This is a genomic window from Mesorhizobium sp. B2-5-3 (genome assembly GCF_006441005.1).
In the GTDB taxonomy this organism is placed as follows: Bacteria; Pseudomonadota; Alphaproteobacteria; order Rhizobiales; family Rhizobiaceae; genus Mesorhizobium.
The window spans coordinates 113844-169870 of sequence record NZ_VFUS01000007.1 but is presented as its reverse complement, the minus strand read 5'-3'; the positions used below and the strand labels follow the sequence as shown (position 1 = coordinate 169870).

Annotated in this window: 55 protein-coding genes and 1 pseudogene (2 of these 56 cut by a window edge); 34 read left to right on the top strand and 22 right to left on the bottom strand. The window is 63.4% G+C overall.

Going from position 1 to position 56027, the window contains the following annotated elements:
• Positions 1-346, bottom strand: the 5' portion of a protein-coding gene (locus tag FJ867_RS18275; RefSeq protein WP_140495956.1) for an Lrp/AsnC family transcriptional regulator. Its footprint begins 134 nt before the window's first position; the window shows 346 of its 480 coding nt (coding positions 1-346); its start codon is at positions 344-346; its stop codon lies off the left edge, out of view.
• 250 nt (positions 347-596) lie between these two features.
• Between FJ867_RS18275 and trxB the strand changes: the two genes are divergently transcribed.
• Together trxB and FJ867_RS18265 are read left to right on the top strand one after the other, a co-directional pair.
• Positions 597-1571, top strand: coding sequence for a thioredoxin-disulfide reductase (gene trxB / locus FJ867_RS18270; RefSeq protein ID WP_140495955.1), 975 nt, complete (start codon positions 597-599; stop codon positions 1569-1571).
• An 89-nt stretch (positions 1572-1660) separates the two neighbouring features.
• Positions 1661-2557 carry a LysR family transcriptional regulator gene (locus tag FJ867_RS18265; protein WP_140495954.1) on the top strand — a complete coding sequence of 299 codons (897 nt, stop codon included), beginning with the start codon at positions 1661-1663 and terminating at the stop codon, positions 2555-2557.
• 21 nt (positions 2558-2578) lie between these two features.
• On the opposite strand, the gene FJ867_RS18260 is transcribed toward FJ867_RS18265, so the two are convergent.
• Together FJ867_RS18260 and FJ867_RS18255 are read right to left on the bottom strand one after the other, a co-directional pair.
• Positions 2579-3076, bottom strand: coding sequence for an isoprenylcysteine carboxylmethyltransferase family protein (locus tag FJ867_RS18260; protein ID WP_140556023.1), 498 nt, complete (start codon positions 3074-3076; stop codon positions 2579-2581).
• Positions 3077-3950: 874 nt separating this feature from the next.
• The gene (locus FJ867_RS18255) at positions 3951-6002 is read right to left on the bottom strand and encodes an elongation factor G (protein WP_140624094.1); all 2052 of its coding nucleotides are present in this window, start codon (positions 6000-6002) and stop codon (positions 3951-3953) included.
• Between the two features lie 325 nt (positions 6003-6327).
• On the opposite strand from FJ867_RS18255, the gene FJ867_RS18250 reads away from it, so the two are divergent.
• Positions 6328-6723 carry a cupin domain-containing protein gene (locus tag FJ867_RS18250; protein WP_140818160.1) on the top strand — a complete coding sequence of 132 codons (396 nt, stop codon included), beginning with the start codon at positions 6328-6330 and terminating at the stop codon, positions 6721-6723.
• A 56-nt stretch (positions 6724-6779) separates the two neighbouring features.
• Here FJ867_RS18250 and FJ867_RS18245 read toward each other — a convergent pair whose 3' ends face one another.
• Positions 6780-7982, bottom strand: a complete 1203-nt coding sequence (locus FJ867_RS18245; protein WP_140516803.1) for a pyridoxal phosphate-dependent aminotransferase — start codon at positions 7980-7982, stop codon at positions 6780-6782.
• Between the two features lie 216 nt (positions 7983-8198).
• Here FJ867_RS18245 and FJ867_RS18240 point away from each other — a divergent pair, with 216 nt between their 5' ends.
• The 3 genes from FJ867_RS18240 to FJ867_RS18230 all read left to right on the top strand — a co-directional run bounded on the left by FJ867_RS18240 (position 8199) and on the right by FJ867_RS18230 (position 10656).
• Positions 8199-9089: an EAL domain-containing protein gene (locus FJ867_RS18240; RefSeq protein WP_140818158.1), complete on the top strand. Its 891-nt coding sequence runs from the start codon at positions 8199-8201 to the stop codon at positions 9087-9089.
• Positions 9086-9934 (top strand): EAL domain-containing protein, encoded by an 849-nt coding sequence (locus FJ867_RS18235; protein ID WP_140631918.1) that lies wholly within the window; start codon positions 9086-9088, stop codon positions 9932-9934. Before FJ867_RS18240 ends, FJ867_RS18235 begins: the two co-directional genes overlap by 4 nt.
• Before the next feature lie 113 nt (positions 9935-10047).
• Positions 10048-10656 carry a glutathione S-transferase family protein gene (locus FJ867_RS18230; RefSeq protein WP_140818156.1) on the top strand — a complete coding sequence of 203 codons (609 nt, stop codon included), beginning with the start codon at positions 10048-10050 and terminating at the stop codon, positions 10654-10656.
• Positions 10657-11009: 353 nt separating this feature from the next.
• On the opposite strand, the pseudogene FJ867_RS18220 reads toward FJ867_RS18230, so the two are convergent.
• Positions 11010-11209, bottom strand: a pseudogene (locus FJ867_RS18220) (hypothetical protein).
• 267 nt (positions 11210-11476) lie between these two features.
• Positions 11477-11689, bottom strand: coding sequence for a cold-shock protein (locus tag FJ867_RS18215; protein WP_010910991.1), 213 nt, complete (start codon positions 11687-11689; stop codon positions 11477-11479).
• 275 nt (positions 11690-11964) lie between these two features.
• On the opposite strand from FJ867_RS18215, the gene FJ867_RS18210 reads away from it, so the two are divergent.
• A complete protein-coding gene (locus tag FJ867_RS18210) occupies positions 11965-12294 on the top strand; it encodes a hypothetical protein (protein ID WP_140818154.1) in 330 nt (109 codons plus the stop codon).
• 28 nt (positions 12295-12322) lie between these two features.
• On the opposite strand, the gene FJ867_RS18205 is transcribed toward FJ867_RS18210, so the two are convergent.
• Positions 12323-12892, bottom strand: coding sequence for a methylated-DNA--[protein]-cysteine S-methyltransferase (locus FJ867_RS18205; RefSeq protein ID WP_140818152.1), 570 nt, complete (start codon positions 12890-12892; stop codon positions 12323-12325).
• Positions 12893-13072: 180 nt separating this feature from the next.
• On the opposite strand from FJ867_RS18205, the gene FJ867_RS18200 reads away from it, so the two are divergent.
• The 10 genes from FJ867_RS18200 (at position 13073) to FJ867_RS18150 (ending at position 21491) form a co-directional block, all read left to right on the top strand.
• Positions 13073-13984 carry a lytic transglycosylase domain-containing protein gene (locus FJ867_RS18200; RefSeq protein WP_140495943.1) on the top strand — a complete coding sequence of 304 codons (912 nt, stop codon included), beginning with the start codon at positions 13073-13075 and terminating at the stop codon, positions 13982-13984.
• 5 nt (positions 13985-13989) lie between these two features.
• Positions 13990-14478, top strand: coding sequence for a GNAT family N-acetyltransferase (locus FJ867_RS18195; protein ID WP_140566986.1), 489 nt, complete (start codon positions 13990-13992; stop codon positions 14476-14478).
• Positions 14479-14625: 147 nt separating this feature from the next.
• The gene (locus FJ867_RS18190) at positions 14626-15894 is read left to right on the top strand and encodes an ABC transporter substrate-binding protein (RefSeq protein WP_140818150.1); all 1269 of its coding nucleotides are present in this window, start codon (positions 14626-14628) and stop codon (positions 15892-15894) included.
• A gap of 104 nt (positions 15895-15998) precedes the next feature.
• On the top strand, positions 15999-16913 hold the full coding sequence (locus tag FJ867_RS18185) for a sugar ABC transporter permease (protein WP_181168395.1): 915 nt from the start codon (positions 15999-16001) through the stop codon (positions 16911-16913).
• Position 16914: 1 nt separating this feature from the next.
• On the top strand, positions 16915-17739 hold the full coding sequence (locus tag FJ867_RS18180) for a carbohydrate ABC transporter permease (protein ID WP_140818146.1): 825 nt from the start codon (positions 16915-16917) through the stop codon (positions 17737-17739).
• 91 nt (positions 17740-17830) lie between these two features.
• Positions 17831-18574 (top strand): DUF899 family protein, encoded by a 744-nt coding sequence (locus tag FJ867_RS18175; protein WP_140818144.1) that lies wholly within the window; start codon positions 17831-17833, stop codon positions 18572-18574.
• 78 nt (positions 18575-18652) lie between these two features.
• Positions 18653-19204 carry a DUF4142 domain-containing protein gene (locus FJ867_RS18170; protein ID WP_140818142.1) on the top strand — a complete coding sequence of 184 codons (552 nt, stop codon included), beginning with the start codon at positions 18653-18655 and terminating at the stop codon, positions 19202-19204.
• A gap of 293 nt (positions 19205-19497) precedes the next feature.
• The gene (locus FJ867_RS18160) at positions 19498-19962 is read left to right on the top strand and encodes a cupin domain-containing protein (RefSeq protein ID WP_140547156.1); all 465 of its coding nucleotides are present in this window, start codon (positions 19498-19500) and stop codon (positions 19960-19962) included.
• Between the two features lie 74 nt (positions 19963-20036).
• The gene (locus FJ867_RS18155) at positions 20037-20429 is read left to right on the top strand and encodes a RidA family protein (protein ID WP_140818140.1); all 393 of its coding nucleotides are present in this window, start codon (positions 20037-20039) and stop codon (positions 20427-20429) included.
• A gap of 393 nt (positions 20430-20822) precedes the next feature.
• Positions 20823-21491 (top strand): hypothetical protein, encoded by a 669-nt coding sequence (locus FJ867_RS18150; protein WP_140818138.1) that lies wholly within the window; start codon positions 20823-20825, stop codon positions 21489-21491.
• Here FJ867_RS18150 and FJ867_RS18145 read toward each other — a convergent pair.
• The 4 genes from FJ867_RS18145 to FJ867_RS18125 form a co-directional block, all read right to left on the bottom strand.
• Positions 21458-22081 carry a hypothetical protein gene (locus tag FJ867_RS18145; protein WP_140818136.1) on the bottom strand — a complete coding sequence of 208 codons (624 nt, stop codon included), beginning with the start codon at positions 22079-22081 and terminating at the stop codon, positions 21458-21460. The two genes, FJ867_RS18150 and FJ867_RS18145, sit on opposite strands and share 34 nt — an antisense overlap.
• A gap of 208 nt (positions 22082-22289) precedes the next feature.
• Positions 22290-25781: a carbamoyl-phosphate synthase large subunit gene (gene carB, locus FJ867_RS18140; RefSeq protein ID WP_140818134.1), complete on the bottom strand. Its 3492-nt coding sequence runs from the start codon at positions 25779-25781 to the stop codon at positions 22290-22292.
• Between the two features lie 232 nt (positions 25782-26013).
• Positions 26014-27903, bottom strand: coding sequence for a metallophosphoesterase family protein (locus FJ867_RS29380; protein ID WP_348641400.1), 1890 nt, complete (start codon positions 27901-27903; stop codon positions 26014-26016).
• 71 nt (positions 27904-27974) lie between these two features.
• Positions 27975-28331, bottom strand: coding sequence for a helix-turn-helix transcriptional regulator (locus tag FJ867_RS18125; protein WP_140495932.1), 357 nt, complete (start codon positions 28329-28331; stop codon positions 27975-27977).
• A gap of 194 nt (positions 28332-28525) precedes the next feature.
• On the opposite strand from FJ867_RS18125, the gene FJ867_RS18120 reads away from it, so the two are divergent.
• A complete protein-coding gene (locus tag FJ867_RS18120; protein WP_140516769.1) occupies positions 28526-29704 on the top strand; it encodes an MFS transporter in 1179 nt (392 codons plus the stop codon).
• 41 nt (positions 29705-29745) lie between these two features.
• Here FJ867_RS18120 and FJ867_RS18115 read toward each other — a convergent pair whose 3' ends face one another.
• Entirely contained in the window at positions 29746-30210 is a 465-nt protein-coding gene (locus FJ867_RS18115) for a MarR family winged helix-turn-helix transcriptional regulator (protein ID WP_140818132.1), read from the bottom strand.
• Between the two features lie 192 nt (positions 30211-30402).
• Here FJ867_RS18115 and FJ867_RS18110 point away from each other — a divergent pair, with 192 nt between their 5' ends.
• Positions 30403-31197, top strand: coding sequence for an SDR family oxidoreductase (locus FJ867_RS18110; RefSeq protein WP_140818130.1), 795 nt, complete (start codon positions 30403-30405; stop codon positions 31195-31197).
• Between the two features lie 61 nt (positions 31198-31258).
• Here FJ867_RS18110 and FJ867_RS18105 read toward each other — a convergent pair whose 3' ends face one another.
• Positions 31259-31858: a LysE family translocator gene (locus FJ867_RS18105; RefSeq protein ID WP_140495928.1), complete on the bottom strand. Its 600-nt coding sequence runs from the start codon at positions 31856-31858 to the stop codon at positions 31259-31261.
• A gap of 95 nt (positions 31859-31953) precedes the next feature.
• Here FJ867_RS18105 and FJ867_RS18100 point away from each other — a divergent pair, with 95 nt between their 5' ends.
• Positions 31954-32823, top strand: a complete 870-nt coding sequence (locus tag FJ867_RS18100; RefSeq protein ID WP_140524953.1) for a LysR substrate-binding domain-containing protein — start codon at positions 31954-31956, stop codon at positions 32821-32823.
• Positions 32824-32884: 61 nt separating this feature from the next.
• Here FJ867_RS18100 and FJ867_RS18095 read toward each other — a convergent pair whose 3' ends face one another.
• The 3 genes from FJ867_RS18095 to FJ867_RS18085 all read right to left on the bottom strand — a co-directional run bounded on the left by FJ867_RS18095 (position 32885) and on the right by FJ867_RS18085 (position 35891).
• Positions 32885-33535 carry a dihydrofolate reductase family protein gene (locus FJ867_RS18095; RefSeq protein ID WP_140524852.1) on the bottom strand — a complete coding sequence of 217 codons (651 nt, stop codon included), beginning with the start codon at positions 33533-33535 and terminating at the stop codon, positions 32885-32887.
• Between the two features lie 102 nt (positions 33536-33637).
• Positions 33638-34480 carry a protein-L-isoaspartate O-methyltransferase gene (locus FJ867_RS18090; protein WP_181168388.1) on the bottom strand — a complete coding sequence of 281 codons (843 nt, stop codon included), beginning with the start codon at positions 34478-34480 and terminating at the stop codon, positions 33638-33640.
• A 46-nt stretch (positions 34481-34526) separates the two neighbouring features.
• Positions 34527-35891, bottom strand: coding sequence for an Nramp family divalent metal transporter (locus tag FJ867_RS18085; protein ID WP_140524851.1), 1365 nt, complete (start codon positions 35889-35891; stop codon positions 34527-34529).
• Positions 35892-36123: 232 nt separating this feature from the next.
• Between FJ867_RS18085 and mntR the strand changes: the two genes are divergently transcribed.
• From mntR to FJ867_RS18070, 3 genes are all read left to right on the top strand, one after another.
• On the top strand, positions 36124-36573 hold the full coding sequence (gene mntR, locus FJ867_RS18080; RefSeq protein WP_181165236.1) for a manganese-binding transcriptional regulator MntR: 450 nt from the start codon (positions 36124-36126) through the stop codon (positions 36571-36573).
• Positions 36574-36778: 205 nt separating this feature from the next.
• A complete protein-coding gene (locus tag FJ867_RS18075) occupies positions 36779-37711 on the top strand; it encodes a neutral zinc metallopeptidase (RefSeq protein ID WP_140524850.1) in 933 nt (310 codons plus the stop codon).
• A 49-nt stretch (positions 37712-37760) separates the two neighbouring features.
• Positions 37761-39134 (top strand): TCR/Tet family MFS transporter, encoded by a 1374-nt coding sequence (locus tag FJ867_RS18070; RefSeq protein WP_281405953.1) that lies wholly within the window; start codon positions 37761-37763, stop codon positions 39132-39134.
• Between the two features lie 13 nt (positions 39135-39147).
• On the opposite strand, the gene carA is transcribed toward FJ867_RS18070, so the two are convergent.
• On the bottom strand, positions 39148-40359 hold the full coding sequence (gene carA / locus FJ867_RS18065) for a glutamine-hydrolyzing carbamoyl-phosphate synthase small subunit (RefSeq protein ID WP_140818126.1): 1212 nt from the start codon (positions 40357-40359) through the stop codon (positions 39148-39150).
• A 278-nt stretch (positions 40360-40637) separates the two neighbouring features.
• Between carA and FJ867_RS18060 the strand changes: the two genes are divergently transcribed.
• Complete coding sequence (locus tag FJ867_RS18060) at positions 40638-41087, top strand: GatB/YqeY domain-containing protein (protein WP_140818125.1); 450 nt, start codon at positions 40638-40640, stop codon at positions 41085-41087.
• 28 nt (positions 41088-41115) lie between these two features.
• Here the strand turns inward: FJ867_RS18060 and FJ867_RS18055 are convergent, their stop codons facing one another.
• A complete protein-coding gene (locus FJ867_RS18055; protein WP_140818123.1) occupies positions 41116-42042 on the bottom strand; it encodes a LysR family transcriptional regulator in 927 nt (308 codons plus the stop codon).
• 102 nt (positions 42043-42144) lie between these two features.
• Between FJ867_RS18055 and pcaD the strand changes: the two genes are divergently transcribed.
• The gene (gene pcaD, locus FJ867_RS18050; RefSeq protein WP_140818121.1) at positions 42145-42936 is read left to right on the top strand and encodes a 3-oxoadipate enol-lactonase; all 792 of its coding nucleotides are present in this window, start codon (positions 42145-42147) and stop codon (positions 42934-42936) included.
• 46 nt (positions 42937-42982) lie between these two features.
• On the opposite strand, the gene FJ867_RS18045 is transcribed toward pcaD, so the two are convergent.
• Positions 42983-43972 (bottom strand): hypothetical protein, encoded by a 990-nt coding sequence (locus FJ867_RS18045; protein WP_140818255.1) that lies wholly within the window; start codon positions 43970-43972, stop codon positions 42983-42985.
• A 290-nt stretch (positions 43973-44262) separates the two neighbouring features.
• Between FJ867_RS18045 and FJ867_RS18040 the strand changes: the two genes are divergently transcribed.
• The gene (locus FJ867_RS18040) at positions 44263-44967 is read left to right on the top strand and encodes a DNA helicase (RefSeq protein ID WP_140582020.1); all 705 of its coding nucleotides are present in this window, start codon (positions 44263-44265) and stop codon (positions 44965-44967) included.
• 52 nt (positions 44968-45019) lie between these two features.
• Positions 45020-45577, top strand: coding sequence for a GNAT family N-acetyltransferase (locus FJ867_RS18035; protein WP_140582017.1), 558 nt, complete (start codon positions 45020-45022; stop codon positions 45575-45577).
• Positions 45578-45691: 114 nt separating this feature from the next.
• On the opposite strand, the gene FJ867_RS18030 is transcribed toward FJ867_RS18035, so the two are convergent.
• The 3 genes from FJ867_RS18030 to FJ867_RS18020 form a co-directional block, all read right to left on the bottom strand.
• The gene (locus FJ867_RS18030) at positions 45692-46876 is read right to left on the bottom strand and encodes an MFS transporter (protein WP_140582014.1); all 1185 of its coding nucleotides are present in this window, start codon (positions 46874-46876) and stop codon (positions 45692-45694) included.
• Positions 46877-46998: 122 nt separating this feature from the next.
• Positions 46999-47208: a DUF2061 domain-containing protein gene (locus FJ867_RS18025; protein ID WP_140495915.1), complete on the bottom strand. Its 210-nt coding sequence runs from the start codon at positions 47206-47208 to the stop codon at positions 46999-47001.
• Between the two features lie 219 nt (positions 47209-47427).
• Complete coding sequence (locus FJ867_RS18020) at positions 47428-49089, bottom strand: Na/Pi cotransporter family protein (protein ID WP_140818119.1); 1662 nt, start codon at positions 49087-49089, stop codon at positions 47428-47430.
• 390 nt (positions 49090-49479) lie between these two features.
• Between FJ867_RS18020 and FJ867_RS18015 the strand changes: the two genes are divergently transcribed.
• From FJ867_RS18015 to FJ867_RS17985, 7 genes are all read left to right on the top strand, one after another.
• Positions 49480-49875, top strand: coding sequence for an RcnB family protein (locus FJ867_RS18015; protein ID WP_140495913.1), 396 nt, complete (start codon positions 49480-49482; stop codon positions 49873-49875).
• Positions 49876-50016: 141 nt separating this feature from the next.
• On the top strand, positions 50017-51951 hold the full coding sequence (dnaG, locus tag FJ867_RS18010) for a DNA primase (RefSeq protein WP_140818117.1): 1935 nt from the start codon (positions 50017-50019) through the stop codon (positions 51949-51951).
• 521 nt (positions 51952-52472) lie between these two features.
• Positions 52473-54497, top strand: coding sequence for an RNA polymerase sigma factor RpoD (gene rpoD, locus FJ867_RS18005; RefSeq protein WP_140495911.1), 2025 nt, complete (start codon positions 52473-52475; stop codon positions 54495-54497).
• Between the two features lie 209 nt (positions 54498-54706).
• Positions 54707-55000, top strand: coding sequence for a GYD domain-containing protein (locus FJ867_RS18000; RefSeq protein ID WP_140495910.1), 294 nt, complete (start codon positions 54707-54709; stop codon positions 54998-55000).
• Between the two features lie 106 nt (positions 55001-55106).
• Complete coding sequence (locus tag FJ867_RS17995) at positions 55107-55376, top strand: DUF333 domain-containing protein (protein WP_140666149.1); 270 nt, start codon at positions 55107-55109, stop codon at positions 55374-55376.
• A 20-nt stretch (positions 55377-55396) separates the two neighbouring features.
• Positions 55397-55765 (top strand): DCC1-like thiol-disulfide oxidoreductase family protein, encoded by a 369-nt coding sequence (locus FJ867_RS17990; RefSeq protein ID WP_140524950.1) that lies wholly within the window; start codon positions 55397-55399, stop codon positions 55763-55765.
• 168 nt (positions 55766-55933) lie between these two features.
• Positions 55934-56027, top strand: the 5' end (the start) of a protein-coding gene (locus FJ867_RS17985; RefSeq protein WP_140516739.1) for a PadR family transcriptional regulator. 581 nt of this gene lie beyond the right edge of the window; only the first 94 of its 675 coding nucleotides appear in the window; the start codon lies at positions 55934-55936; the stop codon falls past the right edge of the window.

Below are 56027 nucleotides of genomic sequence, written 5' to 3'. Positions count from 1 at the left end.
CCACGCAGTGCAGGAGGAAATCGGATTCGCCCGACACCATCCAGGCATCGCGTACGACCGGCCAGCCGCGCGTGCGCTCAGCGAAGATGCGAAGCTCGGCATCGGCCTGATGGTGCAGGCCGACTAGGCAGAAGGCGACCACGTCGAGACCGAGCGCCGGCGCGTTGAGCAGCGCCCGATAGCCGCGAATGATGCCGGCTTCCTCCAGTCGCTTGACGCGGCGCAGGCAAGGCGGTGCCGAAATGCCGACGCGGTTCGACAGTTCGACATTGGTCATGCGCCCATCTGCCTGCAATTCGCGAAGGATCTTCCAGTCGATTGCGTCGAGGTCGGCCTTGAGCGGCATTTCGGGGCTTTCGATGGTTACGGGTGGCGAAAGAATCTTGCGGGATTTTGTAATTAAACGACTTTGCTGTCCACGCCATCCCCCACGCGGAAATCCACGCAGCACCAGAGCGGTTCGCCCGGTGCGACAAAGCTTTCCGGGGACGAGCGCCAACTTGCCTTGCTGGCGTCGTGGGCAACACTTACATTACGCGCGACATCGACGAGTTTTCCATGCCGCAAACGCCGGCAGCCCTCCGCAGAGGCTTTTCATGACCACCAAGCACGCGCCTGTCCTCATCATCGGTTCCGGCCCGGCCGGTTATACCGCGGCGATCTATGCCGCCCGCGCCATGCTGAAGCCGATGCTGGTCGCCGGCCTGCAGCAGGGGGGCCAGCTGATGATCACCACCGACGTCGAGAACTATCCCGGTTTCGGCGAACCCATCCAGGGTCCGTGGCTGATGAGCGAGATGCTCAGGCAGGCAGAACATGTCGGCACCGACATCATCGCCGACATCATCACCGAGGTCGATCTCAACGTGCGGCCGTTCCGCGCAACGGGCGATTCCGGCACCGTCTACACGGCCGATGCCCTGATCATCGCCACCGGCGCGCAGGCCAAATGGCTTGGCATTCCGACCGAACAGACGTTCATGGGCTTCGGCGTATCGGCTTGCGCCACATGCGACGGCTTCTTCTACCGCGGCAAGGATGTCGCGGTGGTCGGCGGCGGCAATTCGGCGGTGGAAGAAGCACTCTATCTGTCGAACCTCGCCAAGAGCGTGACGGTCATCCACAGGCGCTCGGACTTCCGCGCCGAACGCATCCTGCGCGAGCGGCTCTTGAAGAAGGACAATGTCCGCGTCATCTGGGACACGGTTGTCGACGAGATCACCGGCCGTCCGGGCAAGACGCCACTGCCGCCTTCGGTCGAAGGGTTGAAGCTGCGCAACGTGGTGACGGGTGTCGAGACGCAGCTCGAGGTCGACGGCGTGTTCGTCGCGATCGGCCATGCGCCGGCGGTCGAGCTGTTCGTCGGCAAGCTGAAGCAGAAGCCGAACGGCTATCTGTGGACGGCGCCGGATTCGACCCGCACCGACGTGCCCGGCGTGTTCGCCGCCGGCGACGTGACCGACGATATCTATCGCCAGGCGGTGACTGCGGCGGGGCTGGGCTGCATGGCGGCGCTCGAGGCGGAGAAGTACCTGGCCGGCATCGAGGTGCATCGCGAGGCGGCCGAATAGCGGTTCGCAAACTGTTGAAAGAACGGCTTAGAAACGCCGTGTAAAAGCCTGATTTTTCATTCAGACGCCAAACAGGAACGAGGGGAATCATGGCGTTGGACTGGGACAAGCTACGCGTGTTTCACGCTGCGGCGGAAGCAGGGTCGTTTACACATGCGGCCGAGACGCTGCACCTGTCGCAATCGGCGATTTCGCGCCAGGTCAGCGCGCTCGAGCATGATGTCGGCGTGCCGCTGTTCAACCGCCACGCCCGCGGCCTGGTGCTGACCGAACAGGGCGAGATGCTGTTCCGCACGGCGCATGACGTGCTGATGAAGCTCGAGACCATCAAATCGCGGCTGACCGAGACCAAGGACCGCCCCTCCGGCGTGCTCAGGGTCACGACCACGGTCGGGCTCGGCGCCGGCTGGCTGACCGAACGCGTGCAGGAGTTCATCGAGCTCTATCCTGAAATCAGCCTGCAGCTGATCCTCGCCAACGAGGAGCTCGACCTGACCATGCGCCAGGCCGATTGCGCCATCCGGCTGCGCCAGCCGCAGCAGCCGGACCTTATCCAGCGCCGCCTGTTCACGGTGCATTTCCACCTCTATGCTTCGCCAGGCTATATCGCCAAGCATGGCAGGCCGGCTTCGGTGGCCGAGCTCAAGGCGCATCGCATCGTCACTTTCGGCGTGCCGGTGCCGGCGCATCTGTCGGAGCTGAACTGGCTGGAGACGGTCGGCGATTTCGAGGGCGGCCAGCGCGTGCCGACGCTGCAGATCAACGATATATTGTCGATCAAGCGCGCGGTCCAGGGCGGCGCCGGCATCGCCATGCTGCCCGACTATGTCATCTCCAAGGATTCCGGCCTGGTGCAGCTCCTGCCGGAAACGGAGGTGCCTTCCTTCGACACCTATTTCGCCTACCCCGACGCGATGAAGAACCAGGCGAAGCTGCACGTGTTTCGCGACTTCATCATCGCCAAGGCGCGGAGCTGGTCGTATTGACCCCGGAGATCGCGCAGACTCTCACCTCCGCCAGCGCGTCAGGCGGGGCAGCCAGGCGGGCACGTTGCGGCGGTAGGTTTCGTATTCATCGCCATAGCGGCGTGCGAGCGTCGGCTCCTCGTACAGCTTGACGAAGGTGGCCATGGCCGCGGCTGCCATGGCGGCGTAGGCGACAAGCGTCCAGCTTGAAAACAGCAGTGCCTGGCCGATGATGATCGACAGCACCGCCACATACATCGGATTGCGGACATGGCGGTAGAGCCCGCCGACCACCAGTCTCTCGGTCGGAGCGACCGGAGCAGGCGTGCCGAGGCCTTCAAGCGCAAAGCAGGCGAATGCATGCAGCAGCGCCGCCACGGCGACCGCGATGAGGATCCAGCCAAGAGGGGCAAGACCCGGCAGGCTCGACCATGGCCGGTCCCAGCGATCCGTCAGCAGCCACGGCACGAGGCCGGCGACGATACAGGGTGCCGCGATGAAGAACGCAGCACTGCCGGCGATCGCCGAAAAGGTCCGCATTGCTTGTCTCCCGCCTGAAGCATGTCACGCCCAAACCGATTCCCGCGACGCGCTCACGTCTTTGTTGTTCACGTCGCTGCCGAACCGAGCACACTTTGCGCGACATGCATTAGTTGCCTCGGAAATAAACGCCTGCTGCCTCATTCCACGCCATTGCGCATTTTTGACATTTCGGGATGAAAACCGAGCGTGATTCGCGATTCCGCCGTGACAATTGTCTCATTGCGGGTTCCGCTTCGGTGATTCTGCTGGTCCTATTGGGTCCAGAAATGGCTTAGACCACAGCCTGCGTCTTTTTGCATGCGTGTGTTGCAAAATAGATGCTTGTTTCTTGGGCATGATGAGCACATATATAGTTCATCTCCTGGGCGCGTTCTCCTCCCATTAGCGCCCTCGAGTGTTCCCCTCTGGAGGTTAGCCTTAACAGGCACTTCCAATCAAACTCAGCCGGATCTTCATTGATCCGGCTTTTTTGTTGCCCGGAGGCTGCCGGAAGGGCGGGAAAATCCACCGAAATAGCCACGTAACAGTGACATGTAACCTCTGGTAACATGTCAAAGGCGTTCGGCTCCTGCTAAGCAGACCATAGGACGCGGTGTGGTCGGACGGGAGATGGGGGCATCACTCGGACGATCCGGGCTCAGGCGGCTACCGCGTCCGAACCTTCTTCCGCCGAAGCGGCGACTTCAAGATGCGGCGGACCTGCCGTTTCTCCTCCCAAGAAAACGGTCCGCAAACAAAACGGCGTCCGGCCCCCCCGGGCGTCGTTTTTTGTTTGCGCCCCCTCGAACAAGGTTCGAGAGGGCACTCACCCAAATCTTTGTGGATGTCGATGTCCCAAAGCCGAGATCACTTTAGACGACATGCATCAGAATCAGGCTGCCTTGCCGTTGGCATTCATCGCTTCGTCGGCGAGCCGGCCGGTGAGTTCGGCCATGTGGTCGAAGACGGCGCGGTAGCTGGCGACGCCTGAGGTGGCCGAGCGCAGCTCGATGATCAGATCGCCGATCTCGGATTGCGGCATGGTCGCCTCGACGACATCCCATCCTGGCCAGCCGGGTCGCGCGTCGTAGCCGAGGATCTGACCGCGCCGCTGCGGGATTAGCGCGATGATCTTCGAGGTCGCATCGGAGGGCGTCACGATCTCGACCTTCATCACTGGCTCCAGGAGCACGGGCGAACAGCCCGCCATGCCTTCCTTCATGGCAAGCTTGGCCGCCATCTGGAAGGCCATGTCGGAGGAATCGACCGCGTGGTAGGAGCCGTCCGACAGGTTGACGGCGACGTCGACGACGGGAAAGCCGAGCGGGCCCGACTTCAGGTAATCGCGTATGCCGCTTTCGACCGACTGGATGTAGGTCTTGGGCACCACGCCGCCGGTGATGGTATCGGTGAACTGGAAACCTGCGCCGCGCGGCAGCGGCTTTATCTCGATCACCACATCGCCGAACTGGCCGTGGCCGCCGGACTGCTTCTTGTGGCGGCCGCGCTGCTGCGCCGATTTGCGGATAGTCTCGCGGTAGGGCACCGCCGGCGGATGGCCTTCGACCGGAATCTGGTTCTTGCCCTCGAGCCGTTCGCGTACGACGCGCAGGTGCATTTCTCCATGGCCCGACAGCACGGTCTCGGCCGAGTCCTGGTTATGATGCAGGCTGAGCGAGGGATCTTCTTCGGCCAGCCGTTGGATGGCGGCCGACATCTTCACCTCGTCCTTGCGCTCCTTCGGCCGCAAGGCGAAAGCGAAGACAGGCTGCGGCGGCTCGAACTGGAGCAGCGGCTTCATGCCGCCCTTGGCCGAGGTCAGCGTCTGGCCGGTCTTGACCGCGTCCAGCTTGCCGAGCGCGACCGTGTCGCCGGTCTTCGCCGCGGTGAGCTTCGACTGGTCCTTGCCAAGCATCCTGTAGATGCCGGACACCTTTGCCATGTCGCCGCCGGGCAGCCAGAGCTCGGAGCCATCGGCGACCTGTCCCGAAAGGATGCGCGACACCGACAATTTGCCTCCATGCGGTGTATGGATGGTCTTCATCACCTGAACCACGGTCGCGTTGCCTTCGGGGGCGCCGAGCCGTTTGCGGGTCGCGTCGATGTCGGGCGCATCATGGCGGATCGCCTTCAGGAGACGCAGCACGCCATTGCCTTTCTCTGCGGTGCCGATCAGCACCGGCGTGACGGCTCCGTCGCGCAGATCCGCGGCAAGATCGTCGAAGACCGCGTCCTTGGGCGGCTCGATCTCCTCGAGCAGCTGTTCCATCAACTGGTCGTCATGGTCGGCCAGCCGTTCCAGCATCGAAAAACGGGCTTCCAGCTCACGCGCCTTTTCGTCGCCGGGTATCTGGGCCACCTCGCTCTCGGCATATTCGCGGTAGATGTAGGCGCGTTCCAGCGCCAGGTCGATCGAGCCAATGACGACGCCGTCCTTGCGCAGCGGTATCTGGCGCAGAAGCAACGGCACCGCACTTGCCGGCTGCAGCATCTTCAACGTGTCGCGCACGCCGGCAATCGCCTTGTCGACCTTGTTGAGAAACAGGATGCGCGGCACGCCGAGATCGTCGAGCTTGCGCATGATGAGCTGGAGGGCGGGGATCTTCTTCTCGTCGGCCTCGGCGACGACCACCGCGAGGTCGCAGGCGGCCAGCACCGGTTCGGCCTCGAAGGAGAATTCGATCGATCCGGGACAGTCGACGAAGGTGAACTGCTCGCCCATGAATTCCGTGGTGGCGAAGGTCGCCTCGACGCTCATGGCGTGCGCGCGCGCCTCGGGCGAATGATCTGAAACGGTGTTTCCCGAGGAAACCGGGTTCTGGCGGGGAATGGTGCCCGTGCGGGCCAATATGGCTTCGAGAAGTGTCGTCTTACCGCTTGCGAAGGGACCGACTATGGCAATGCATTTCGGTCCCGTGCGTCGTCCTCCGGCGCGATTACCCATGACTGACCTCCACTCAGGCGTTTCCCTGGAGACCGACTGGCATTCATGGTTCAGGCCAAGGTCAGTCGGTCCTGAGCGGCGGCCGGCCTGTTCGACCGTCGCGGGCGGGCTTGTCTTCAACCGGCCCAAAGGTATCGTCCCACTTGTTTGCCGGCAGGGCAAGGAAAATAGGTAGCCTCAAGGGCCGAGCGCGCGGTGCGGTTGCCGCTGATTTGCAAGCCGAACAGACCGGTTGCGTCGACGGCCATATCGGCCGAAACTAGGGTCTCGAAAGAAGAGCGGCGTCGCCGCCGCCCGCATCGCCACCAGTTCCAGGGATCGAACGATGAAGATCATTGCTTGCGGCAGCACGCCGACCGTCATCGCGCCGGAAAAGTACTTCGCCGGCCGGGTGCTGCAGACGCCGATCATCGAGAAGGAGGCTCCGGCACGGCTGCGGGCGACATTGGTCAGCTTCGAGCCGGGCGCGCGGACTCACTGGCACACGCATCCGCTTGGCCAGACGCTGTACGTCACGTCGGGCGCCGGCCTCGCCCAGACCTGGGGCGGTCTCATCCAGGAGATCAGGGCAGGGGACGTCATCTCGTTCGCGCCAGGCGAAAAGCACTGGCATGGCGCCGGGCCGAAAACGGCCATGACGCATATAGCCATGCAGGAAGCGCTCGAGGGCGTGCATGCCGACTGGCTGGAAGCGGTGACGCCGGCCCAATATGGCGGCTGAGTACCGTGTCGAGCCGATCTAAAAACCCGGCGTTTGGCCGGGTTTTGTTTTCACGATCAGGTCAGTGATGCCGTAAAGCGCTGGATGCGCGTGCACGCCTCCTCCAGCAGCGTCTCCGACGTGGCGTAGGAGATGCGGAAGTTCGGACCGAGGCCGAAGGCCGAACCGAATACCACCGCCACGCCCTCGGCCTCGAGCAGCTCCGAGCAGAAGGCCTCGTCAGTGTCGATCACCTTGCCGGCCTTGGTCTTCTTGCCGATCAGCTGGGCGCAGGACGGATAGACGTAGAAGGCGCCTTCCGGCGACGGACAAGAGATGCCGCGCGCCTGGTTGAGCATCGAGACGACGAGATCGCGGCGCCCCTGGAAGATCGCCTTGTTCTTGGCGATGAAGTCCTGCGGGCCGTTCAGCGCTTCGACCGAGGCCCATTGCGCGATGGTGCAGGCGCCCGACGTCTGCTGGCCCTGGATCATGTCCATCGCCTTGATCAGCTGGACGGGACCCGCGGCGTAGCCAATGCGCCAGCCGGTCATGGCATAGGCTTTCGACACGCCGTTCATGGTCAGCGTGCGCTCATAGAGCTTCGGCTCGACCTCGGCGATGGTCTTGAAGACGAAGTCGCCGTAGGTCAGATGCTCGTACATGTCGTCGGTCAGCGTCCAAACATGCGGATGCCTGAGCAGCACGTCGGCGAGCGACCGAAGCTCGGCCTCGGTGTAGGCGGCGCCCGACGGGTTCGACGGCGAGTTCATCAGCAGCCACTTTGTGCGCGGCGTGATGGCCTTTTCCAGCACAGCGGCAGTGAGCTTGAAGCCATTGTCGATCGAAGTGTCGGCGAACACCGAGGTGCCGCCGCAGATCGCCACCATCTCGGGATAGCTGACCCAATAGGGGCGTGGGATGATGACCTCGTCGCCGGGATTCAGCGTCGCCATGAAGGCGTTGAACAGGATCTGCTTGCCGCCAGTGCCGACGATGGTCTGCTCCGGCTTGTAGTCGAGATTGTTCTCGCGCTTGAATTTCTTCGCGATCGCTTCGCGCAGCGGCGCGATGCCCGACACCGGCGGATATTTGGTCTCACCACGGCGGATGGCCTCGATCGCCGCATTCTTGATGTTGTCGGGCGTATCGAAATCCGGTTCGCCGGCACCCAAGCCAATGACGTCGCGGCCGGCATTTTTCAGCTCGCGGGCTTTCTGCGTCACCGCGATGGTGGCGGAAGGCTTCACGCGGGAAAGGGTGTCGGCAAGGAAGGCCATGACCTTTTTTCTCTCCAGAAAGGATCAGCGCGGCCAGGAGCGGCCGCGGCGCTTCTCATGTCGCATCATTCCCGTGAGTGCAAGCATTGTCGGCTGGGCCAGTGCCGCAAGGAGGTCAATGAGCCGTGATCGGCAACAGAAAGTTCATTAACGGGCGGTAGAGGCTTGCGTGGCAGGATCGTAACCCAATTGCGCCAGTTCGCGGAGCGAGGAACCTTGTCGCGCAGCATCGGGCTTGCCCATATCATCCGTCATGATGACGGCACCTCGTCAGGTGTCTGGGGCATTTATACGTTGCAAAGCGCCTTCCAGCCGATCTTCGCCTTCAGGGAAGGCAAGCTGTCGGTTGCCGCCTTCGAGGGCTTGATCCGGCCGTTCCGCGACGGCGAGCCGCAATCGCCAATGAGCTTCTTCAGCACCTGCCCGGCCGCCGACCGGCTTCATGTCGAGGCGCTGACCAGGACGCTGCATCTGCTGAATGCCGGCGCCTGCCTGCCGCAGGAAGCGTCGATCTTCGTCAATTTCGATCCGTCGGTGTTCACCGAGCGCGCCGTTGCCGACAATGCCTTGCGCGAAATGCGCCTGGTGCTGCACGAGACCGGCATCGATCCGGGCCGTGTCGTGTGCGAGGTGACCGAGCAGCGTCCAGCCTCGCAGGAGACCCTGCACGGTTTCGTCGCGGCGTTGAAGGGCAACGGCTTTCGCATTGCCGTCGATGACTATGGCGCCGACGATTCCGACATCAACCGCATCAAGGAGTTGAAACCCGACATCGTCAAGTTCGATGCCCACTGGATCACGCAGTTGATGGAGTCCGGCGCCGGCTTCGCGCTGCTGACGTCCATGGTGAAAAGCTTCGAGGCACAAGGCATCCGCACCGTGTTCGAGGGCATCGAGGAAGGCTGGCAGCTGGAGCTGGCCGAGAAATCCGGGGCTTCGATGGTCCAGGGTTTCGTGCTGGCACGGCCGGAACTGGCGCCGACCAGCTTCCGCGTCTTCGGCGAGGACGGGCCATCGCCTGCCGCCGACAGTGCATCTTCCGTCCCGGCAGCCGCGCCGCATACCGCGCGGGCGGCGAAAGCCTTTGGGCGCAGGGGCACACGATGAGGCCCGAGCGGCGGCGCGATGTTGGCGATGCGATCTTCATGGACGAGGTCGGTATCGAATATGGCGTTTATGGCGACTTCCGCCTGCGCAGCGCCTACCAGCCGATCTTCGCGCCGCGCGGCCGCTTCCTGCACGCAATCGCCGTCGAGGGCTTGATCGAGCCGCATCGCGCCGGCCGGCCGGGCGCCGCACGGGCGTTCTTCGAAGGCGTCGCGGCCCAGGACCGGCTGTTCGTCGAAACCATGTGCCGGGTGCTGCATCTCAGGAATTTCCGCAACATCGGCGTCGATGGGCTCGATCTGTTCTTCAACTACAATCCATTGGTCAACGCCCGTCGGGGCCGGGCCTTGGCCGAAATCCGGCTGATGAGCAGGCATCTCGGCGAGCTCGGCCTGGCCCCCGGCATGCTGGTCTGCGAAATCACCGAACAGGCGGCCGACGACACGCTGCTGGCCAGGCTGGTACGCGAGATGCGCCGCGACGGCATCCGCATCGCCATCGACGACTTCGGCACCGGCCACTCGACCGAGGAGCGGGTCAGCCTGCTCAAGCCCGATATCGTCAAGATCGACGGTGGCTGGTTCGCGCAATTCTGCCGCCACGCCGCCGCCGAGCGGTTCTTCCGCCCGCTGGTCTCCAGCCTGCACGACCGCGGCGCCAAGGTCCTGGTCGAGGGCATCGAACAGCCCACCCATCTGCGCGTCGCGCTCGATGGCGGCGTCGACCTGCTGCAAGGTTTTCTACTCGCCCGGCCGGCGCTGGCCGGGGTGATCTTCGACGAGCGACCGCTCGCCATCGACGCGCTGCTGGGCAGGGACAGCAAGGTGGTGCCGCTGTTCGGGTAGCGCCGTGTGCTACACATCAGCGGCGCTGATCGTCGCGCCAAAACTAATCATTGGTGAGGACGGCGCGGCTACGATAATCGCGTCTGCACATGGCAGCGCTCGGGGGACCAGCGATGATACTTTACAGCATGATCGACAGCGGCAACTGCTACAAGCCGCGCCTGCTGATGGCCAAGCTCGGCCTCCCTTTCACCACTGTCGAGGTGAGTTCGCACACGGGCGATACGCGAAAAGCGGATTTCGTCGCCAAGAATCCGAACGCCATGGTGCCGCTGCTGGAGCTCGACGACGGAAGGCGGATCGCTGAATCCAACGCCATCCTGCTCTACCTCGCGGAGGGCACGCGCTTCCTGCCCGCGGACAAATATGAGCGCGGGCTCGCCTATCAATGGCTGTTCTTCGAACAGTACAGCCACGAGCCCTATATCGCCGTGCGCAAGGCGCTGCTGACCTTTCCCGAAAGGGTCAAGGATGCGACGCCGGAGCGGCTGGCGGTGACACTGGAGCGCGGCAACAAGGCGCTCGGCGTCATGAATAAATACCTGGAGAACAACGCGTTCTTCGCCGGAAGCGCCTACAGCGTCGCCGACATCGCGCTCTACGCTTATACGCATACGGCGGAGCAGGGCGGCTTCCAGCTCGACGCCTACCCGGCGGTGGCTGCGTGGCTGAAACGAGTGGAAGCGGATCCGGGGCATGTGCCGATGGAGTGGGTAGGGTAGCTTTATCCTCAACCTCGTCGCCGCCTCGCGGCTCTTTGGGGGCGGGGCACGCGTCAACAGGCGCGAGGCCCGGCCGCCCATCGTCCGGGAAGCTGCGCGGGAGCTATTTCAACAGATGGTCGTAGTCGGCATAGGGTGCCGATCCAGAACCAGATCACATCTTCATTGTTGCGTATGGCAACAGCCGGTAGTTTCGTCGACCCGCGCCGACCAATAGCAACCGACCTGCTTGAAATGTAAGGAGGGATGAAAAGGATCGGAACGCAGTATGACAAAACGCCTGTCCGCCTTTGCTCCGATCGACGATGACAGTTTTTCATAAGCCTTCCAGAATGATGGAGAGGCGACGTGGTTCACAGAGGCCGAGTCCGGCCGGCGCAATGGTCAGCCAATGCCTGTTCGGCAAGCTTGTCCAATCGCCCCGCCCTCACGTCGGCTCGATCTGCCGATCCCACAGGTCCGCCTGGAGCGCCCCGAACCATGCGGCAAACGCCTTCAGCTCCTCGGGGCTCAGTTCGGTGATGGACTTTTCCATTTGCTCAAGCTTGGTCATGGCCGGATAATACCACTCTAATGGTACCACAGGTGGGACTCTAGGCTCGGCTCTACATGCCTGGAATCCAGGCAAATAAAAAGGCGGGACAATGCCCGCCTTCCCATTTCGGTAGCCTGATCGGGAGCGTCCGGTCCGGGCTGGCAGCTATCTGCTGATCCGGCTTGTCGGGTCTTTCCGCTCCGGCGCGCTTCTCGCGCGACCGTCAGTACATCCGTGACTTGCCGCGCGCCCCGGGCTGTCGCCCGGGGCGCGCCATTTTCAAAATCAGGCTGCCTTGCTCAGAGATCCAGCGGACGACTTGCCAGTGCGGCGGTCCTGCTCGATCTCGAAGTTGATCTTCTGGCCTTCGACCAGGGTCGACAGCCCAGCGCGCTCGACAGCGGAGATGTGGACGAAAACGTCCGCGCCGCCCGCGTCAGGCTGGATGAAGCCGAAGCCCTTGGTGGCGTTGAACCACTTGACCGTTCCAGTTGCCATAAAAATAGTCCTTCACATTTGCTTTGGTTTGACCGAACCGAGGTCCAGCCGGTGTGCATCGAGATTTTGGAGATAGACGTCAGCAAACGCGAAGATCGCGAGGCCCGGATCGATCGGCCGAAATATCAATGGGGCTGATATAGGCTGCTTTCGCACGAAATACAAGACTGCGTGAGAAAGCCGTGATCGAGGGACCGCCCAATGGCCGCCCCAATCCGGTGAAACCGTTGCGTCAGATGGCGCTGTCCGTGAGCCGCGCATCAGGGGAGAGGACCATGAAGACCATTCTGCTGGCAGCATGCCTGACGCTGATTGCCGCCGAGGCGCAGGCGATCTCGCGCTACGATCCGACGCGGATGGAGTGTGGCCGCGTGCAGGCGACGATCGCGCGGCAGGGCGCCGTCATCCTGCGTTACCAGTCGAGGCGGGTACCGGGACTGCCACTCTACGACCGCTACGTGCAGAGCCAGCAATTCTGCACAACGGGCGAGGTGAGGACACGCGCCTATGTGCCGAGCACCGATACGAAATCCTGCCCGGTCTATAATTGCAAGCGCCCGGACAACGATCGGCATTTCCGCCGGCGGTTTTTTCATAACGACTAGGCCATAGCCTGGCGCGGCGGCTATCGTTTCAAAATCCGAATGAGACCTGCGCGGGCGGCGGCGGGCCGACGCGCACGCCTTCCATGGCCAGCATCTTTTCCTTGGTGGTCGAACCGCCGGGCGCCGAAAAGCCGCCGATCTTGCCGCCGGCCGCGAGGATACGGTGGCAGGGAATGACCAGCGGCACCGGATTGGCGCCAAGCGCGGCACCGGTTTCGCGCGGCAGGCCGGCATGGCCGGCGCGCTTGGCCAGTTCTCCATAGGTGGTGGTTTCGCCATAGGCTAGCTTTCGCGCCGCGCCATAGATGGCGAGGCGGAAATCGTCGATACCGTCGAGATCGACCGGCACGCCGGAGAAATCGATATCCTCGCCCGCCGCATAGGCCTTGATCGAGGCGATCAGCTCGACCACCCACGGCGGCTGCACGGTAGCGGCCGAAACGCCGGCGTGGCGCATCAGCCGCCGCTCGACCGCCTCGCGGCTGCGTTCGGGCAGGCAGAGCCGGATCAGGCCCTTTTGGCTCCAGGCAATCCCCATGAAGCCGATCACTGTTTCTAACACTGCGTGGCCGGCTGTGATCTGCGACGGCGTTTGCATGGCGTGCTCCTTTCGCAAAATGGCCAGAAACCGGCATTCATGCCGGTACATATCAGGAACAATATGGCATTTCGGCCCGAGTCTCGCCACCCGAAAACCACCTGAGCGCCCCGATTGCTCGCCAGGAATCGCTGGTGTAAGGGATTTCTTAACATCCGACGAACCGGACCCGAACGCGGCTTGCCAGCAAAACAAACCCTTATCGCGCTCGGCGTGATCGCGGCCATGGCCTGCGTCAGCGGTTGCACGTCGACATCGCAGATGAAATCCGCGTCTTCCCTGACCGAAACAGCGACCGTCGCCGGCACCGATGCCGGCTTCACCATACCGTTGCCGGAGACGGTTTCGGTGCTGCCGGAATCGTCGGGGATTACGCCCGTTCAAACCGCTGAGTTGTCCGCCGGCCCGACCACACAGGCGGCCGCGGCAACCGCGGCCTTTGCCGGAGCGACCCCAACCGCACCGGCCGTGCCGGCGGTGATGACCGCCAATGCCTGGCAGGCGCCGCCGCCGGCTGGCGCCGGCGCACCAATCAAGGCGGCAGCCACCTACGCCACCGCCGGGCTCATCGTGCCGGCGATCGCCAGGAACGATCAGAAAGCCATGCCCGGCGTGCAGCAGGCGGCCTATGTTGTGCCGCAGAATCCGGCTGCCCTCGTCCAGTTTCCTGCCGCTCCGGTGCAGGAAGAGCATGCGACCGGCGTGCGCGGCGATATCGACCGGCTGATCGTAAAATACGCCGCGTTTTATCAGGTGCCGGTCGACCTTGTGCGCCATGTCGTCAACCGCGAAAGCACCTTCAATCCCAAAGCCTACAACAACGGCCATTGGGGGCTGATGCAGATCAAGCACGCGACGGCGCGCGGCATGGGCTATGACGGACCGGCCAGGGGCCTGTTCGATGCCGAAACCAACCTGAAATACGCCGTCAAATACCTGCGTGGCGCCTGGCTGGTGTCGGACGGCAACGCCAAGCGCGCCGACTGGCTCTACCAGACCGGCTACTATTTCGACGCCAAGCGCAAGGGCCTGCTCGAGGCGACCGGCCTCGGCGTCGACCGCAAGCGGCGCCGCCTGCTGCCCGACGCCTGAGCGAAATGCCCGAACCGCGCCCGCCGGCTCCGAACGACATCCGGCTGCGCAAGATCCTCGACGAGACGCTGGTTCCCGCGCACTGGCCGGATGGCTTTGTCATGCGCACCCTCGAGCACGGCGATGCGCCGGCCTTGCATGCGCTGCTGAGCGAGGTGTTCGATGATGGCGCCGACGGCCCGTTCGACGAATGGTGGCCACGCATCTCAGGCGACCCCGAATTCGACCCTGCGCTCTGTTTCCTCGTCATCGACACCAAGGGCCTGCTGGTGGCGGCGGCGCTGTGCTGGACGAGCGCCTTCGTCAGGGATCTCGCCGTGCATCCGCAGGCGCGCGGCAGGGGCATCGGCGAGGCGCTGATGTGGCACGCCTTCGCCGTCTTTCGCGAACGCGGCGCAGACCATGTCGACCTCAAGACCAACACGGTGGAAAACGCCGCCGCTGTCAGGCTCTATCAGCGGCTTGGGATGAGCCCTGTCGCCTGGGAAGGCTGAAGCCGCGGCCCGGCCCACCGCCGCTCGCGGGCATCGCTCGGGAACCCAGAGCGCCGCTCCGCATTCAAAGAGTGGTGGAGGGGTCCGACGAGCTTCCGGAGCCTCGAAGGCTTGCGTCGCCGTTCCGAAAGGAGATCCTCCGCCGCCATGAGGCTCTTTCACGCATTTGCCACGTTGGTCGCTGCCGCGATGATTGCGGCCATCCCTGCGCGAGCCGTCGAATTGTCGATCGTATCGGGCGACACAGGAATCGGCATCAAGGTGCTGCGTGAAATCCTCGACCGCTATGAGAAGGACAGCGGCAACAAGGTCAGCATCGTCGTCATGCCGGCATCCGGGACCGACCAGTTCGGCCAGTACAGGCTGTGGCTTGCCGCCGGCAATAGCGATATCGACGTCTACCAGACCGATGTGATCTGGGCGCCGCAGCTCGCCAGCCAGCTCGTCGACCTGACCGCGGCGACCAAGGACGTCGTCGGCGCCCATTTCCCCTCGATCATCCAGTCGCAGACCGTCAACGGAAGGCTGGTGGCGCTGCCGATCTTCACCGATGCGCCGGCGCTCTACTACCGCAAGGACCTGCTCGACAAATACGGCGCCAAGGTGCCTGCCACCTGGAAGGAGCTGGCCGACACCGCCAGGCTGGTCATGGACAAGGAGCGGGCTGCCGGCAACAAGGACATCTGGGGCTTCGTCTTCCAGGGCAATGCCTATGAGGGGCTGACCTGCGACGCGCTCGAATGGGTGATGTCGAATGGCGGCGGCCAGATCATCGAGCCGGACGGCACCATCTCGATCAACAATCCAAAAGCGGCGGCAGCGCTCGACATGGCCAAGGGCTGGGTCGGAAGCATCGCGCCACCCGGCGTGCTGGCCTATCAGGAAGAGGAATCGCGCGGCGTGTGGCAGACCGGCAATGCGGTCTTCATGCGCAACTGGCCCTACGCCTATGCACTCGGCAATTCCGAAGGCTCGCCGATCAAGGGCAAGTTCGACGTCGCGCCGCTGCCGGCCGGCACCGGCGAAGGCGCGCGCCCGGCGGCGGTGCTGGGTGGCTGGAATCTTGCCGTGTCCAAATATTCCAAGCACCCGGACGCGGCGATCGGGCTCGTCAAATTCATCGCCTCGCCCGCGATGCAGAAATACCGCGCGCTGAGGAACTCCAGCCTGCCGACCATCCAGGCGCTCTATGACGATGCCGACATCGCCAGGCAACAGCCGATCGTCCCGCGCTGGAAGCAGATATTCCTCAATGCGGTGCCGCGTCCCTCGGCCGCGGCCAAGATCAAGTACAACGAGGCGTCGAGCCAGTTCTGGAACGCCGTCCACAAGACGCTGTCGGGCGATGGCACCGCGGGCGACAATCTGGCCGACCTCGAAGCCATGCTGACAAGGCTGAAGGGCCGTGGCTGGTGACACCACAACGCGCCTCCATATCCCAATCCCACCCGGCGCAAGGGATGACAGAAGCGGAGCCGAGGACTGAAGCCGTCGCGACCCGCCGCCCGCGCTCGCGGCTGATGCGCCAGCGCGTGCGCTCGGCCTGGCTGTTCTTGGCGCCGATGCTCCTGGTGCTCGCCGCCGCTGCCGGCTGGCCGCTCGCCCGCACCATCTATTTCAGCTTCACCGACGCTTCGCTGGCCGACCTCGACGCCCGCCAGTGGGCAGGCTTCGCCAATTACTTCTCGGTGCTGCGCATGCCGAGCGGCCGGGTGCTCTATGATGGCGTGCTGGCCGATCCGGTCTGGTGGAGCGCCGTCTGGAACACGGGGCGTTTCGCGGCGATTTCGGTGACCTGCGAGACGATCCTCGGCACGATCGTCGCGCTGGTGCTCAATGCCGAATTCCCGGGCCGCGGCATCGTCAGGGCGGCGATCCTCATCCCCTGGGCGATCCCGACCATCGTCTCGGCCAAGATGTGGCAGTGGATGCTCAACGACCAGTTCGGCATCATCAATGTGGTTCTGCTCAATCTCGGCCTGATTGACACCAAGATCGCCTGGACGGCCAACGCCGACACGGCGATGGCGGCCGTGCTGGTCGTCGACATCTGGAAGACGACGCCGTTCATGGCGCTGCTCATCCTTGCCGCGCTGCAGATGCTGCCGCGCGAGATCATCGAGGTCGCGAGGCTCGACGGCGCCAATCCGTGGCAGATCTTCTGGCGGGTGACCTTGCCGCTGATCCGCCCTGCGGTGATGGTGGCGGTGATCTTCCGCGCGCTCGATGCGCTGCGCATCTTCGACCTGATCTATGTGCTGACGCCCAACAACGTGCACACCAAGTCGATGTCGGTGTTCGCGCGCGAGAACCTGTTCGAGTTCGACAAGTTCGCCTACGGCTCGGCCGCTTCGACGCTGCTGTTCCTCATTCTTGCGCTTCTCACCATGGCCTATATCCGGATCGGCGGGGTCAGCCTCGAGGGCGGGCGCTGAGATGTGGATCTTGAAGCGGGCGGGCTTCTACCTGTCGGTCGCGGTCATCGTGCTGGTCGCGGTATTCCCGTTCTACTACGCCATCGTCACCAGCCTGAAATCGGGCACCGAGCTGTTCCAGGCCGACCTGTGGCCGCGGACGTTCAGCCTCGGCAACTATCGCAACGTGCTCACCGAAGGCGCCTTCGCGCGCAACCTCATGAACTCGCTGGTGGTTTCGGGCGCGGTTGTCGCGCTCTCGCTGTTCCTTGGCGTCACCGCGGCCTACGCGCTGGCGCGCGTGCGCTTCCGTGGCCGCTCGGCGCTGCTCTTCGCCATCCTGTCGGTGTCGATGTTTCCGCAGGTGGCGGTGCTGGCCGGGCTGTTCGAGCTGGTGCGGATGTTCGGCCTCTACAATTCGCTTGTCGCGCTGATCTTCTCCTACATGATCTTCACCTTGCCGTTCACCGTCTGGGTGCTGACAGCCTTCGTGCGGGACCTGCCGGTCGAGGTCGAGGAGGCGGCGATCCTTGACGGCGCGACGCCGTGGATCATCGTCACGCGCATCTTCCTGCCGCTGATGTGGCCGGCGCTGGCGACCACCGGGCTTTTGGCGTTCATCGGCGCGTGGAACGAGTTCCTGTTTGCGCTGACATTCACCTCCAACAACGCCCAGCGCACCGTGCCGGTGGCGATCGCGCTGCTGTCGGGCAATTCGCAGTTCGAGATCCCGTGGGGCAACATCATGGCCGCATCGGTGATCGTCACCGTGCCGCTGGTGCTGCTGGTGCTGATCTTCCAGCGCAAGATCGTCTCCGGCCTCACCGCCGGCGGCGTGAAGGGGTGAGGAGAAAATGTCGGAACCGGCCGCAGCGGCGCGTCCTTAGGTCTTAGAGCAACCGCGCCGGGACGCCGGCGCTGTGACCAAGGAGCCGATCATGATCACCTTCCCCAACGAATCCGCCAGATACCGCGCCGCCCGCGAAAAGCTGCTGAAGAAGGAAATCGAGCTGCGCCGTGCCATGGAGGATGTGGCCGTGGCGCGCCGCGCGTTGCCGCCGGGCGGGCTGGTGCCACAGGATTACGTGTTTGATGGGCTGGATGCCGAGGGCAGGGCGGCCGAGATAAAGCTGTCGCAACTGTTCGCACCCGGCAAGGACACGCTGATCCTCTACCAGATGATGTTTCCGCGCCATCCGCAGGAGACGCGCGACGTGGCAATGACGGGCGGCACGGCGAAGCTGGCTCGGCCGGACCAGCCATGCCCGTCCTGCACGGCGCTGCTCGACCAGTTCGACGGCGCGGTCGGCCATCTCCAGGCGGCCGGGTTCAACTTCGCCGTGGTGGCGAAAACGGCGCTCGAAAACCTCGTCACGCTCGGCCGGGACCGTGGGTGGCAAAAGATGCGGCTGGTGTCGTCGGCCTCCAACAGCTTCAAGCGCGACTACAATGCCGAGGATGCCGACGGTGCGCAGATCCCGCTTTTGTCGGTGTTTCATCGCGACGCTGACGGAATCAGGCATTTCTGGTCGTCCGAACTCGGCTTCGCCCCGCCGGAGCCCGGCCAGGACCCGCGCGCCATCGGCACCTGCGAGATCCTGTGGAACCTGATGGATTTCACCCCGGAAGGAAGGCCGAACTGGCACGAGCAGCTGCAATATGGCGAGGCATGCTGCCATTGACGGCAAGGCGCCCGGCGCAACTTCCGCTCATCTGCGGCGTTGGAATCCCGAGGGAACCATTCCGACCGGAGATTGCAGATGAAAACGCTTCTGACCATGACCGCCGCGGCCTTGCTCGCCGCCGCGCCCGCCGCGCTTGCCCAATCCACCGCCCAAACGACGCCGTTGGCGGCCGACAGCAAGGTCGACACGCAGACCTTCATCAAGACGGTGCCCGGCGCCAACGAGTTCGAGATCCAGTCGAGCAAGCTCGCCGAGCAGAAATCGGCGTCGGCCGACGTCAAGGCCTTCGCCAAACAGATGATCGAGGACCACACCAAGGCCGGCGAGGACTTCAAGGCGGCGCTCGCGCAGGGCCAGACCACCGCCTCGACCAAACCGACCGGCCCGGCGCTTCAGCCGAAAGAACAGGGCCAGCTCGACGAGCTCAAGGCCGCCAGCGGCAAGGACTTCGATACCAAATACATCATGATGCAGACAGCAGCTCACAAGGACGCCGTCGCGCTCTTCAGCACCTACGCCCAATCGGGCGATGATCCGGCGATGAAGGAATTCGCCAAGAAGACGCTGCCGACGCTGAAGATGCACGAGAAGCATGTGAAGGAACTGGGCGCGGCGCATCAGGGGTGAGGGCGGTCGAGAGGGAGCTGAACCGCAGACGACAGCACTCTACGGCGCCCCCTCTGTCCTGCCGGACATCTCCCCCACAGGTGGGGAGATTGGCTGTCGCGAATGCTTTCGCTAATCTTCAGCGCTGGAAGAAAGAGCGCCGTCGCCGAAGCTGCCAATCTCCCCCCTCGTGGGGGAGATGTCCGGCAGGACAGAGGGGGGCGCCGTAGGGCGCGACGGCTCACATCTCGCAACAGGGTTCTTCCCATGCCTGCGTGGGACTACAGTGCCGCACCACCACCCTGAGAGCACCCATGCCCAAACTCGACCTCGCATCCCTGCCCCTCCGCAAGGGCTCGGGCTATCCCGCGCCCTTCGATGGCCCTTGCGCCGGCCGCACGCGCCGCCGGCTTGGCGATGCCGGCGGGCTCACCGATTTCGGCGTCAACCTGATGACGCTGCCGCCCGGCGGCTGGTCAAGCCAGCGTCACTGGCACAGCCATGAGGACGAGTTCGTCTATGTGCTGGAAGGCGAGCTAACGCTGGTCGAGGATGGCGGTGAGACGCTGCTGAGCGCCGGCGACTGCGCCACCTTCGCCAAGAACAGCGGCAACGGCCACCATCTCATCAACCGCTCGTCCACGACGGCGCTCTACCTCGAGGTCGGCTCGCGCAACCCGGACGATGTCATCACCTGCTCCGACATCGACATGATGAGCCCGAGTTCGGACGGCCGGTTCCTGCACAAGGACGGCACGCCTTATCCGGGGCAAGGGTGAAGGCTGGACAACGCGTCGGCGCTGGCGTTCCCCGGCCGGCACTATAAGCTCCCCCAAACCCAGGGAGCACCACCATGAAGAAAGAAATCATCGAAGTGCCCGTCATGTCGGACAAGGTGCGGGCGCTCGGCCTGCCCTGTTCGACGGCGGTGAAGGCCAACGGGTTCGTGTTCATCTCGGCGACACCGCCGGTGGACATGGTGACCGGCGAGATGGTGCGCGGCGACATCGAAACGCAGACCGAGGCGTCCCTGAAGGCGCTGAAACACTGCCTGGAAGCGGCCGGCACCTCGCTGGAAAACGTGGTGATGGTGCGCATCTACGCCGTCAATTCCGGCTTCTACAACGCGATCAACCGGGTCTATGCCAGGTATTTCTCGACCAACCCGCCGGCGCGGAGCTTTGTGCCGGTGGCTTCTTGGCCGATGGAGTTTGATATTGAGATTGAGTGTGTGGCGGTGGGGTGAGGGGAGCTTCTTGCGCTGCGAACGCAGTTGAAAACTCATCTTGACTGCTCAAGCAGTGAGATGGTTTGGTGTAGTGGGCAAGGGTGGGAAGATGTATCATCGGAAAGAGTCACCAACACAGACTGTCGCGGACGCTGTCGAGCAGGTAAAAACTGGCGAAGTTTGGGGAGGACCCGGACGACAGGGCAGACTGACTGCCGTCAGGGCATATACCGGAAAGCTAAACGGAGTTCGAGGGATTCAATTTCTAACTTCGGTCGCTCCTGAATTTGGTGGTGGGCCGTTGGAGGCTCATTGGTACCTTGGAAAAACTACAGGTGTGCAAGCTCGAACGAAGTGCGGCGTCGATTATGCTTGTATCGTTGCTCAAGTAACAAATCTGCAGCCGTAACCATGGTTGATGTTACTTTCATACGTATGGGTACAGACTGCGACATGGTTGCGCATGCTATTTTTTGGAGACCCGCTATTTATTTTGCCACCGAGCTACGAACGGAACAGGATGATTTAGACGAGTTCGAAGTGGCGTCGTTTTGCATCGGAAATTACCTGAGCTTTGATATTCGTCACTACAAGGGTCACCCAGACTTCACTTGCTCATTATATTTTCCTGTGGAACTGGCATCTAGCGAGGAAATTGTTGAAGGAATTCAAATGGTTACTGCGGGATTGGAGCTTCCCCAGACAGCAATTGCTTGGAGAAGAGGTGATCAGTTTGAGTTTGGCCATCTGCCGCGCGATCCGGATGATCGGCTCCGAGAGCCGGAGGCGAGAATTTTAGCGCTGAAGATTGCTTCAATCTGTCCTGGCCACACAACCACAACATCTTACGTGAAAAAAACGGTAAAAAAATACTATCCATTGTCCAGTGGAGACAAAGTTCGTTCTCCAAAGCGCCGAAACGAACAGCTCTGGCAGCAAATCGTAGGAAATGTGGTTTCACACAAGAAGACTAAAAGTGGACCTTTTCAAAAGGGTTATGCAATCAAAGACGGTCCGAACGTGACTGTAACCGACGATGGCTTGGCTTATTTAAATAGGCTTGGGTTTTCTTCGACATAGTTTAACCGGTTTTTGTAGCCAGGTTTAAACCATCTCAACTCTGAGGATCCTTTTTTGTCCTTGTTCCAGACAAACCAGGCATATGCGGTAGTCCCGCTCCCTTTTTTCTCCGCTCCCGCAAGGTAAAATGTGATTCTCTCGCTGAATACCCATACTGTCGATGGGGGAGTTTTGCTGAATATGGTTCTCTCTCTGTTTGCTCCTTCGAGGAAAGCTAACCGAAGTAGAAGTGCGAATTTCTTTTTACTGTTGCGCAGACCCGCTCGCACAAAGCCTTCAGCCGAGTTGTAAGGCGGATTGGTCACTATGTTATCAAATACTCGGTCGGCTTTTAAAAAATCAATGCCGGCTGTCCCATAGCCTCTGTCATATAAATCGCTCGCAAAAACTTCATTGCCTGTCGTCTCAAGCACACGGGACATAGACCCGTCGCCGCAAGCTGGTTCCCAAATATTTCCTTCGAAGTTTTCGTTATCGAGTAACGCGAATGTCGCCCATGCCGGAGTAGGGAAGAAATCTGGTCCATCGAGATCGGCTGAGCGCTTCAAGGTGGGCTTAAATCCGCCGTTCAGATTATACGTTTCGTCCATGTTGGCTCCGTGGTCGCAATTCGCGAATCGGCATATCCCTTAGTCATCCTTATTAGCCAAACAGGATGTTCACACAATGTTCTTTTTGTGAGATATCCCCTGAAACGTGAGCTCAAACCTCAATCTCGTGACAGATCTGCACGCCAAGCTGATGTTACGCCTTGCAGAATGAACGGCACACCGTCGGTGTTGGAGGTTCCGTCGAGGTTTACGCAAAATACTCCTGCAGCGGCCTGACCTCCAGGCTCCCCGCCTTCAGCGCCGCGATCGCTTCCGCCACCGCGGCCGCGCCCGACAGCGTCGTGTAATACGGCACCTTCTGCATCAGTGTCGCGCGGCGCAGCGACTTGGAGTCCGACACCGCCTTCTGGCCATCCGTCGTGTTGAAGACGATCTGGACCTGACGGTTGCGGATGGCGTCCTCGATGTGGGGGCGGCCTTCCAGGACCTTGTTGATCTTTTCGGCGACGACGCCGTTTTCGGCGAGGAAGCGGGCGGTGCCTGAGGTGGCCATCACCTTGAAGCCGAGGCCGGCAAGGCGCTTGACCGCCGGCAAGATGCCTTTCTTGTCTTCGTCGCGCACCGACACGAACAACGTGCCGGAGCGGGGCAGGTCGACGCCTGCGCCCAACTGGCTCTTGGCGAAGGCAAGGGCAAAATCGCGGTCGAGGCCCATGACCTCGCCGGTCGAGCGCATTTCCGGGCCGAGCAGGATGTCGACGCCGGGGAAGCGGGCGAAGGGGAAGACGGCTTCCTTGACCGCGATGTGGCCGGGGTTCCTGGGGTCGGGCATGGCGCCGTAATGAGCGAAAGCGTCTTCCAGGCTTTCGCCGGCCATGATGCGGGCGGCGATTTTCGCTATGGGACGGCCGATGGTCTTGGCGACGAAGGGCACCGTGCGCGACGCGCGCGGGTTGACCTCCAGCACATAGACCGTGCCGTCCTTGATCGCGTATTGCACGTTCATCAAGCCGCCGACATTGAGCGCCCGGGCAAGAGCCGCCGTCTGGCGCTCCAGCTCGTCGACCAACTCCGCAGGCAGCGAGTGGACGGGGAGCGAGCAGGCCGAGTCGCCCGAATGGATGCCGGCCTCCTCGATGTGCTCCAATATGCCCGACACGAAGGTCGCCTTGCCGTCGCAGAGGCAGTCGACATCGACCTCGATGGCGCCACTGAGATAGGTGTCGAACAGCAACGGGTTCTTGCCCAGCAGCGTGTTGATCTGGCCGGTCTTGTCGTTGGGGTATTTCTGCTTGATGTCCTCCGGCACCAGGCCGGGCACGGTGTCGAGCAGATAGGATTGCAGCATGCCCTCGTCATGGATGATCTGCATGGCGCGACCGCCCAGCACATAGGAGGGGCGCACCACCAGGGGGAAGCCGAGCTCGCCGGCGACGAGGCGGGCCTGCTCGACCGAATAGGCAATGCCGTTCTTCGGCTGGCTGAGATTGAGCTTGTGCAAGAGCTTCTGGAAGCGGTCGCGGTCCTCCGCCAGATCGATCATGTCGGGCGAGGTGCCGAGGATCGGGATGCCGGCCTTCTCCAGCGCATCGGCGAGCTTCAGCGGCGTCTGGCCGCCGAATTGGACGATGACGCCGACCAGCTCGCCCGAGGCCTGCTCGGCGCGCAGGATCTCCAGCACGTCCTCCGCCGTCAGGGGATCGAAATAGAGCCGGTCCGACGTGTCGTAGTCGGTCGACACGGTCTCCGGGTTGCAGTTGATCATGATCGCTTCATAGCCGGCGTCGCGCAGCGCAAACGCCGCGTGGCAGCAGCAATAGTCGAATTCGATGCCCTGGCCGATGCGGTTCGGACCGCCGCCGAGGATAACCACCTTCTTGCGCGACGACACCTGCGCCTCGTTGGCGAGCGCGCCGGCGAAGGGAACTTCATAAGTGGAGTACATGTAGGCGGTGGGCGACGCGAACTCGGCCGCACAGGTGTCGATGCGTTTATAAACCGGATGAACGTCGAGCTTTTCACGAATCTTCTGAACGACTTCCACGTCGCTCTTCGTCAATGAGGCGAGGCGGGCGTCCGAAAAACCCATGGCCTTCAGCATGCGCAGATTGGCGGCGTCCTCAGGCAGACCGTGCTCGCGGATGCGGGCTTCCATGGCCAGGATGCCGGCGATCTGCTCGAGGAACCACGGATCGATCTTGCACATTGCGTGCACGTCTTCGAGCGAGGTGCCCATGCGGATCGCCTGCGCCACCATGCGCAGCCGGTCGGGCGTCGGCGTGCCCAAGGCGGCGCGGATCGCGTTGCGGTCGTCGGCGCTGTTGGCGGAGCCAAGGCCGGGGATCTCGATCTCGTCGAGGCCGGTGAGGCCGGTCTCCAGACCGCGCAAAGCCTTCTGCAAGGATTCCTGGAAGGTGCGGCCGATGGCCATGACTTCGCCGACCGACTTCATGGCGGTGGTCAGCACCGGCTCGGCGCCGGGGAATTTTTCGAAGGCGAAGCGCGGGATTTTCGTGACGACGTAGTCGATGCTGGGCTCGAACGAGGCGGGCGTGGCGCCGCCGGTAATGTCATTCTCGAGCTCGTCCAGCGTGTAGCCGACGGCAAGCTTGGCGGCGATCTTGGCGATCGGGAAACCGGTCGCCTTGGAGGCCAGTGCCGAGGAGCGCGAGACGCGCGGGTTCATCTCGATGACGACGAGACGGCCATCGGCCGGGTTGACGGCGAACTGCACGTTGGAGCCGCCGGTCTCGACGCCGATCTCGCGCAGCACCGCGATCGAGGCGTTGCGCATCATCTGGTATTCCTTGTCGGTCAAGGTCAGCGCCGGCGCGACGGTGATCGAATCGCCCGTGTGCACGCCCATCGGATCGATGTTCTCGATGGAGCAGACGATGATGCAATTGTCCGCTCTGTCGCGGACGACCTCCATCTCGTATTCCTTCCAGCCGAGCACGCTTTCCTCGATCAGCACCTCGGTGGTCGGCGAGGCGTCGAGGCCGGACTGGACGATGTCGAAGAATTCGGCCCTGTTGTAGGCGATGCCGCCGCCGGTGCCGCCCATGGTGAAGGAGGGGCGGATGATGGCGGGCAGGCCGACATGGTCGAGCGCCTGGGCGGCGATCGCCATGGCGTGGCTGATGTAGCGCTGCTTGCGGTCGCCTTCGCCGAGGTTCCAGCTTGTCTCCAGCGCGTCGAGCGCGGCGTCGAGATTGTCGGGCTTTTCGGCCTTCAGTGCCGCGCGTTCGGCTTCATGCGTCTTGCGGTCGGCATTCTTGACGTCGGTGGCGTTGGCCAGCATCGACTTCGGCGTTTCCAGGCCGATCTTCTTCATCGCTTCGCGGAAAAGCGCCCGGTCCTCGGCCTTGTCGATGGCCGTGGCGTCGGCGCCGATCATCTCGACATTGTAGCGCTCCAGCACGCCCATGCGGCGCAGCGACAGCGCGGTGTTGAGCGCGGTCTGGCCGCCCATGGTCGGCAGCAGCGCATCCGGGCGCTCCTTGGCGATGATCTTGGCCACGACTTCGGGGGTGATCGGCTCGATATAGGTGGCGTCGGCCAGTTCCGGGTCGGTCATGATGGTGGCCGGGTTGGAATTGACCAGGATGACGCGGAAACCCTCTTCCTTCAGCGCCTTGCAGGCCTGCGTGCCGGAATAGTCGAACTCGCAGGCCTGGCCGATGACGATGGGGCCGGCCCCGATGATCAGGATCGACTTGATGTCGGTGCGTCTTGGCATCTTTATGAATTCCGTTCGGCGAGCGGCTTGCACGAAAAACCGGGACGGGAGACCCGGCCGGTTGTGCTTGCGATTCTGGTATCAGGCTAGGAGGGCCTTATAGGGAAGAGTTTTGCCTGATGTAACCCCGAAAATGAGGGCAGTAGGGCAGTAGGGCAGTAGGGCAGTAGGGCAGTAGGGCAGTCACTCCAGGCACTTCACATATTGCCTTACTGCCCTACTGCCTTCCAAATTAATGCCCAAACGCCACCGCGTCCGTAATCTCGAATCGTTCCGAGACGCCGACGCGGATCATGCTGAGGCTGCCCTCGCGGGTGAAGCGGAAATCGCTGTCGCCGTCGGAGCCGGCGGGCAGTCCGCCATAGAAGGAGATGACGCGGCTGCCGCCGTCGGGCCAGGTCACGGTGACGTCGGCCTTGTCGCTGCCCTTGTGCTCGACGCTTGCCGCGCAAAGGGTCATCGGCTGGCCAACATTGCGCGCACAGGGAATTTCAATGGCGGCGCCTCCGGCGGTGGCCTCCGCCTGTGCCGGATTCTCCCCAGTGCGCGGTTCATTCGCCACCAGCGCCAGGCCGTAAGCATCCTGCATGGCGATCACCGCGGCGGATTTCGGCGTGGTTGCGGGGGCAGCCGCATTGTCGGCTCCGCCTAGCCGCGCCGTCAGGTCGGGCGGCTGAGCGGCCGCGGGGCTGGCGGCGCCGAGCGCCTGGCCTGCATTGTTGGTCGCGGCAGCGGCCGCATCCGCCTGATCCGGATCGGGCGGCGAAGCCGGATTGACGGGGTTCAGGTAGCGGGCAGGGGTCCAGCCGCTGATTTTCGGGTTCTCGGCCTCGACCTTGCACCATTGCCGGCCGTCTACGTCGATGCAGCCGAGATTGTTCACGCTGGCGCCATTGGCCAGACGCGCCTCGGTCTTGCCGATCGGCGATGGCTGGGCGCGGACGTTGAGGAGATCGTCGGGGGCGAGGCCGGTTACGATGGAGATGAACGGCCCATCCTCGGCATGGGCCACCGTCAGAAGCACAGGAGCGGCGATCAGCGCGAAGAGCGTCGTTCGGAACGTAGACCGGCGCTTCATCGCTTCGCCGTGGCCGATAGATTGCATTACCAAAGGCACCGCCAGATACGAAAACGCCGCCACACGCGAAGCCGATTTTATAGGCGACGACGCTGCGCCATGTCCAGAAGCGAGATTTTCTTCCGGCAGGGACGGATCTGCGTGAAGGCGATCATCGGAGGAGCGGGGAGAGAGCAGCCTGGCGGCATGAATACGAAGAGCATTCAGCCGGGAATGCAAAGAGCATTCAGCCTGGCGGCATGAATGCAAAAAGCATTCAGCCGGGCGGCATGAATGCGAAGAGCATTCAGCCGGGCATGAAGCCGGTTCGCAGCGCATGGCCCATTCGGGCCGTCCCGCCTGTTCGGCTTGGCTGGCGGCCGCCTCGTGATCGTAGTCGACGGCGATGGCCTCGAAACGGTCGGGCCGGCCGGGCTCGCCTGAAGTGACGATGCCGTAGCGCGCATGCGGCGCGCCCTGCTCGGAGGAATGCGCCGGCCGCGTCGAGTCTTCATAGGCGGGACAGCCGACGCTGCCCGGGTTGAAGATCACCGGACCGCCTGGCAAGCGGATCAGTTCGGCCCGGTGGCTATGGCCGCACAGGGCCAGGCGGCAGGCCGGATCGAGCGCCTTCAACCGCCGCCGGATCGCCGCCAGCGGCGCACGCACCAGCCGGCCATCGGTGATCGCATCGAGCAGGTATTTCTCGTCATGATCGGGCCTGGCATGGAAAGCGATCACGCCGGGCGCGATCTCCAGCGTCAGAGGCTGCGCGAACAGCACCTCGCGCTGCGCTCCGGTCAACCGTTCCTGCGCGTAGATGTCGGAGGCCCACATGGTCTCATCGGCCGGATCGGCGGCGACGCGGCGGTCATGATTGCCGCGCACGGTCGGCAGGTCCAGCGCTTCCAGCCGCGCAAACGTCTCGCGCGGCCAGAGCGGACCCGAAACGCTGTCGCCGAGATTGACCGTGAGGTCGGCACCGCCGCGCCGCTCGAGGTCGGCGAGCACGGCGTCAAGCGCCAGCACATTGCCATGGATATCGGCGAGGACAGCGATGCGCATGGGGAGCTCCGGTTGTGAGGCAGCGTTTCCTCTCCCCACTTCCGTGGGGGCGAGAACCCAGATCCCGCGAGTCAGGCCGTCACTTCGATATCATGGCCGCCGACCGCCGGCAGCGCCGGATCGTCGCCTGCGGCGGCAATAATGCTGTCGAGCAGGCCGGGGAAGCGGGCATCGAGATCGGCGCGGCGCAGCGTGATCATGCGGTTGGTGCCGGCCACTTCTGCGCGAGTCACGCCGGCCTCGCGCAGCTTTGCCAGGTGGTAGCTCAGATTGGTCTTCGAGGCGAGATCGAGGAATTTGCTGCAGTTCAGCGGCACGCCTTCCTTGCTGGCGAGATAACGCACGATCGCCAGCCGCGTCGGGTCGCCGAGCACGGCGAGCACGATCGGCAGGCTGATCTGGTCCGTATTGGGATGTGGCAGGCTCATGGCTGCAACCTAAGCACAGTTCCGGCCGATTTCAACGCACCCGCTCCGCGTCTGCCGTGCACCCCGCTCTCCCTTTCACGACCGTGCTGACACAGGGCTGTCAGGATGGTTGTGCTATTTTTCCCTGGCTTCATTGACATCCTGCCGGGCTATGTCCAATTGTTCAATAACTTTTGAACTAAGGACACATCGCCATGGACAAGCGGATTTTCTGGCTTGCGCTCGGATCGTTTGCGATCTCGACCGAAGGCTTCGTCATCTCCAGCCTTCTGCCCGACATCGCCAGGGATGCCGGCATCTCCGTTCCGCTCGCCGGCACGCTGATCACCGCCTTCGCGCTCGCCTATGCGGTCGGCACGCCGATCCTGGCGACGCTGACCGGCGAATGGGACCGGCGCCGCGTCATCCTGTGGACGCTGGTGTTCTTCGTCATTGGCAACGTTGCCGCGGCCTTGAGCTCCTCCTTCGAAGTGCTGCTCGCCGCGCGCATCATCATGGCGCTGTCGTCTGGCCTGTTCGCGGCGACCGCGCAAGGCACGGCGGTGGCGCTGGTCGATGACCATCACCGGGCCCGCGCCATTGCCGTCGTCGTCGGCGGCACCACGGTGGCGGTAGCGGTGGGCGCCCCGCTCGGCGCGCTGGTCGCGGCGATAGCCGGCTGGCGCGGCACGTTCTATGCCATTGCAGGCCTCGGCGCGCTCGCCGGCGCCATCCTCTGGTATCGGCTGCCGCGCGGCATCATCGGCACCAAGCTGCCGCTGAAGCGCCGGCTGGCGGCGGCAATGCGTCCCGGCGTGATGCCGATCCTGGTGACGACCACACTTGCCCTCATCGGCGCCTTCACCGTGTTCAGCTTCATCGCGCCGCTGGCCATCGAAGCCAGCGGGCTCTCCCCGATAGCGCTGCCCGGCATGCTGCTCGCCTTCGGCGTCGGCGCCGTCATCGGCAACATCGCCGGCGGCCAGGCCGCAGACCGCTTCGGCGCTACGCGCACCGTCGGCTGGTCGCTGGCGCTGAGCGCTGCCATGCTCGTCACCTTCTCGCTGATCCCGGCCTTTCTGCCGCATCATCTCGCCGGGCCGGCGCTGATGGGCATGATGGTGCCATGGGGCATCGTCGGCTGGGCCTTCCCGCCGGCGCAGGCGAGCCGCATCATCAAGCTCGCCCCGGACGCTGCCCCGATCGTGCTGTCGCTCAACGCCTCCGCGCTCTATCTCGGCGTGGCGCTCGGCGCGGTGGTTGGCGGCGCCGTGCTGCGCTATGGCGGGCCGGCCGATCTCGGCCTCATCGCGGCCGTCTTCCCCGTCGTCGGGCTCGGCATCGTGCTGGCCGGCCGGATGCTGGCGCGGCCGGTCGCCATGCCGGCGGAGTAGAGGGCGCCGAGCTTTTCGTCACTGGTTCTTTCGCGGCCGCTTCAGCTGGAGGGAGCGGCCGCCGGCGTTTCGAGGTCCAGAGAGGCCACAGCATCCAGCGTCGCACGCAGCTTCGCGGCTTGCTCCGCGCCGATCATCTCCTCGAAGCGCTGCTGGGCGACACTCCACAGCTTGATCGCCTCTTCGAGCTTGGCCTGGCCGTGCGGCGTCAGCCGGACGCGCTTGACGCGGCGATCGTCCTTGTCGGGGAAGGTTTCGACATAGCCGTCGCGGACCAGTGGCTTCAGCGTATGGCCGAGCGCCGAGAGATCCATGATCAGCGCCTCGGCAACGGTCCCCATCGCCGGTTCGCTGCTGGCACTGATCTGAAAGAGCAGGCCAAATTGTGTGCCTTTCAGCCCGGAAGGCGCAAGTGCGTCGTCGTAGAAGCGGCCGAGCCTGCGCGCGGTGCGCCGCAAGGTGGCATTGTTGCACCGGCTGAATCCCGGTTTCTGAAGGTCGGTCATGTCAACTCCTCGCCGGCAAAGACTGTGCCAGCCTGCCGCCAGAAATAGTTTTCGCGGCCGCCGTTGACAAGATAGTGGCATATACCTACTTCGCAAAAGTGGCATATGCCACTAATTGGCGATCGAGAAGCTCGGCAGCCGGCGCATCCGTCGAAGCCGAACCAGAGCGAAAAGCGCGAAAGGAACAGGACAATGAGCAAGAATGAGAACAAGGGCACCGCCGTCATCACCGGCGCCTCCTCCGGCATCGGCGCTGTCTATGCCGACCGGCTGGCGGGGCAGGGCTATGACCTGGTGCTGGTGGCGCGCCGCGCCGACCGGCTCGAGGAATTGGCTGAAAGGCTGCGCTATGCCTACAGCCGTAAGGTCAGCGTGATCAGTGCGGATCTGGCCGACGACGATGATGTGCGGCGGGTGGAGGGGGCGGTATCGACGGATGACAGCGTCACGCTGTTGATCAACAATGCCGGGCTTGGTGGTGCGCAGGTGGTTGCGACGGTGGACGCCGACGCGGCTGAACGCATGATCAAGGTCAATGTGATCGCCCTGACGCGGTTGACGCGTGCTGTGCTGCCGGGATTTCTCGCGCGCAACCGCGGCGCTATCGTCAACATCGCGTCGGTGCTGGCCTTCGACACCTCATTCGGCGGCATCTACAGCGGCACCAAGGCCTATGTCGTCAACTTCACCGAAGCCCTGCAGCGCGAGGTCGCCGGCACCGACGTCCAGGCGCAGGTGGTGCTGCCGGGGGCGACCCGGACCGATTTCTGGGAAGCCGCGGGAAGCGATATCGACCAGCTTCCGAAGGAAATCATCATGACTGCCGACGATATGGTCGATGCTGCCCTTGTCGGCCTGGCCAGGGGCGAAGCCGTCACCGTGCCCGCGCTTGCCGATACGGCCAAGCTGGACGCCTTCCTTGGCGCCCGGCAGACCTTCTACGGCAGCCTGCACGCCGACAAGCCAGCCGCACGCTACGCGGCTTGACAGGATTCGGGTTCCTCGCCTCGCCTTGTGGGGCGAGGAACCCAGGTTCTGCAGGCCCATCTTACGCCTGCCGCCACATCGGAATGATCGATGCCGCCAGCACCAGGCCGAGCAGGATATTGAGCGCGCGCCATTGCTGCTCGGTCTTCAGCAGCCGGGCGAGCAGCATGCCGGCCACACACCATAGCGACAGCGAGAAGGCGGCGGTGAGGCCGAAGGTGGAGCCGAGCAGCAGGGCCAGCCGCGCCGGCCCGTCGGCGAGTGCGGCGAAGGATGCCGCGGCTCCAAGCCCCATCGCCCAGCCCTTGGGGTTCAGCCACTGAATGCCGGCACCGCCGAGAAAACTGTTCGGTTTGATCATCGTCACATCGAGCTTGGGCGCCCCCGCACGGCCGATCTTGAGCGCCAGCCAGACGAGGTAGAGCGAGCCGGCGATCTTCATGGCAAGCTGCAAGGACGGCATGGCGAGAAGCAGGCCGGCCAGCCCGGCGGCCGCCGCCCCAGTGACTGTGGCTAGGCCGGCCGCGCTGCCGACCACCAGCGGGATGGAGCGGCGAAAGCCGAACTGCGCGCCCGACGCCGTCGACAAGGTGGTGGCGATGCCGGGCGTGCTGGTCGCCACCAGGGCGAACAGGATCAGGGGGATGACGGGTTGGAGCATGCGGCGTCCTCAGTCGGAGGCCCCATGGTAGATGCAGCCGAATATCAGTAAATGCAATATTTGCGATGACGGGCATTAGCATCTATAATGCAGGCATGATCCGCAACCTCGATACGACGCTCATGCGCACCTTCGTCACCGTCGCCGACAAGGCCAGCATGACGGCGGCGGCCAATGCGCTGCACCTGACGCAAGGCGCCGTCAGCCAGCAAGTCCGGCGGCTGGAGGAGGCGCTCGGCCGCAGCCTGTTCGAGCGCGACCGGCGCGGCTTGCGGCTGACCTCTTCCGGCGAGCGGCTGTTCGGCAAGGCAAAGCGGCTGCTCAGCCTCAACGACGAGATCTGGGCCGAAATGGCTGCCAATGTCGTGGCCGGCCAGGTGCGGTTCGGCGTGCCTTACGACCTTGTCGGCACGACGCTGGCGCCGGTGCTGAAAGCCTATGCGCAAACCTATCCGCAGGTCGAGATATCGCTGGTCTGCGCCTCCTCACCGGAATTGGCCGCGGCGCTCGCGGCCGGCACTATCGACCTGGCGGTCATCGAGGAGCGGGTGGGGGCATCGGATGGCGAGTGCCTCGCCATCGATCGGCTGGTGTGGGTCGGCGCCAAGGGCGGTGTCGCGCGCGCCAAGCGCCCCTTACCGGTCTCGATGGTCGCCGACAGCTGCGCCTTCCGGCCGGTTGTGCTTTCGGCGCTCCACGAGCATGGGCTGGAATGGCGCACCGTGTTCGAGAACGGCAATATCGACGCGACGACCGCAACGGTGCGTTCCGATCTGGCCGTCACCACCTGGCTGGCCTCCACGGTGCCGGCCGATCTCGACATATTGCCGTCCGAGTCCGGCCTGCCGCCGCTGCCGAATTTCTCGATCAACCTGCATCTGCCGAGGCACGGCGTCGGCCCGGCGGCGCAAGCGTTCGCACGGCATATACGCGACGGGCTGGCGCGCCGGCCGCAGGCGGCTTGAGGGAATTTTCAGAACCTGGTTTCCTCTCCTCCACGTTCGTGGAGGAGAGGAAAAGAAGCGTTTACTTCCAGGTCCTGCGCCGCTCGAGCTCGGCGTCGGATGGCTCCCCCGTGACGAAGGAACCGGTCTTGATTTCGCCGGCGCGCTCGTAGGTCGCCATGATGACGCCGGTGCTGGAAGCCTGCGAGCGGGTCAGCTTGAAGGCGGCCGGCATCGCGTCATCGCCGAACAGCCGCTTGCCCTTGCCCAGCAACAGCGGGAAGATCATCAGCCGAATCTCGTCGATCAGCCCATTGGCGAGCAGGGTCTGGATCAGATTGGCCGATCCCTGGATGAGCAGGTCAGGTCCATCTTCCTGTTTGAGGCGGCGCAACGCCGGGACGATATCAGGCCCAAGCGATTGCGTGTTCTGCCAGGTGAGCGAATCCGGACGATGCGTCGCTACGTATTTGGTCGCAGGGTTGAAGGCATCCGCGATCGGATCTTTCTGATACGGCCAGTATGCGGCGAATATGTCGTAGGTTCTGCGGCCGAGCAACAGGGCGAAGGGTTTGGAGAATAGTTCATCCATTGCCGCGCCCGCCACTTCGTCAAAATAGTGGAACGTCCAGCCGCCGAACTTGAAGCCGCCGACGGGATCCTCCTCCGGGCCGCCCGGCGCCTGCATGACGCCGTCGAGGCTGACGAATGTCGCCGCTATGATCTTTCTCATGGGATGCTCCTCCTGTTTCGATCCACGCCGTCAGGGCCGGACTTCAGCCCAAGGACGGATGACTGGCTGGCCGTCCGACAGGGCGTGCCGAATTTCGGTTCGTCAGACCCGAGGCCGCGCATCGAGGCTGCGTGACGAAAACCAGACATGCTCAAAGATCGCGGTGGCGGTGCGGTCCGGCAACTTGTCCGCTGTCAGCCAGATCGAGCGGCTGCGCGCGGCCTGGTCGCGCGTCGGGATTTTTGCCGCGAGACTTGCAACCGACGCGCCGGAGCAAGGGATGAACCAGGAGCGCATGAAAGGGTCGCAGGCAAAACCGTTTTCGGTGCGGGTCACCAGAACGGCCAGGGGAACGCGCTCGGCCGGGCGCCACGGGAAGATCATGCGGCCGTCCGGCTTCAGCGCCTTGAGCCAGCCGGGTGGAGGTGCCGCGACGCCGGCATTGACATAGATGACGTCCGACGGCGGCAAATCCGATGTGACGGCATCGCCAGGAATGACAGTGACGTTCTCGTAGCCCGCAAGGTTTGCCTTTGCCCGCGAGGCAAGATCGACGTCCAGTTCGAAGGCGGCAACGGTGCCGCCAGGTGAAACCAACCTGGCCAGCAAAGCCGTGTAGTAGCCGGTGCCGGCGCCGATGTGAGTGACAGCCTCGCCGGGCCTGGGCGCGAGTTTCCCGATCCACATGGCGTGCAGGAACGGCTCGCCATTGTTGATGCCCTTGTCGGCATCGAGCACCACCAGCACGTTCTGATAGATGAAGCGCGGGTCGGCGCTCGGGGTCTCGACCGCGCCTTGGCCGGCGACGATCGTCCATGGGCCAGGACCGAGAAACGCCTCGCGCGGCACGGCCGCGAACACCTCTTCAAGACGCGGATCGGCGGAACGCGCCTGGGCAGCCATCAGCTTGGCATAGAAGCTTCGGGATTGGGCTATCGTGGTCATGATCGACCGAGAAATAGCGCGGGCCGCGTCTTTGTCGCGGCCGATCTCAGCCGATCCCGAACAGCGTGTCGTAGAGCAGCTTGAAGTTGAGCACCAGGATGATGGCGGCGACCACCCAGGCGAGCGCCGCAACGCCGCGCGGGATGGCAAGGCTGCCCATCTTCTTCCTGTCAGAGACGAACTGGACCAGCGGGATTACCGCGAAGGGCAGTTGCATCGACAGGATCACCTGGCTGAACACCAGCAACTGGCCGGTGCCCTTTTCGCCGTAGAGCGCGGTGACGACCACCACGGGGATGATGGCGAGGCCGCGCGTCAGCAGGCGCCGCGCCCATTGCGGAATGCGCAGGCGCAGGAAGCCTTCCATGACGATCTGGCCGGCAAGCGTGGCGGTCACCGTCGAGTTCAGGCCGGAGGCGAGCAGCGCCACGGCAAACAGGATCGAGGCGATGCTCAGGCCGAGCAGCGGCGACAGCAGTTCGAAAGCCTGGCCAATCTCGGCGACGTCCTGGTGGCCGGTGTTGTGGAAGGCGACCGCCGACACGATCAGGATCGAGGCGTTGACGAACAGGGCCAGCATCAGGGCGATGGTCGAGTCCGTCGTTGCCCATTTGATGGCGTCGCGCTTGCCCTCGTCGGTGCGTTCATAGGCGCGGGTCTGCACGATTGAGGAGTGCAGATAGAGATTGTGCGGCATGACGGTGGCGCCGATGATGCCGATGGCGATGTAGAGCATCGCCGGATTGGTGACGATTTCGGATGACGGCACGAACATCGAATGCAGGATCGTGCCGGCCGGCGGCGCGGCGACGAAGATCTGGATGGCAAAGCAGCTGAAGATGATGATCAGAAGCGCGATGACGAAGGCTTCGAGATAGCGGAAGCCCTTGTTCATCAACAAAAGCACCAGGAAGGCGTCGAGTGCGGTGAGCATGGCGCCGCCGATCAGCGGAATGCCGAACAGGAGCTGCAGCGCGATCGCGGTGCCGATCACTTCGGCGAGGTCGCAGGCGATGATGGCGAGCTCGCAGGCGATCCACAGCACGAAGTTCACCGGACGCGGGTAGTAGGCGCGGCAGGCCTGGGCGAGGTCGCGGTCAGTGGCGATGCCGAGACGCGCGGCCAGCGCCTGCAGCAGGATCGCCATCAGGTTGGACAGCATGATGATGAACAGCAGCGTGTAGCCGAACTGGGCGCCGCCGGCGAGGTCTGTCGCCCAGTTGCCCGGGTCCATATAGCCGACCGAGACCATGTAGCCCGGCCCCATGAAGGCAAACAGGCGACGGAACCAGACGCCCGAATTCGGCACGGCGATCGAGGAATTGACCTCGCGCAGACTCGGCTGCTCGTCGCCTGGCCTGTCGAACCGCCACGCGGGTCTGGCTATGGCGGTGGCGTCGGTCTCGGACATGGCGAATTCCGCTTGATGCAATGGATGATGTCTCCTATCTATGTCGCGGCTCAACATTATGCAATATGCTATATTTCATTGATCATGCTTTTGTGATGTGATCGATCGTGCTCCGACGCGGCGGCGATGCGGTTGCGCCTGGGCCCGAATGCAAATAAACGCCAGGATTGTGGGGGCCCGTGCTATGAATGCGGGCCGATTCAATCTTCGGGCAGCCAAGGAGGAGCGCATATTGGCGCTGAAGAACAGACCGGTCCCGCGTGAGCCGCTGCCCGATGCCGATGTCCATTCGGAAGGGTTCCGGCAGACGCGCGAAGCGCGCCGCAGCGCGCTGGTCGAGGACTATGTCGAGTTGATCGCCGACCTGATCGAGGACGGCAACGAGGCTCGCCAGGTCGACATCGCGGCCAGGCTGGGGGTCGCCCAACCGACAGTGGCCAAGATGCTGACCAGGCTGTGTGCCGACGGGCTGGTCTCCAGAAAGCCTTATCGCGGCGTGTTCTTGACCGAAGCCGGTCGCAAGGTCGCGGAAGAGAGCCGCATTCGCCACCAGACGGTGGAGGCTTTTTTGCGTTCGCTCGGCGTCAGCGCCGAGACGGCGCGCATCGATGCCGAGGGCATAGAGCACCATGTCAGCGCCGAGACACTGGAAGCGTTCCGCAAGGCGATGACGGCGGGCTAGGGACTTTGCCAAGACGCCGGCCCCGTTTCGCCGGCGATACCATAGACATTCCACAGTCGCGGCCAGAGCAGCGGAGCCAACATGCCAGCACGGCCACGGCCGCGAAAAATGCTGTGACTTGGCGCAACCATTGAGATAATTGTTCATGAGGTGGAGCCGGCCTCGCGCCGGATCGACCAGTAAATTCGCAGCGCGGGGAGTTGCCATGCTCTGGAGAGGCCGTCGTCAGAGTGACAATGTCGAGGACCAGCGCAGCAGCGGCGGCGGCGGATTTGGTGGTGGCGGACCCGGCCAGTTCCGCATTCCGATCGGCGGCAGAAGCGGCGGCGGCATGTCGATCTCGACCATCATCATCCTCGTCGTGCTCTATTTCGGCCTGAAAGCCTTCGGCATCGATCCGATCCAGGTGCTGAGCGGCGGCGGTGGAGGCCTGCTGCCTGGCGGCGGCGAGATAACGGACAACAGCGGCAGCCAGGACGGCGGCACCGGTGCGCCGGCTTCCGACGAGATGAAGCAGTTCGTGGCAACCGTGCTGGCCGAGACCGAGGACACATGGACCGGCATTTTCAAGGCCAACGGACTGACCTATGAGGACCCTAAGCTGGTGCTGTTCAGCGGGCAGATCCGCTCGGCCTGCGGCTTCGCCTCGTCGGCGGCCGGACCGTTCTATTGCCCCGGCGACCACAAGGTCTATCTCGACATGACATTCTTCCAGCAGCTGGACCAGCAGTTCGGCGCCTCGGGCGAGTTCGCGCGGGCCTATGTGATCGCGCATGAGGTCGGCCATCACGTGCAGAATCTGACCGGCATCATGTCCAAATTCAACCAGATGCGGCAAAGCATGGGCGAGGCCGAAGCCAACCAGATGTCGGTGCGCGTCGAGCTTCAGGCCGACTGCTTCGCCGGCGTCTGGGCGCATTATACGGCGCAGAAGGGCATATTGGAGCAAGGCGATATGGAAAGCGCGCTCAATGCCGCCAGGCAGATCGGCGACGATACGCTGCAGAAGAAAATGCAGGGCTATGTGGTGCCGGAAAGCTTCAACCACGGCACGTCGGCGCAGCGGCAGACCTGGCTGGCGCGCGGCTACAAGAGCGGCAAGCTTTCCGACTGCGATACGTTCAACAACCCGATCTGAGCATCCGGTTCTTTCACGGGTGACCTGACGGCAAGGATGTCGTCAGGGGATGTCAGGATGCGAACGTCCTGCTTGTTCCCTCATTGTTCCTGACGGCCGGCTTGCCTATAAGTGCCTCCGCCTGCGCGCCAGGCGCCGGGAAGGAGCAGACGAACCCATGATGGATCCCAAAACCGCCAAGCGGGGGCTTGCGCTCGTCTTCACGACGCTGCTCCTCGACATCATCGGATTCGGCATCATCATGCCGGTGCTGCCGGCCTATCTGCAAGAGTTGACCGGCGTCGGCGTCTCGCAGGCGGCGATCGAAGGCGGCTGGCTGTTCTTCGTCTATGCGGCCATGCAGTTCTTCTTCGCGCCCATCATGGGCGGGTTGAGCGACCGGTTCGGCCGGCGGCCGATCCTTCTCGCCTCCGTGCTGACGTTTTCCATCGACAATCTGATCTGCGCCATAGCCTGGTCCTACCCGATGCTGTTCATCGGGCGCGTGCTGGCCGGCATTTCAGGCGCCAGCTATTCGACCACATCAGCCTTCATCGCCGACATCTCGAACGATGAGAACCGGGCCAAGAATTTCGGCCTGCTCGGCATCGCCTTCGGCGTCGGCTTCGTCATCGGGCCGGTCCTTGGCGGGCTGCTCGGCACCTTCGGGCCTCGCGTGCCGTTTTATTTCGCCGCCGGACTTGCCTTTGTGAACTTCCTGATCGCGCTGTTCCTGCTGCCCGAAACGCTCGATGAAAAGCACCGCCGGCGCTTCGAGTGGAAACGCGCCAACCCGGTCGGCACGCTTCTTCAGATGCGCCAATATCAAGGCATTGGCTGGATCGGGCTGGTCTTCTTCCTGATGACGCTCGGCCACATGATGTATCCGGCGGTCTGGTCGTTCGTCTCCAACTATCGCTATGGCTGGAACGAGCAGCAGATCGGCCTTTCTCTCGGCGCTTTCGGCCTGTGCGGCGCCGTCGTCATGGCAACGGTGCTGCCACGCATCATTCCCAGGCTTGGCGAGTGGAGGACGGCGGTGATCGGTCTTGCGTTCACGGCGCTCAGTGCTTTCGGCTACGCCTTCGCGACGCAGGGTTGGATGATTTATGCGGTGATCGTCGTCGGCTGCCTGGAAGCGCTGGCCGACCCGCCGCTCAGGAGCCTCGCCGCCGCCAAGGTGCCGCCTTCGGCGCAGGGTGAATTACAAGGCGCGATGACGTCGATCTTCTCGATCACATCGATCGTCACGCCGCTGCTCTATACCGCGATCTTTTCCTGGTTCACCGGGCCAAGCGCGCCAGTGACCTTCGGCGGCGCGCCTTACCTGGTTGGCGCGGTTTTCCTAGTGCTGGCGCTCGTTGTCTTCGTTACGAAAGTGGCGAGGCCCGCGGCACTCGGAACCGTCACCAAAGGCGTCGCGGGAGATGGGGCACGAGTATGAGGATCTGTCGGAACTAAGCCCGTTCGGCCAGCAGTTCCTCGCCGCGCTTTTCGCGGATCAGGTTGACGAAGCGGCGGAACAGATAATGCGAATCCTGCGGGCCGGGCGAGGCCTCGGGGTGGTGCTGGACCGAGAACACCGGCCGGCCTGTCAGCGCGATGCCGCAATTCGAGCCGTCGAACAGCGAGACATGGGTTTCCTCGACGCCTGACGGCAGCGAGTCGGCGTCGACGGCAAAGCCGTGGTTCATCGAGACGATCTCGACCTTGCCTGTAGTGTGGTCCTTGACCGGATGGTTGGCGCCGTGATGGCCCTGATGCATCTTGGCGGTCTTGCCGCCCAGCGCCAGCGCCAGCATCTGGTGGCCGAGGCAGATGCCGAACACCGGAATCTCGGTCCTGAGCAGGTCCTGGATGACCGGCACGGCATAGGCGCCGGTGGCTTCAGGGTCGCCGGGGCCGTTGGACAGGAAGATGCCGTCCGGCTGCATGGCGAGGATTTCCTCGGCGCCGGTCTTGGCCGGAACCACGGTCACCTTGGCACCAAGCCCCGCAAGCAGGCGCAGGATGTTGCGCTTGACGCCATAGTCGATGGCGACGACATGCATGGAGGGCTCGTCCTGTTCGCCAAAGCCCTCGTCCCACACCCAAGGCGTCTCGCGCCACACCGAGGACTGGCCTGACGTGACCTCCTTGGCGAGGTCGAGGCCGATCAGGCCGGACCACGCGGCGGCGCGGCGTTTCAGGTCGTCGAGATCGAAGACGCCGTCGGTCGCATGCGCGATAACGGCGTTGGGCATGCCCTTTTCGCGGATCAACGCGGTCAACGCGCGGGTGTCGATGCCCGAGAGGGCGACGATGCCGCGCTTCTTCAGCCATTGATCGAGATGGCCGGCAGCGCGGTAGTTGGAGGGATTGGTGACATCGGCCTTGAACACGGCGCCGACGGCACCGGCGCGAGCAGCCGGATTGAGGTCCTCGATGTCTTCGCCGTTGGTGCCGATATTACCGACATGCGGGAAGGTGAAGGTGACGATCTGGCCGGCATAGGACGGATCGGTCAGGATCTCCTGATAGCCGGTAAGCGCGGTGTTGAAGCAGACCTCGGCGACCGCCGAACCCGTTGCGCCGAGACCGCGACCCTCAATGACGGTGCCGTCGGCCAGCACCAGCAATGCCGTCGGTTTCTCGGTGGCCCAAGCGGGGGTGGACGCGGTGTCGGCCATGGCGGCACTCCTATCAGGCCGCGCGCTTCAAACAGGCCCGGCGGGCTATTTGCGCGGCAAACGGCGCGGAGCGGCGAATTCGCGGCCTCCACGCACTCAAGCTTCAGTTCATGCAAGGCCCAGTACATAGGGGAAGGGGGCAGGTCGGTCAATGATGATGGGAAATGCCGCTGCGATTTATTTCATTGAGCAATATCATAGGCTTGCCTCGACATATCAGGGTTTGCGTTGGCCTGCACCCGGCGCTATTGTCCGCGCCGACCGAAGGAGAGAGCACGATGCGCGCAAAAATCGCCGAATCCCTGAAGAGCGCGATGAAGGCGCAGGACAAGCACCGGCTGCCGACATTGCGGCTGATACAGGCCGCCATCCACGACCGCGACATCGCCAATCGCGGCGCCGGCAAGGAGCCGGCCAGCGACGAGGCGATCCTGCAGATCCTGGCCAAGATGGTGAAGCAGCGCGAAGAATCGGCCAAGGCCTTCGAAGACGGCAAGCGTCCGGAACTGGCCGCGCAGGAGCGCAGCGAGATGGAGATCATCCGCGATTTCCTGCCGACGCAGCTCGACGATGCCGCCATCACCGCCGCGGCGCGCGAGGCGATCGCGGCGACCGGTGCCGCCAGCCAGAAAGACATGGGCAAGGTGATCGCGGCGCTGAAGCAGAAATATGCCGGCCAGATGGATTTCGGCAAGGCAAGCGGCATCGTCAAGGGACTGCTGCAGTAGCCGGCGCGACCGTCGGTGCTTGCCTGCCCTATGGAACAACCTTCTGGGGCTCCAACGCGTGGCGCAATGCCGGCGCCTCCTGCTGGATATGATCCCACAAACGGTTGGCGACCGGCCCGTGGGGACGGTCGCGGCGGCGCGCCACCACCAGTTCGTCGGTGCGGCCCGGCATATGAGGGCCGGCGATGGACCGCAGGCGTCCATCACGCAGCTCCTCCTCGATCAGGAAGCGTGGCAGGTGGCCCCAGCCGAGGCCCTGCAGGATGATCTCCTTCTTCATGCCCTGGTCGGCGACCAGGCATTGCGGCGCGCCTTCGACCATGAAGTAATCTTGTTGCGGTGAATGGCGGGCAGTGTCGCGCATCACGCATTGGGTGAGCGCCTGCATCTGGTCGGGTGTGATCGGCGGCTCGATGCGCTCCGGCAGAAAGCCCGGTGCCACCACGGGAATGAACGGCACCTTGCACAAGTCGATCCATTCCACCCGCGCATCGCCCTTGTCGATCCAGTGCAGGACCAGATCGGCCTCGTCGTCGAAAAGACGCTCCCAAGGGCCGCCGACGGCCTCGAAGTGCAGGTGCAGACGCGTGCCGGGACATTGCGCGAAGAACCGCCCGAGCAGGCCCAGCACCTGCGGTCGTGGGCAGAGGTCGCCGATCACCACATGGATTTCGTTTTCTTCGCCCATCGAGAGCTGGGCGGCATGCACGCGCAGGCCTTCCAGTTCGCGCAGCAGCGATTGCGCCCGGCGGTGGAACGACAGCCCAGCCTCGGTCGGGCGCACGCGATAGCCGCTGCGGTCCAGGAGAACGAGGTCGAGCTGCCGTTCCAGCTTGGCGACAGCGGCGAATACAGCCGGGTGTGAACGATGCAACAGGGCCGCCGCCGGCTGAAAGCCGCCGGTGCTGATCACGGCGTCGAAGCACTGCAGGTCGTGCAAGGTGAAGTGAGCCATGTCAGCTTTGATTACAGAGATTGTCCTGACTTTGTAATATCAACAAAACAACGACATGGCTACGCTCTGTCTCATTCAACCCTTCCAGAAGGATCTTTCATCATGAATGAGCTGAATTTCGTAACTGTTGGCGATGGCACGCGCATCGCCTACCGCTTCGACGGCGATGCGGCAAAGCCGGTGCTGATGCTGTCGAACTCCATCGGCACCACGCTGCATATGTGGGATGGACAGGTCGGCGAGCTGTCCAGGCATTTCCATCTTCTGCGCTATGATTTTCGCGGCCATGGCGGATCGAGCGTGCCGGCCGGCGCCTATTCGCTCGATCGGCTCGGCGGCGACGTGATCGAGCTGCTCGACGCGCTCGGCCTTGGCCGCGTGCATTTCCTCGGCCTGTCGCTGGGCGGCTTCGTCGGGCAATGGCTCGGCATCCACGCGCCGGAGCGGATCGACCGGCTGATCCTGAGCAACACCTCGTCGCATCTCGGACCGGCAAGCCATTTCGACGAGCGCATTGCCGCCGTCCGGCAGGCGCCCGACATGGCCGAAACCGCCGAAACGTTCCTCAACAATTGGTTCCCGGCAAAAATGGTGGCGGCCAACGAGCCCGTCATCGAGGAATTTCGCGCCATGCTGCTCGCCATCGACCGGCAAGGCCTGGCGGGCCTCTTTGCGGCGGTGCGCGACGCCGACCTTCGCCGCACCGTGGCGCTGATCTCGCGGCCGACGCTGGTGATCGCCGGCGAGCACGACACGGTGACGGCGGCCAGCCACAGCGAACTGATCGCCGCGGCGGTGCCCGGCGCGAAGCTGGTCGTCCTGCCGGCGGTTCACCTGTCGAACGTCGAATATCCATCCGGTTTCATTCAGGCGGTGTTCGATTTTCTGCGCTGAGGGATGCGATCCCGTAGCCCCCGCATCCACCGAGCCGGGACGGACCTCAAGGCTCCTTGCAGATCGGCACCGGCTGCGGCGGCGGTGCCGGGTGGTCTTTCCTGTATTGGGCGATGATCGGCTCGAGCGTCTTTCGCGGCCAGAATTTCGGAGAGCCGATTTCCTTCAGGCAGGATGCGTTCCAATAGGGCCCAGCGTCCGACGGCGAACGACCCGCCGCCACGATTTGCGCAACGGCGGCGATGTCGCGCGATTCAGGGTAGATGTAGAGCGTCGTCGGATTGTCCTTCACCATCGGGATGATCTGCCGCGCATCCGCCGCCGACCAACTGGTGCAGCCATTGCTGCGGCCGCCGGCATAATCCACCAGTTTGCCGAACGGCACGTAGCCGTCATGGTCGGCATGCGAGCTGGCCGGGTCTTTGCGAAGACACATTCCCTTCAGCACTTCCGCCGGATGCCCGCCGATCACGCGCTGCCTGGCGTTCGCGGCCTCGCCCTCGCCATCGAACTGCACGAAGGTACGCATGAAAGCCACGTCTTGCTTCGCTGCGGTGCGATGATAGCCCTTGAACGAGGTTATCGCCTCGCCGGTCATATAGGCGCCGCCGGCGGTTAGTGACGAATCCAGCGCATTGCCGAAGTTCTTCGCGCAGCGCTTGCCATTGGCGAAATCTGCGACGCCCTTCAGATTCCGGCCGCTGCCGTGGCCCGCCGAAACGGCGCGAAACGCCTGGCTGGCCTCGCAGATGATGTAATAACGGTGACCCAGTTTGTTGTTGCCCAGATCGCTAGGGCGCGTCGCATCCATGGCGAAGTAGCAGGGATTGTTAACGGCTCCTGCGCCGACTTTCTTCAGGTAAAGCGCTCGGGCCCGCTCCAGGACCACAGCTGAGATCTGGCCATCACCTTCGCCGACATGGGCCTGCAGCCAGGCCGGAATGGCCGAGGGCGCGGCAAAGGACCGTGCCGTCAAAGCGACGACAACGAGGAAGAGGCTGGCGACGACACCCAGCGGGATAGATCTCAACCGCACCAGACCCGTTCTCCTGTCGAAGCGTTTGTGTTTTGGCGGTGAATCACCCCCGGCACGATCATAAATCGGCTTATGCCGGCCGGCGAAACACATCTTGTTCAGCATTCCCGGCACGTATGCGCGTTTTCGACCGGTCAGCATTGGGGTATTGTCTGATTCCGGCGCGCCCACGCCTCCTCCCTCCGTCGGGAAAGCATCATTCATGCGGGGCAATCCGATCATCGAACCGACTGTTCGAGCACCAAGCATAAGGAGGGGTTGCGAAGACTGCTCGCACCAGGAGGTTTGCGATGATTGCGCCCATTTACCATCTGAAGCGTCAAGCCAGGCTGTTGTCCCGCAAGGAGAAGATTCCGCTCCATCAGGCGCTTGACCGTGTTGCAGCCCGCGAAGGTTCTGCGAGTTGGAGTCTGCTTGCGGCCAAGGCAGCCGAGACGACGGCCGCCGGCAGGCTGTTCTCGCGGCTGATGCCCGGCGACCTGGTTCTGGTCGGTGCGCGACCAGGCCACGGCAAGACGCTGATGAGCCTCGAGCTCGCGGTCGAAGCCATGGAGCGTGGCCATCGCAGCGTGTTCTTCTCGTTGGAATACACGCATCGCGATGTGCTGGACCGGTTTCGCGCCATCGGGGCGGACCCCGCCCAGTTCGACCGATTGTTCGCGTCCGACACTTCCGAAGCCATCAGCGCCGACTACATCGTCGAGGTGTTGGGATCGGTGGCGCGCGGGACGCTCGCGGTCATCGACTATCTGCAACTGCTCGACCAGAAGCGGGAAAATCCGGAGCTGATGGACCAGGTCCGGACATTGAAGGCTTTTGCGCGTGACAGGGGCGTGATCCTGGTCTTCATCTCGCAGATCGACCGCTCCTACGATCCGTCAACGAAGCCGTTTCCCGATATCAGCGACGTTCGGCTACCGAACCCGCTGGATCTGTCGCTGTTCAGCAAAGCGTGTTTCCTCAACAAGGGCGCGATCCGCTTCCAGCCCGCTTGAGCGTTCCAGTGGCCATCGCTATGCCTGCTTGGCCTGCGAGGGAGCATGGATCATGATCGAAATCGTCAAGCCCGGGCTCAAGCATCTGGCGTCCTACAAGGCTGCGCTCGAGCGCGGCTGGTCGCCCGACAATGTACGGCTCATGGAGGCAGCTCGCGAGCAGCTTGCCGCAATCGAGGAGGATCCGGCGGCGTTCCTGGCCAGCCTCGATGATCCCGAGGCCAAGGGGCCGCCGATCACCTTGCCTGACGGCAGACAGGTCCCGCGCCTGCCGGGCTTCAGGCGCTGGATGTGGGACGGCGAGACGTCAGGCTCGATCGGCCTGCGCTGGCAGAAGGGCACGTCGGCGCTGCCGCCGCACGTGCTTGGCCATATCGGCTACGCCGTGGTGCCGTGGAAACAGCGACGCGGCTACGCGACGGAAGCGCTGCGGCTTATGCTGGATGAGGCGAGGGCGGTCGGCCTGGCTCATGTCGACATCACCGCAAAACCTGGCAATCCGGCCTCGCACAAAGTGATCCTGGCCAACGGCGGCAGACTGGTCGAACGTTTCCTCGAAGATGCCGCCTATGGCGGAGCGGAGAGCCTGCGGTTCCGCATCGATCTGTAATGCGTTGGAGCTGCGCAGCTGCCGGGCGAGACATGACTGTTCATCGCGTCGTGCTTGCGCCGGTGCACGCCCGGATCAGGCATGATCGGTGGTGGATGTCCTGACGCGGATAATCTACTCAGCCGCTGCCGTCAGCGGTGGCGTGGCGTTGCTGCGCCACTCCCAGATGTGCGAGGCGAGCGCCACCGCGACTGCGACGAGCATCGCCACAGCGCCAAGCAGCGGCAGGCTGCGATAACCGTAACCGCCATTGAGCATGGCGGCACCGAGCGATGCCGCGAGCGCTATACCGACATTGAAGCCGGATGGGATCAGCGAGGAGGCCAGGTTCGAGGCATCCGCAGTCCAGGACAGGATGCGGGTCTGGATCGGCGTACCGATGGCAAAGTTGAGGCCGCCCCAGATGACGATCGCCACGACCATCGGCACGGGATAGGGGCTGACGGCATAGATCACCGCAAGCGTCACCGCCTGCAGGGCCAGCATGGTGATCAGCGAGGGCATCAGCTTCCAGTCGGCTAGCCTGCCGCCGAGGAAGACGCCAAGCGTGGCGCCGACGCCGTTGAGCAAGAGCACCCAGGGCACCAGGTTCTCGTCGAGGCCGGTGATCTCGATCAATGTCGGGGTGATGTAGGTGAACAGGCCGAACTGGCCGATCATCAGCATCAGCATCAGGATCAGCGAGGTCCAGACCTGCTGGCGGGCAAGCACGCGGACCTCGCGGGCGAGGCCGGCGGGTTTGGCCTGATAACCTGTGGTGCGCGGCAAAAGGGCTGCCATGGCAAGCGTGGCCGCCACGCCCAATGCGCACATAACCCAGAAGGTCGCGCGCCAGCCCCAGATGTTGCCGATGGCAGTGCCCGCCGGCACGCCGATCACGTTGGAGACGGTGAGGCCCGACAGGATGACGGCCACCGCCATGCCGCGCTGGTCCTCGCGCACCAGCCCGACCGCCACCACCATGGCGACGCCGAAATAAGCGCCATGCGCGACTGCGACGGCAATGCGCAGAAGCAGCATCGAGGTGAAGTCGGGCGCCAGCGCGCAGGCCGCCTGACCGATGGTGAAGGCGACCGCGAGGCCGAGCAGCAAGGTTTTGCGCGGCAAGGACTTGGTGGCAAGTGCCAGAAGCGGACCGCCGATGGCAATGCCGCAGGCATAGCCGGAGACGAGATAGCCCGATGTCGGAACCGAAACGCCAAGCCCTTGCGCCACCTGCGGCAGCACGCCGGCGATGACGAATTCGGTGGTGCCGAAAGCGAAGGCAGCGATGAACAGGGCGATGAGCGGAAGCGACATGGCGGGAATTAAATCCTCGAATGCAGGCCTCAAACCACGGATGCGCGCTGCCGGCAATCCAGAAATTTTTGTCGCCGCTTTAGCTTTTCTTGATCTCCGGGTTCAAAATCTTGACCCCGGGTTCAGAACGGGGTCTTGCGTCCATAAGGAACCTTCAGCCATGCCCGCTCATGAAAATAATAGAGCAGCGACTTGGTGAAGACTTCTGTCACGCCGATGGCGGCCGCCAGCTTGACGCTTCCGGTCACCACCAGCGAGATGATCATCGTATCGATGGTGCCGGTCACGCGCCACGAAAGCGCCTTGGCGAAACTGCGCGAATGGGTGTCCATCGATCTCCTCCGAAAGCTTTGGCTGATATGCCTAGCCCGAGCGATGGAAACGCGGCAATGGCAATTTTGCCGCCGAAGGACCGACGCCATGCAATTCTGCCGCAATACAATTTTTTCGGCAGAGTGCGGCGCTCTTCCTTCTGCCCTTGTTTGTTGGGAGGTGGCGTCGCAAAGCGAGGTGGGGATGAGGTGTCTCAAAGAAGGGAGAGATGTCGTTGATCAGCTCGCCTTCAACCTGGATCCGCCGAGGAGGCCGCGTTCTTCCAGCACGGGATAGGCCATCGATGCCAGCAGCGAGTTGATCTGTTTGAGATCGCGGATGGTGTCGAGGTGGATCGAACTGGTCTCGACGCTTTTGGCAGTGCCTTCGCGCAGCCGCAGGAAATGACTGGCGCTGGTCTCTTTTTCGGCGTCGCGCAGCCGTTCCTTCTCCTGCACCAATTGGCGAGCCGTCTCGGCATCGCGCGACACCAGCACGTTGAAGGCAAGCCGCGCATTGGCGAGCACCGAAGCGTGGAAGGCGCACAGCTCGCTCCAACCCTCGTCGGTGAATTCCAGTCCACGGTCGAACTTCTTCTTCACATGTACCAGCATGTTGCGCACGATGATGTCGCCGACCTGCTCCAGCTTGACGCAGGCGCCGATCAGTTCCTGGCAGCGCAACGCCTCGTCCTCGGTCAGCGGGTTCTTGGTGACCTTGGCGAGGTAGAGCTTGATCGCCGCGTGCTTGCGGTCGACGCGGTCGTCAAGGGCGGCCAGCGCCTTGATCTTGTCGGCATCGGCGCTCTCGTAGAGCTCGATGATGCGCTTGAGCATGATCTCGACCGTCTCGCAGACCCGCACCACCTCGCGGGTGGCATTGGCCAGCGCCTGGCTCGGCACGTCGAGCGCGCTTTCGTTGAGCGCCGAGAGTTCGACGACGTCGAGCGTGGCGGCTGGCGTCTTGGTGCCGAGCGCCACGATCTTCTCCGAGGCTCGGTAGACGAGACCCGCCAGCGGCAGGCCGGCGAGCAGGATCAGCACATTGAACAGGATGTGGGCATTGACGATCTGGTCCGCTGCCGTCGCGCCAAGGAACGCGAAATGCGGCCTGAAGATCATGACCAGGATCAGCATGACCAGCGAGCCAAGCCCGCGCATCAAGAGGTTGCCGATCGGCACGACGCGCACTTCGGGGCCGGAGGAGCGGGTCAGCATGGGCGCGATGATCGACGAACCGAGATTGACGCCCAGGATGAGGACGACGCCGAGTTCGGGCGTGATCAGGCCGCGGCCCGCCAGCGTCGCCATCAACAGGACCGCGGCGATGCTCGATTGGAACAGCCAGGTGATCAGCGCCGCCAGCAGATAGGCGGTGATGGAATCGCCGGAGAAGTAATTGATGATGACCGGCATCAACTGGCTGTTGCGCAGCGGCTCGGATGCCTGACCGATCATTTCCAGCGACAGGATCAAAAGGCCGATGCCGACCAGGATGCGACCGGTCTGGCGCCAGTCGCGCCGCTCGGTGGCCATGAACATGACCGTGCCGGTGATCAGGCAAAGCGGCACCAGCAGCGTGAGATCGAAGGTGAGCAGCTTGACCACCAGAGCCGAACCGATCTCGGCGCCGCGCACGGCCAGTTGCCCGGCCGCGCCCGAGACGATGCCGGAGCCCGCGAAGGAGCCGACCAGCAGCGTGACGGCGGTGGAGCTCTGCAGCGCTATAGCGAGGCCGGTGCCGGCCAGCACCGCCATGACAGGATTGCGCATGGTGGCGCGCAGCTTGTGGCGCAGCACGTCGCCATAGGCGCGCTCGACGCCGGTCTTCACCATGCGCGTGGCAAACAGCATCAGCGCCACGGCGCCGGCCAGATGCAGGAGAACCACGGAGCCGCTCATTGCGGCGCACCGATACGGGCAAGGCCGGCGACACGGGCAGCGCGGCGGTCGGGAGAAAGAGGAGGGGTGCGAATCATGATCATGACGTTGGCCGATAATAGCTCGAATATTTTAGCCGGATAATAAAAATTTGTCGATTTCAAGGGCTGCCGGCGCGCGACGGGGCGTGTCGGAGAATGGACGGATGCCGAAATGGTTGCATGAGCCTCGCCGCCTTGACGCGGCGGATCGGCCGGTGTTGCCGCCCGCCCTTCGCCCGGAATTTGCGAAGATGTTCAACCAATCGATCTAAAGCTTCGGATTTATTACGGAATTGTAATGCTCATGTTCAGTTTCGGTTCATTCTTCGACGGCTATTTCTGCGGCATCGACAACCAAGGAGATTCCTTCATGAAACGCATCGTTCTTTCCGGTCTTGCTTTCTCGATGCTGGCCGCCACGTCCCTGACGGGCCAGGCCGCGCCGCTCAATGCGCCGGTCGCGCCGCAGTCGAACTATACCAATGTCGACTGGCAGAAGCCCACCAACCGGGATGTCAGGAAGCGCGTCATCCAGAAGCGGGTCATCCAGAAGCGCATCATTCAAAAGAAGGTCGTCGTGAAGCGGAACAACTGGCGCAATGGCCAGAAATATTCCGGCTGGCGGCAGCATCAGCCGGTCCGCGATTATGGGCGCTACGGCCTGCATCGTCCGGGCCGTGGCCAGGAATGGATCCGCGTCGGCAATGACTATGTGCTGGTCGGCGCCCTCTCCGGCATCATCTTTGGCGCCATCGCCGCGCAGTAAAGTCCCGATAGTGCCAGACTGGAGGAAGGGCGGCCCGCAACGGCCGCCTTTCCTTTTGCCCTGTGGAAACCGGGCATCGTCAGCATTAGGGGTCGCCGGACTTCGCGGGCATGATTATATGGGGGATAAACGAGTTCCCCGATGCGCTTTCCGCCCGCCTTCCTCGACGAGATACGCGACCGCGTGCCGATTTCGCAGGTCATCGGCCAGCGCGTCGCCTGGGATCGCAAGAAGACCAATGCGTCACGCGGCGATTATTGGGCCTGCTGCCCGTTTCATGGCGAGAAGAGCCCATCCTTCCATTGCGAGGACAAGAAGGGCCGCTACCATTGTTTCGGCTGCTCGGTCTCGGGCGATCACTTCAAGTTCCTGACCGGACTTGACGGACTGAGCTTTCCCGAGGCGGTCGAGAAGATCGCAGACATGGCCGGCGTGCCGATGCCGGTTCGCGACGTGCAGGAGGAGCGGCGCGAGAAGGAACGCGCCAGCCTTACCGACGTCATGGAAATGGCGACTGCCTTTTTCCAGGAGCGGCTACAGGGCGCGGAGGGCGCCAAAGCCCGTGCGTATCTGCGCGACCGCGGACTGACGCCTGCGACGCAGCATGCGTTCCGGCTGGGCTATGCGCCCGACAGCCGCAATGCGCTGAAGGAGCATCTGGCCGCAAAGGGCGTGCCGAAGGCCGATATCGAGGCCTGTGGGCTGGTGCGCCATGGCGACGACATTCCGGTTTCCTATGACTGGTTCCGCGACCGCATCATGTTCCCGATTCCGGATTCGCGCGGCAAGATCATCGCTTTCGGCGGGCGAGCGCTGGCGCCGGATGCGCTCGCCAAATATATGAACTCGCCCGATACCGAGCTCTTCCACAAGGGCAACGTACTCTACAATTTCGCCCGCGCGCGAAAAGCGCTGGCCAAGGGCGGCACGGTCATCGCCGTCGAAGGCTATATGGATGTCATCGCATTGGCGCAGGCCGGCTTCGAGAATGTCGTGGCGCCACTCGGCACGGCGCTTACCGAAAACCAACTCGAACTGTTGTGGCGTATGGCCGCCGAGCCGGTGCTGTGCTTCGACGGCGACAAGGCCGGGCTGAAGGCGGCATGGCGGGCCGCCGACATGGTGCTGCCCGTAGTCCAGGCGGGGCGCACCGCACGCTTCGCGCTGCTGCCGGAAGGCAAGGATCCCGACGACCTGGTCAAGGCGGAGGGGCCGGATGCCTTCCGCGCCGTGCTGGCGGAAGCGCGTCCTCTTGCCGATCTGTTATGGATGCGCGAGACGGCGGGCGGCGTCTTCGACACGCCGGAGCGCCGGGCCGAACTGGAGAAGCGGCTGCGCGAACTGACCAGCCGCATCCGTGATGAAAGCCTGCGATATCACTACCAGCAGGAGATGCGCGAGCGCGTGCTGAGCTTCTTCGGTTCTCAGCGCGGAACGCGGCAAGGTCGTCCGGACTGGAAACCGGGGCAGGGCAAGGCGCCCGCTCCCGGCGGACAATTCGCCAAGGCCGGCGGTGGTCGCATCGCCATCACGGAAAGCCTCGGCCAGTCGGCACTGGTCAAGCGCGGCAGCGAAGGCATGTCGGTGCGCGAGGCGACGATCATCGTCGCACTGGTCAACCACCCGGCGCTGATCGACGAGAATTTCGCCCATGTCGAGTTCCTCGATCTCGCCAATTCCGAGCTGAAGCGGCTGCACGGCGCCATCCTCGACGCGATGGCACATGACATGGCCAATGACCGCCACGCCGTGGTGGCGACGATCGAACGCGCCGGCTGCGCCGAGATCTGGGAGCGTGCCGTCGGCCTGATCAGGCGAGCGCGGCAGTGGCCGGCGCTGGAGACGGCAGCGCTCGAGGACGCCCGCGACGCTCTGAACCAGGCGCTGCACTTGCAGCGTAGCGCGCGCACCTTACATAAGGAGCTGAAACAGGCGGAAGCGGCGATGGATGCGGATCCGTCGGACGAGAATTTCCGCCATCTGATCGAAATTCAAGCGCAATTTCGGGATGTACAAGCGACGGAAGCGCTGATCGAAGGTTTCGGTGTTTCGTCGGGCAGGGCTGGTCGGGCCTGAAGCATGGTTCCGAAAAGCGGGACCCGGTTTTCGGGAACGATCATACTCCAGCAGAAGAAAGGCGGAGCTCATTTCGGCCCGAGGGTTGGGACGGGCTCATGCCAGCAAGTGCAGGAATGACGGCGTTGTCATGGATCTTCTAGAGCCGGACCGCGCTAAGTCGGGTAATTGATTCGCTTTTTTCATGCGAATCATGCGAGAGGCGCTTGACCTTCCGGCAGAATGGCGGAATCAGGACGATTCGAAACGTTAACCCGCACCCGCGTCGACGGGAAAAGCAGCGATGTGAGGTCTTGGTCACTGGACAGGCAGCCAGCCTGCCACAGATATCAGGGTTAATCTGGACTTAATGCATGTCGCCCAAAAATGGAAATCGGTTTTGGGCGACGACAGGGCACCAACAAAGAGATGATGCAGTTATTGGCCCGGTGAAGCGCGTTGCAAAAGCGAGCCCAGCCGATTTGACCGGTCCGACAGCTTGCGCGGCCTCGATGTCGGGCCGCTAGGAGAAGATAAAGACTATGGCGACAAAGGAAAAGGAAGAGGTCGAGACCGAACGCGAAGGCGCCACCGATGGCCCTCTGCTCGACCTTTCCGATGATGCTGTCAAGAAGATGATCAAGGCCGCCAAGAAGCGCGGCTATGTCACCATGGACGAGCTGAATTCGGTGCTGCCCTCCGAGGAAGTGACCTCCGAGCAGATCGAGGACACGATGGCGATGCTGTCCGACATGGGCATCAACGTCGTCGAGGACGACGAGCAGGGCGAAGAGGCCGAGGCCGGCGACACCGCGGCGGATGCCGAGGAAGACGCCAACGAGCTGGCCGAGCAGACCGGCACCGCCGTCGCCGCCACAACCACGAAGAAAGAGCCGACCGACCGCACCGACGATCCGGTGCGCATGTACCTGCGCGAAATGGGTTCGGTCGAGTTGTTGTCGCGCGAGGGCGAAATCGCCATCGCCAAGCGCATCGAGGCCGGCCGCGAGACGATGATCGCGGGCCTGTGCGAAAGCCCGCTGACCTTCCAGGCCATCATCATCTGGCGCGACGAGCTCAACGAATCCAAGATCCTGCTGCGTGAGATCATCGACCTCGAAGCCACCTATGCCGGCCCCGAGGCCAAGCAGGCGCCGGTGGTGGAGCGCGTCGAGGAAGCGCCCAAGGTCGAGGAAAAGCCGCGCCGCGGACGCGACGATGAAGACGACATCACCAATGTCGGCGCCGACACGCGCGGCATCGGAGATGACGACGAGGAGGACGAGGACGAGGCCAGCCTGTCGCTGGCGGCAATGGAAGCCGAGCTGCGCCCGCAGGTCATGGAAACGCTCGACGTCATCGCCGACACCTACAAGAAGCTGCGCAAGCTGCAGGATCAGCAGGTCGAGAACCGGCTGGCCGCGGCCGGCACGCTGTCGCCCAGCCAGGACCGCCGCTTGAAGGAGCTGAAGGATCAGCTCATCAAGGCGGTGAAGTCGCTGTCGCTCAACACGGCGCGCATCGAGGCGCTGGTCGAGCAGCTCTACGACATCAACAAGCGCCTGGTGCAGAACGAGGGCAAGCTTCTGCGTCTCGCCGAAAGCTATGGCGTGCGCCGCGAGGAGTTCCTGAAGGAATATCAGGGCTCCGAACTCGACCCGAACTGGACGCGCTCAATTGCCAATCTGACCTCGCGCGGCTGGAAGGAGTTCACCAAGAACGAGAAGGACGCGATCAGGGACCTGCGCGCCGAGATCCAGAATCTGGCCACGGAAACGGCCATCTCGATCCTGGAATTCCGCAAGATCGTCAACCAGGTGCAGAAGGGCGAGCGCGAAGCGGCTATCGCCAAGAAGGAAATGGTCGAGGCCAATCTGCGCCTCGTAATCTCCATCGCCAAGAAATACACCAATCGCGGCCTGCAGTTCCTTGACCTGATCCAGGAAGGCAATATCGGCCTTATGAAGGCCGTCGACAAATTCGAGTATCGCCGCGGCTACAAGTTCTCGACCTACGCGACATGGTGGATCAGGCAGGCGATCACGCGTTCGATCGCCGACCAGGCGCGCACCATCCGCATTCCGGTGCACATGATCGAGACGATCAACAAGATCGTGCGCACCTCGCGCCAGATGCTGCACGAGATCGGCCGCGAGCCGACGCCGGAGGAACTGGCCGAGAAGCTCGCAATGCCGCTCGAAAAAGTGCGCAAGGTGCTGAAGATCGCCAAGGAGCCGATCTCGCTCGAAACGCCGGTCGGCGACGAGGAGGATTCGCATCTGGGCGACTTCATCGAGGACAAGATGGCGATCCTGCCGATCGACGCGGCGATCCAGGCCAATCTGCGCGAGACCACCACGCGCGTGCTCGCCTCGCTGACGCCGCGCGAGGAGCGTGTGCTGCGCATGCGCTTCGGCATCGGCATGAACACCGACCATACGCTCGAGGAAGTCGGCCAGCAGTTCTCGGTCACCCGCGAGCGTATCCGCCAGATCGAAGCCAAGGCGTTGCGCAAGCTCAAGCACCCGAGCCGCTCGCGCAAGCTTAGAAGCTTCCTGGATAGCTGAGGCCTACCGATTGTGAAGAGATCAAGGGCGCCCATCGTGGCGCCCTTTTTCTTTGGCGCTCGCCATTGCGGCACGCGCCCTTAGGGAGGATAATTTCGTGTCGGATGCATTTTTCTGGGCGACAGCCCGGGAAGCCCGCCCCGGTCGAGGCCGTGTCGACATCGCCATGGCCTGAGCACCGTGCTCCGTGGCCCCGGAGGAGGCGTGCCATGACGACTTACATCATGCTGATGAACTGGACCGAGCAGGGCGCGAAGAACGTGCGCGAATCCCCCAAGCGCCTCGATGCCGCCAAGACGCAGCTGGGCGAGATGGGGGGATCGTTCAAGTCGTTCTACCTGACCATGGGCGAATTCGACATGGTGGCGGTGGTCGAAGCGCCCGACGATGCGGTGCTGGCGCGTTTCGCGCTGATGCTGGCCGCGGGCGGCAACGTCAAGTCACGGACCCTGAAGGCTTTCCCGGAGCTTGCTTACCGCGAGATCATCTCGTCGCTTGGATGATGCAAATCGGGACGTTCCGGAGCCGATGAGCAGGTGCCGGCTCGACGGCGCCTTGCGGCAAGACGGTGCGCTCCATCGTGATAGAGTGCAGCCAGCGGAGATCGCGATGAAGAAAGTTTCGATATTGGCTATCAGCCTTGCCGCGTGGTCGTCGATGCCGATCGATGCCCACACTGCCCCGCAAAAACCGGTCGGCATGTCCAATCCCGCATCGGTCCATTGCGGAGAGATCGGCGGGCGCCTGATGATCAAGAAGGACAAGGCTGGCAATGAATATGGATTTTGCCGCTTGCCCAATCGGCGGCTGTGCGAAGAGTGGGCGCTGTTTCGCGACAACAAATGCGTCGGGTCGAAGACGGCGATGGGCCTGAAGTGATCGACAGCAGAACCAGGCCATTGCTGACCGTCTGGTACAACACGCGCTGCCCGGTCTGCGATGCCGGCATTGCCAGGCAGAAGCGGCGGTTGATCGAGGCGGTCAAGGCCGGGCGGATCGAATTTCGCGACATCAATCATGAACCGGCAGCCTTGGCCGGATTTGGCGCTTCGCTGGAAGACATCCGCCGCCGGCTGCACGCGACCGATGCTCAGGGCAGGCTGCTGGTCGGCGCCGATGTCGCCATCGCCGTGTGGGCGCTGACGCCGGGCGAGGGCTGGCTGGCAAAGCTGCTCGGCAACGCCCTTACGCTACCGCTCGCTCGCTTCGGCTACGACCGCTTCGCCGACCTGCTCTATGCCTGGAACCGGCGCAACGGCCGCTGGTAGCGCCGGCTACTCCAATCATGATGAACGCATGTTCGAGCGCGACCGACGGATCGGCGTCCGACAGATGCTGTTCGCTTCCGGCCCGATACATCGTAAGATATATCTTGACTCCACGCTGGCGTGTGCCTAGCTAAGATATGTCGTAAGATATAACTCAAGGAGCAATCAATGCACGGACACAATCATTTTGGCGATCGCGCCGAGCGCGTCTTCATGCACATGGCCGGCAAATTTGGCGGCAGAGGCGGGGGCGGCGGCTTTG

Coding starts and splice junctions, on each gene's coding strand:
- FJ867_RS18255 (WP_140624094.1), bottom strand. CDS start 6,002: ATGGGTAATCGCGCCGGAGGACGACGCACGGGACCGAAATGCATTGCC.
- trxB (WP_140495955.1), top strand. CDS start 597: ATGACCACCAAGCACGCGCCTGTCCTCATCATCGGTTCCGGCCCGGCC.
- dnaG (WP_140818117.1), top strand. CDS start 50,017: ATGCGCTTTCCGCCCGCCTTCCTCGACGAGATACGCGACCGCGTGCCG.
- FJ867_RS18070 (WP_281405953.1), top strand. CDS start 37,761: ATGTCAGGATGCGAACGTCCTGCTTGTTCCCTCATTGTTCCTGACGGC.
- pcaD (WP_140818121.1), top strand. CDS start 42,145: ATGAATGAGCTGAATTTCGTAACTGTTGGCGATGGCACGCGCATCGCC.
- FJ867_RS18030 (WP_140582014.1), bottom strand. CDS start 46,876: ATGTCGCTTCCGCTCATCGCCCTGTTCATCGCTGCCTTCGCTTTCGGC.
- FJ867_RS18245 (WP_140516803.1), bottom strand. CDS start 7,982: ATGGCCTTCCTTGCCGACACCCTTTCCCGCGTGAAGCCTTCCGCCACC.
- FJ867_RS18185 (WP_181168395.1), top strand. CDS start 15,999: ATGCGCCAGCGCGTGCGCTCGGCCTGGCTGTTCTTGGCGCCGATGCTC.
- FJ867_RS18250 (WP_140818160.1), top strand. CDS start 6,328: ATGAAGATCATTGCTTGCGGCAGCACGCCGACCGTCATCGCGCCGGAA.
- FJ867_RS18120 (WP_140516769.1), top strand. CDS start 28,526: ATGGACAAGCGGATTTTCTGGCTTGCGCTCGGATCGTTTGCGATCTCG.
- FJ867_RS18160 (WP_140547156.1), top strand. CDS start 19,498: ATGCCCAAACTCGACCTCGCATCCCTGCCCCTCCGCAAGGGCTCGGGC.
- FJ867_RS18040 (WP_140582020.1), top strand. CDS start 44,263: ATGATTGCGCCCATTTACCATCTGAAGCGTCAAGCCAGGCTGTTGTCC.
- FJ867_RS18125 (WP_140495932.1), bottom strand. CDS start 28,331: ATGAGCCTGCCACATCCCAATACGGACCAGATCAGCCTGCCGATCGTG.
- carB (WP_140818134.1), bottom strand. CDS start 25,781: ATGCCAAGACGCACCGACATCAAGTCGATCCTGATCATCGGGGCCGGC.
- FJ867_RS18060 (WP_140818125.1), top strand. CDS start 40,638: ATGCGCGCAAAAATCGCCGAATCCCTGAAGAGCGCGATGAAGGCGCAG.
- FJ867_RS18210 (WP_140818154.1), top strand. CDS start 11,965: ATGAAGACCATTCTGCTGGCAGCATGCCTGACGCTGATTGCCGCCGAG.
- FJ867_RS18175 (WP_140818144.1), top strand. CDS start 17,831: ATGATCACCTTCCCCAACGAATCCGCCAGATACCGCGCCGCCCGCGAA.
- FJ867_RS18055 (WP_140818123.1), bottom strand. CDS start 42,042: ATGGCTCACTTCACCTTGCACGACCTGCAGTGCTTCGACGCCGTGATC.
- FJ867_RS18260 (WP_140556023.1), bottom strand. CDS start 3,076: ATGCGGACCTTTTCGGCGATCGCCGGCAGTGCTGCGTTCTTCATCGCG.
- FJ867_RS18170 (WP_140818142.1), top strand. CDS start 18,653: ATGAAAACGCTTCTGACCATGACCGCCGCGGCCTTGCTCGCCGCCGCG.
- FJ867_RS18000 (WP_140495910.1), top strand. CDS start 54,707: ATGACGACTTACATCATGCTGATGAACTGGACCGAGCAGGGCGCGAAG.
- FJ867_RS18095 (WP_140524852.1), bottom strand. CDS start 33,535: ATGAGAAAGATCATAGCGGCGACATTCGTCAGCCTCGACGGCGTCATG.
- FJ867_RS18105 (WP_140495928.1), bottom strand. CDS start 31,858: ATGCTCCAACCCGTCATCCCCCTGATCCTGTTCGCCCTGGTGGCGACC.
- FJ867_RS17995 (WP_140666149.1), top strand. CDS start 55,107: ATGAAGAAAGTTTCGATATTGGCTATCAGCCTTGCCGCGTGGTCGTCG.
- FJ867_RS18085 (WP_140524851.1), bottom strand. CDS start 35,891: ATGTCCGAGACCGACGCCACCGCCATAGCCAGACCCGCGTGGCGGTTC.
- FJ867_RS18205 (WP_140818152.1), bottom strand. CDS start 12,892: ATGCAAACGCCGTCGCAGATCACAGCCGGCCACGCAGTGTTAGAAACA.
- FJ867_RS18110 (WP_140818130.1), top strand. CDS start 30,403: ATGAGCAAGAATGAGAACAAGGGCACCGCCGTCATCACCGGCGCCTCC.
- carA (WP_140818126.1), bottom strand. CDS start 40,359: ATGGCCGACACCGCGTCCACCCCCGCTTGGGCCACCGAGAAACCGACG.
- FJ867_RS18015 (WP_140495913.1), top strand. CDS start 49,480: ATGAAACGCATCGTTCTTTCCGGTCTTGCTTTCTCGATGCTGGCCGCC.
- FJ867_RS29380 (WP_348641400.1), bottom strand. CDS start 27,903: ATGCGCATCGCTGTCCTCGCCGATATCCATGGCAATGTGCTGGCGCTT.
- FJ867_RS18035 (WP_140582017.1), top strand. CDS start 45,020: ATGATCGAAATCGTCAAGCCCGGGCTCAAGCATCTGGCGTCCTACAAG.
- FJ867_RS18265 (WP_140495954.1), top strand. CDS start 1,661: ATGGCGTTGGACTGGGACAAGCTACGCGTGTTTCACGCTGCGGCGGAA.
- FJ867_RS18100 (WP_140524953.1), top strand. CDS start 31,954: ATGATCCGCAACCTCGATACGACGCTCATGCGCACCTTCGTCACCGTC.
- FJ867_RS18090 (WP_181168388.1), bottom strand. CDS start 34,480: ATGACCACGATAGCCCAATCCCGAAGCTTCTATGCCAAGCTGATGGCT.
- FJ867_RS18075 (WP_140524850.1), top strand. CDS start 36,779: ATGCTCTGGAGAGGCCGTCGTCAGAGTGACAATGTCGAGGACCAGCGC.
- FJ867_RS18180 (WP_140818146.1), top strand. CDS start 16,915: ATGTGGATCTTGAAGCGGGCGGGCTTCTACCTGTCGGTCGCGGTCATC.
- rpoD (WP_140495911.1), top strand. CDS start 52,473: ATGGCGACAAAGGAAAAGGAAGAGGTCGAGACCGAACGCGAAGGCGCC.
- FJ867_RS18190 (WP_140818150.1), top strand. CDS start 14,626: ATGAGGCTCTTTCACGCATTTGCCACGTTGGTCGCTGCCGCGATGATT.
- FJ867_RS18235 (WP_140631918.1), top strand. CDS start 9,086: ATGAGGCCCGAGCGGCGGCGCGATGTTGGCGATGCGATCTTCATGGAC.
- FJ867_RS18020 (WP_140818119.1), bottom strand. CDS start 49,089: ATGAGCGGCTCCGTGGTTCTCCTGCATCTGGCCGGCGCCGTGGCGCTG.
- FJ867_RS18215 (WP_010910991.1), bottom strand. CDS start 11,689: ATGGCAACTGGAACGGTCAAGTGGTTCAACGCCACCAAGGGCTTCGGC.
- FJ867_RS18025 (WP_140495915.1), bottom strand. CDS start 47,208: ATGGACACCCATTCGCGCAGTTTCGCCAAGGCGCTTTCGTGGCGCGTG.
- FJ867_RS18150 (WP_140818138.1), top strand. CDS start 20,823: ATGGTTGATGTTACTTTCATACGTATGGGTACAGACTGCGACATGGTT.
- FJ867_RS18145 (WP_140818136.1), bottom strand. CDS start 22,081: ATGGACGAAACGTATAATCTGAACGGCGGATTTAAGCCCACCTTGAAG.
- FJ867_RS18115 (WP_140818132.1), bottom strand. CDS start 30,210: ATGACCGACCTTCAGAAACCGGGATTCAGCCGGTGCAACAATGCCACC.
- FJ867_RS18155 (WP_140818140.1), top strand. CDS start 20,037: ATGAAGAAAGAAATCATCGAAGTGCCCGTCATGTCGGACAAGGTGCGG.
- FJ867_RS18195 (WP_140566986.1), top strand. CDS start 13,990: ATGCCCGAACCGCGCCCGCCGGCTCCGAACGACATCCGGCTGCGCAAG.
- FJ867_RS18230 (WP_140818156.1), top strand. CDS start 10,048: ATGATACTTTACAGCATGATCGACAGCGGCAACTGCTACAAGCCGCGC.